The 57,671-nt window shown below is 69.2% G+C and carries 48 protein-coding genes, 1 tRNA gene and 3 pseudogenes (1 of these 52 running past the window's edge); 29 read left to right on the forward strand and 23 right to left on the reverse strand.

Annotated elements, in window-relative coordinates; all coding sequences use genetic code 11:
• The first annotated feature begins 26 nt into the window (after positions 1-26).
• From AB0H43_RS01925 to AB0H43_RS01945, 5 genes are all read left to right on the forward strand, one after another.
• Positions 27-1,697, forward strand: a complete 1,671-nt coding sequence (locus AB0H43_RS01925) for an ABC transporter substrate-binding protein (protein ID WP_359994938.1) — start codon at positions 27-29, stop codon at positions 1,695-1,697.
• 78 nt (positions 1,698-1,775) lie between these two features.
• A complete protein-coding gene (locus AB0H43_RS01930) occupies positions 1,776-2,780 on the forward strand; it encodes an ABC transporter permease (protein WP_359994940.1) in 1,005 nt (334 codons plus the stop codon).
• An 83-nt stretch (positions 2,781-2,863) separates the two neighbouring features.
• Complete coding sequence (locus tag AB0H43_RS01935) at positions 2,864-3,823, forward strand: ABC transporter permease (protein WP_359995747.1); 960 nt, start codon at positions 2,864-2,866, stop codon at positions 3,821-3,823.
• Positions 3,824-3,826: 3 nt separating this feature from the next.
• The gene (locus AB0H43_RS01940) at positions 3,827-4,798 is read left to right on the forward strand and encodes an ABC transporter ATP-binding protein (RefSeq protein WP_359994943.1); all 972 of its coding nucleotides are present in this window, start codon (positions 3,827-3,829) and stop codon (positions 4,796-4,798) included.
• Between the two features lie 23 nt (positions 4,799-4,821).
• Entirely contained in the window at positions 4,822-5,787 is a 966-nt protein-coding gene (locus AB0H43_RS01945; RefSeq protein WP_359995750.1) for an oligopeptide/dipeptide ABC transporter ATP-binding protein, read from the forward strand.
• Positions 5,788-5,854: 67 nt separating this feature from the next.
• Here AB0H43_RS01945 and AB0H43_RS01950 read toward each other — a convergent pair whose 3' ends face one another.
• From AB0H43_RS01950 to AB0H43_RS01960, 3 genes and pseudogenes are all read right to left on the reverse strand, one after another.
• Positions 5,855-6,823, reverse strand: a complete 969-nt coding sequence (locus AB0H43_RS01950) for a hypothetical protein (protein ID WP_359994946.1) — start codon at positions 6,821-6,823, stop codon at positions 5,855-5,857.
• Between the two features lie 210 nt (positions 6,824-7,033).
• A pseudogene (locus tag AB0H43_RS01955) lies at positions 7,034-7,270 on the reverse strand (hypothetical protein); the annotation flags it as partial.
• Between the two features lie 34 nt (positions 7,271-7,304).
• Complete coding sequence (locus tag AB0H43_RS01960) at positions 7,305-7,955, reverse strand: HNH endonuclease family protein (protein WP_359994949.1); 651 nt, start codon at positions 7,953-7,955, stop codon at positions 7,305-7,307.
• 104 nt (positions 7,956-8,059) lie between these two features.
• On the opposite strand from AB0H43_RS01960, the gene AB0H43_RS01965 reads away from it, so the two are divergent.
• The gene (locus AB0H43_RS01965) at positions 8,060-9,508 is read left to right on the forward strand and encodes an MFS transporter (RefSeq protein ID WP_359994952.1); all 1,449 of its coding nucleotides are present in this window, start codon (positions 8,060-8,062) and stop codon (positions 9,506-9,508) included.
• A gap of 151 nt (positions 9,509-9,659) precedes the next feature.
• Complete coding sequence (locus tag AB0H43_RS01970) at positions 9,660-10,616, forward strand: hypothetical protein (RefSeq protein WP_359994955.1); 957 nt, start codon at positions 9,660-9,662, stop codon at positions 10,614-10,616.
• An 86-nt stretch (positions 10,617-10,702) separates the two neighbouring features.
• Here AB0H43_RS01970 and leuA read toward each other — a convergent pair whose 3' ends face one another.
• Entirely contained in the window at positions 10,703-12,415 is a 1,713-nt protein-coding gene (gene leuA, locus AB0H43_RS01975) for a 2-isopropylmalate synthase (protein ID WP_359994957.1), read from the reverse strand.
• Positions 12,416-12,692: 277 nt separating this feature from the next.
• On the opposite strand from leuA, the gene AB0H43_RS01980 reads away from it, so the two are divergent.
• Entirely contained in the window at positions 12,693-13,967 is a 1,275-nt protein-coding gene (locus tag AB0H43_RS01980; RefSeq protein ID WP_359994960.1) for an MFS transporter, read from the forward strand.
• A 144-nt stretch (positions 13,968-14,111) separates the two neighbouring features.
• Here AB0H43_RS01980 and AB0H43_RS01985 read toward each other — a convergent pair whose 3' ends face one another.
• Both AB0H43_RS01985 and AB0H43_RS01990 read right to left on the reverse strand, forming a co-directional pair.
• Positions 14,112-15,179, reverse strand: coding sequence for an aspartate-semialdehyde dehydrogenase (locus AB0H43_RS01985; RefSeq protein WP_359994963.1), 1,068 nt, complete (start codon positions 15,177-15,179; stop codon positions 14,112-14,114).
• Positions 15,180-15,184: 5 nt separating this feature from the next.
• Positions 15,185-16,450, reverse strand: coding sequence for an aspartate kinase (locus AB0H43_RS01990; RefSeq protein WP_359994966.1), 1,266 nt, complete (start codon positions 16,448-16,450; stop codon positions 15,185-15,187).
• Positions 16,451-16,742: 292 nt separating this feature from the next.
• Between AB0H43_RS01990 and AB0H43_RS01995 the strand changes: the two genes are divergently transcribed.
• On the forward strand, positions 16,743-17,543 hold the full coding sequence (locus AB0H43_RS01995; RefSeq protein ID WP_359994969.1) for a hypothetical protein: 801 nt from the start codon (positions 16,743-16,745) through the stop codon (positions 17,541-17,543).
• 142 nt (positions 17,544-17,685) lie between these two features.
• Entirely contained in the window at positions 17,686-19,146 is a 1,461-nt protein-coding gene (locus tag AB0H43_RS02000; RefSeq protein WP_359994972.1) for a sensor domain-containing diguanylate cyclase, read from the forward strand.
• Between the two features lie 105 nt (positions 19,147-19,251).
• Here the strand turns inward: AB0H43_RS02000 and AB0H43_RS02005 are convergent, their stop codons facing one another.
• Complete coding sequence (locus tag AB0H43_RS02005; protein ID WP_359994975.1) at positions 19,252-20,463, reverse strand: hypothetical protein; 1,212 nt, start codon at positions 20,461-20,463, stop codon at positions 19,252-19,254.
• 20 nt (positions 20,464-20,483) lie between these two features.
• On the opposite strand from AB0H43_RS02005, the gene AB0H43_RS02010 reads away from it, so the two are divergent.
• Positions 20,484-21,293, forward strand: a complete 810-nt coding sequence (locus AB0H43_RS02010; protein ID WP_359994978.1) for a DUF4239 domain-containing protein — start codon at positions 20,484-20,486, stop codon at positions 21,291-21,293.
• Between the two features lie 20 nt (positions 21,294-21,313).
• Here the strand turns inward: AB0H43_RS02010 and AB0H43_RS02015 are convergent, their stop codons facing one another.
• Positions 21,314-21,994: a DUF3159 domain-containing protein gene (locus tag AB0H43_RS02015; RefSeq protein ID WP_359994980.1), complete on the reverse strand. Its 681-nt coding sequence runs from the start codon at positions 21,992-21,994 to the stop codon at positions 21,314-21,316.
• Positions 21,995-22,552: 558 nt separating this feature from the next.
• Here AB0H43_RS02015 and AB0H43_RS02020 point away from each other — a divergent pair.
• Positions 22,553-23,416, forward strand: a complete 864-nt coding sequence (locus AB0H43_RS02020) for a hypothetical protein (RefSeq protein ID WP_359994983.1) — start codon at positions 22,553-22,555, stop codon at positions 23,414-23,416.
• A 370-nt stretch (positions 23,417-23,786) separates the two neighbouring features.
• Here AB0H43_RS02020 and AB0H43_RS02025 read toward each other — a convergent pair whose 3' ends face one another.
• The 4 genes from AB0H43_RS02025 to AB0H43_RS02040 form a co-directional block, all read right to left on the reverse strand.
• Positions 23,787-24,311 carry a hypothetical protein gene (locus tag AB0H43_RS02025; RefSeq protein ID WP_359994985.1) on the reverse strand — a complete coding sequence of 175 codons (525 nt, stop codon included), beginning with the start codon at positions 24,309-24,311 and terminating at the stop codon, positions 23,787-23,789.
• A gap of 125 nt (positions 24,312-24,436) precedes the next feature.
• Positions 24,437-26,632, reverse strand: a complete 2,196-nt coding sequence (locus AB0H43_RS02030) for a hypothetical protein (protein WP_359994988.1) — start codon at positions 26,630-26,632, stop codon at positions 24,437-24,439.
• A gap of 260 nt (positions 26,633-26,892) precedes the next feature.
• Positions 26,893-27,183: a hypothetical protein gene (locus tag AB0H43_RS02035; protein WP_359994991.1), complete on the reverse strand. Its 291-nt coding sequence runs from the start codon at positions 27,181-27,183 to the stop codon at positions 26,893-26,895.
• A gap of 30 nt (positions 27,184-27,213) precedes the next feature.
• Entirely contained in the window at positions 27,214-27,762 is a 549-nt protein-coding gene (locus AB0H43_RS02040) for a hypothetical protein (RefSeq protein WP_359994994.1), read from the reverse strand.
• Between the two features lie 148 nt (positions 27,763-27,910).
• Here AB0H43_RS02040 and AB0H43_RS02045 point away from each other — a divergent pair, with 148 nt between their 5' ends.
• The gene (locus AB0H43_RS02045; RefSeq protein WP_359994997.1) at positions 27,911-28,561 is read left to right on the forward strand and encodes a LacI family DNA-binding transcriptional regulator; all 651 of its coding nucleotides are present in this window, start codon (positions 27,911-27,913) and stop codon (positions 28,559-28,561) included.
• Between the two features lie 59 nt (positions 28,562-28,620).
• Here the strand turns inward: AB0H43_RS02045 and AB0H43_RS02050 are convergent.
• Positions 28,621-28,694, reverse strand: a tRNA-Pro gene (locus AB0H43_RS02050).
• A 74-nt stretch (positions 28,695-28,768) separates the two neighbouring features.
• Positions 28,769-29,668, reverse strand: a complete 900-nt coding sequence (locus AB0H43_RS02055; RefSeq protein WP_359995000.1) for a metallophosphoesterase — start codon at positions 29,666-29,668, stop codon at positions 28,769-28,771.
• A gap of 25 nt (positions 29,669-29,693) precedes the next feature.
• On the opposite strand from AB0H43_RS02055, the gene AB0H43_RS02060 reads away from it, so the two are divergent.
• Entirely contained in the window at positions 29,694-30,149 is a 456-nt protein-coding gene (locus AB0H43_RS02060; RefSeq protein WP_359995003.1) for a GatB/YqeY domain-containing protein, read from the forward strand.
• 208 nt (positions 30,150-30,357) lie between these two features.
• Here the strand turns inward: AB0H43_RS02060 and AB0H43_RS02065 are convergent, their stop codons facing one another.
• On the reverse strand, positions 30,358-30,648 hold the full coding sequence (locus AB0H43_RS02065) for a WhiB family transcriptional regulator (protein WP_253759488.1): 291 nt from the start codon (positions 30,646-30,648) through the stop codon (positions 30,358-30,360).
• 532 nt (positions 30,649-31,180) lie between these two features.
• Here AB0H43_RS02065 and AB0H43_RS02070 point away from each other — a divergent pair.
• Positions 31,181-33,703, forward strand: coding sequence for a transglycosylase domain-containing protein (locus AB0H43_RS02070; RefSeq protein WP_359995006.1), 2,523 nt, complete (start codon positions 31,181-31,183; stop codon positions 33,701-33,703).
• 21 nt (positions 33,704-33,724) lie between these two features.
• Here the strand turns inward: AB0H43_RS02070 and AB0H43_RS02075 are convergent, their stop codons facing one another.
• The 4 genes from AB0H43_RS02075 to AB0H43_RS02090 are packed head-to-tail and all read right to left on the reverse strand — an operon-like array spanning position 33,725 to position 37,021.
• A complete protein-coding gene (locus AB0H43_RS02075; protein ID WP_359995009.1) occupies positions 33,725-34,843 on the reverse strand; it encodes an ArsA-related P-loop ATPase in 1,119 nt (372 codons plus the stop codon).
• Entirely contained in the window at positions 34,840-34,992 is a 153-nt protein-coding gene (locus tag AB0H43_RS02080) for a hypothetical protein (protein WP_359995012.1), read from the reverse strand. Before AB0H43_RS02080 ends, AB0H43_RS02075 begins: the two co-directional genes overlap by 4 nt.
• Positions 34,989-35,972 (reverse strand): ArsA-related P-loop ATPase, encoded by a 984-nt coding sequence (locus tag AB0H43_RS02085; RefSeq protein WP_359995015.1) that lies wholly within the window; start codon positions 35,970-35,972, stop codon positions 34,989-34,991. Before AB0H43_RS02085 ends, AB0H43_RS02080 begins: the two co-directional genes overlap by 4 nt.
• A 29-nt stretch (positions 35,973-36,001) precedes the next feature.
• The gene (locus tag AB0H43_RS02090; protein WP_359995017.1) at positions 36,002-37,021 is read right to left on the reverse strand and encodes a hypothetical protein; all 1,020 of its coding nucleotides are present in this window, start codon (positions 37,019-37,021) and stop codon (positions 36,002-36,004) included.
• A 111-nt stretch (positions 37,022-37,132) separates the two neighbouring features.
• On the opposite strand from AB0H43_RS02090, the gene AB0H43_RS02095 reads away from it, so the two are divergent.
• The 7 genes and pseudogenes from AB0H43_RS02095 (at position 37,133) to AB0H43_RS02125 (ending at position 46,717) form a co-directional block, all read left to right on the forward strand.
• Positions 37,133-37,291, forward strand: a complete 159-nt coding sequence (locus AB0H43_RS02095; RefSeq protein ID WP_253763759.1) for a DUF4177 domain-containing protein — start codon at positions 37,133-37,135, stop codon at positions 37,289-37,291.
• A complete protein-coding gene (locus AB0H43_RS02100; RefSeq protein WP_359995020.1) occupies positions 37,291-37,773 on the forward strand; it encodes a RidA family protein in 483 nt (160 codons plus the stop codon). Before AB0H43_RS02095 ends, AB0H43_RS02100 begins: the two co-directional genes overlap by 1 nt.
• Before the next feature lie 58 nt (positions 37,774-37,831).
• Positions 37,832-38,560: an MBL fold metallo-hydrolase gene (locus tag AB0H43_RS02105; RefSeq protein WP_359995023.1), complete on the forward strand. Its 729-nt coding sequence runs from the start codon at positions 37,832-37,834 to the stop codon at positions 38,558-38,560.
• Positions 38,557-42,114, forward strand: a pseudogene (locus AB0H43_RS02110) (adenylate/guanylate cyclase domain-containing protein); the annotation flags it as partial. The gene AB0H43_RS02105 and the pseudogene AB0H43_RS02110, both read left to right, overlap by 4 nt.
• Before the next feature lie 74 nt (positions 42,115-42,188).
• Positions 42,189-42,950 (forward strand): annotated as a pseudogene (locus AB0H43_RS02115) (serine/threonine-protein kinase); the annotation flags it as partial.
• Between the two features lie 231 nt (positions 42,951-43,181).
• Positions 43,182-44,702: a carboxyl transferase domain-containing protein gene (locus AB0H43_RS02120; RefSeq protein WP_359995026.1), complete on the forward strand. Its 1,521-nt coding sequence runs from the start codon at positions 43,182-43,184 to the stop codon at positions 44,700-44,702.
• Positions 44,699-46,717 carry a biotin carboxylase N-terminal domain-containing protein gene (locus AB0H43_RS02125; RefSeq protein ID WP_359995028.1) on the forward strand — a complete coding sequence of 673 codons (2,019 nt, stop codon included), beginning with the start codon at positions 44,699-44,701 and terminating at the stop codon, positions 46,715-46,717. Before AB0H43_RS02120 ends, AB0H43_RS02125 begins: the two co-directional genes overlap by 4 nt.
• A 260-nt stretch (positions 46,718-46,977) precedes the next feature.
• On the opposite strand, the gene AB0H43_RS02130 is transcribed toward AB0H43_RS02125, so the two are convergent.
• Complete coding sequence (locus AB0H43_RS02130; protein WP_359995031.1) at positions 46,978-47,901, reverse strand: chaplin family protein; 924 nt, start codon at positions 47,899-47,901, stop codon at positions 46,978-46,980.
• Between the two features lie 180 nt (positions 47,902-48,081).
• On the reverse strand, positions 48,082-48,759 hold the full coding sequence (locus AB0H43_RS02135) for a Crp/Fnr family transcriptional regulator (RefSeq protein WP_253759510.1): 678 nt from the start codon (positions 48,757-48,759) through the stop codon (positions 48,082-48,084).
• A 156-nt stretch (positions 48,760-48,915) separates the two neighbouring features.
• Here AB0H43_RS02135 and AB0H43_RS02140 point away from each other — a divergent pair, with 156 nt between their 5' ends.
• The 6 genes from AB0H43_RS02140 (at position 48,916) to AB0H43_RS02165 (ending at position 54,018) form a co-directional block, all read left to right on the forward strand.
• Positions 48,916-49,572: an adenosylcobinamide amidohydrolase gene (locus AB0H43_RS02140; RefSeq protein ID WP_359995035.1), complete on the forward strand. Its 657-nt coding sequence runs from the start codon at positions 48,916-48,918 to the stop codon at positions 49,570-49,572.
• A gap of 75 nt (positions 49,573-49,647) precedes the next feature.
• Entirely contained in the window at positions 49,648-50,820 is a 1,173-nt protein-coding gene (locus tag AB0H43_RS02145; protein ID WP_359995038.1) for a CapA family protein, read from the forward strand.
• Between the two features lie 19 nt (positions 50,821-50,839).
• Positions 50,840-51,637: an endonuclease III gene (gene nth, locus AB0H43_RS02150; protein WP_359995041.1), complete on the forward strand. Its 798-nt coding sequence runs from the start codon at positions 50,840-50,842 to the stop codon at positions 51,635-51,637.
• Positions 51,634-52,200, forward strand: coding sequence for a TlpA disulfide reductase family protein (locus AB0H43_RS02155; protein ID WP_359995044.1), 567 nt, complete (start codon positions 51,634-51,636; stop codon positions 52,198-52,200). Before nth ends, AB0H43_RS02155 begins: the two co-directional genes overlap by 4 nt.
• Complete coding sequence (locus AB0H43_RS02160; protein ID WP_359995046.1) at positions 52,197-52,832, forward strand: CoA pyrophosphatase; 636 nt, start codon at positions 52,197-52,199, stop codon at positions 52,830-52,832. Before AB0H43_RS02155 ends, AB0H43_RS02160 begins: the two co-directional genes overlap by 4 nt.
• Before the next feature lie 4 nt (positions 52,833-52,836).
• The gene (locus AB0H43_RS02165) at positions 52,837-54,018 is read left to right on the forward strand and encodes a MarP family serine protease (RefSeq protein ID WP_359995050.1); all 1,182 of its coding nucleotides are present in this window, start codon (positions 52,837-52,839) and stop codon (positions 54,016-54,018) included.
• An 82-nt stretch (positions 54,019-54,100) separates the two neighbouring features.
• On the opposite strand, the gene mycP is transcribed toward AB0H43_RS02165, so the two are convergent.
• Both mycP and eccD read right to left on the reverse strand, forming a co-directional pair.
• Positions 54,101-55,240 carry a type VII secretion-associated serine protease mycosin gene (gene mycP, locus AB0H43_RS02170; protein WP_359995752.1) on the reverse strand — a complete coding sequence of 380 codons (1,140 nt, stop codon included), beginning with the start codon at positions 55,238-55,240 and terminating at the stop codon, positions 54,101-54,103.
• Positions 55,241-55,400: 160 nt separating this feature from the next.
• Positions 55,401-56,843 carry a type VII secretion integral membrane protein EccD gene (gene eccD, locus AB0H43_RS02175; RefSeq protein WP_359995052.1) on the reverse strand — a complete coding sequence of 481 codons (1,443 nt, stop codon included), beginning with the start codon at positions 56,841-56,843 and terminating at the stop codon, positions 55,401-55,403.
• A 149-nt stretch (positions 56,844-56,992) separates the two neighbouring features.
• Here eccD and eccCa point away from each other — a divergent pair, with 149 nt between their 5' ends.
• Positions 56,993-57,671, forward strand: the beginning of a protein-coding gene (eccCa, locus tag AB0H43_RS02180) for a type VII secretion protein EccCa (RefSeq protein ID WP_359995055.1). Its footprint extends 3,317 nt past the window's final position; the window shows 679 of its 3,996 coding nt (coding positions 1-679); it begins with the start codon at positions 56,993-56,995; its stop codon lies beyond the right edge, outside the window.

The raw sequence follows: 57,671 nt of genomic DNA on the forward strand, positions 1-57,671 counted from the left end.
CACGTCACAGGACAGAGGTGAACCATATGAGCGCCTCAAGGCTCCGAACCGTTACCGCGGTCCTCGCAGCCTCGGTGGCCGTGTCGCTGGCCCTGGCCGGATGCCAGAGCAAGCGGGACGACACATCAACCTCCACGAAGAAGGACAAGCTCGTCTTCGGGGTGGCCGGCGACGCGAAGGTCATGGACCCCGCGTTGGCCAGCGACGGCGAGTCGTTCCGGGTCGCGCGTCAGATGTTCGAGGGTCTGGTCAAGCCGGAAGAGGGTGGCACGAAGATCGTGCCGTCCCTGGCCGAGAGCTGGACGCCGGACGCGGCTGGGACCACGTGGACGTTTAAGCTGAAGACGGGCGTGAAGTTCCACGACGGCACCGACTTCAACGCCGAGGCTGTCTGCACCAACTTCAACCGCTGGTACAACTGGTCCGGCCTGATGCAGAACCAGGACATCTCGTCGTACTGGCAGGACGTCTTCGGCGGGTTCGCCAAGAACGAGTCCGCTGAGCTTCCCCCGAGCCTCTTCAAGAGCTGCACGGCCAAGGACGCCTCGACCGTCGACATCGCGCTGACCCGGGTCACCTCCAAGTTCCCGGCGGCGCTGGCGCTGCCCGCGTTCTCGATGCAGAGCCCCAAGGCCCTCAAGGACTTCGAGGCCGACAAGGTCGGCGGCACCGCCGACAACGTCACCTACCCGGCGTACGCGCAGGAGCACCCGGTCGGGACCGGCCCCTACAAGTTCGTGAAGTGGGACCACACCAACAAGGCTGTGGAGCTCGTCGCGAACGACGACTACTACGGGACCAAGGCGAAGATCAAGACGCTGATCTTCAAGACCATCTCCGACCTGACCGCCCGTAAGCAGGCGCTGCGCAGCGGCGAGATCCAGGGCTACGACCTGGTGGCTCCGGCGGACGTGAAGCCGCTGAAGGACGAGGGCTTCAACGTCCTGCCCCGGCCGGCGTTCAACATCCTCTACCTGGCGATCAACCAGAGCGGCAACCCGGCCCTCAAGGACGTCCGGGTCCGGCAGGCGATCGCGTACGCGGTCAACCGGCAGGCCATCGTGGACTCCAAGTACCCGGCCGGTTCCTCGGTGGCGCTGGAGTTCCAGCCCCCGGGTCTCGACGGTTACAACGACGCCGTGACCAAGTACGACTACAACGTCGACAAGGCCAAGCAGCTCCTGGCCGACGCCAAGGCGACCAACCTGAAGCTCGACTTCTACTACCCGACCGAGGTGACCCGGCCCTACATGCCGGCGCCGAAGGACATCTTCGAGCTGATCGCCGCCGACCTCGCCAAGGTGGGCATCACGATCACGCCGCACGCGCTGAAGTGGAGCCCGGACTACCTCAACGCGGTGCAGACGGGCAAGAAGCACGACCTGCACTTGCTGGGCTGGACCGGTGACTACGCCGACGCGTACAACTTCATCGGCACCATGTTCGACCGTCAGAAGGGCGAGTGGGGTTTCAACAACCCGGAGCTGTTCGCCGAGTTCAAGGCGGCCGACACGGAGCCGGACCAGGCGAAGCGGATCGAGAAGTACAAGGCGCTGAACGCCAAGGTCATGGACTTCCTCCCGGGTGTGCCGATCGCACACGGTCCGCCGTCGATCGTCTTCGGCAAGGACGTGACCGGGGTCAAGCCCAGTCCGTTGACCGACGAGAAGTTCGCGACGGCGTACTACACGTCCTGATCTCCCACATAGAGGCTAGGCGGCACACGGCGACGTCCGTGTGCCGCCTAGCCGTGGCACACCCACAAGGACGCCGCCATGTTCCGTTACATCGTCCGGCGACTGCTCCAGCTCATACCCACCCTGCTGGGCCTGTCGCTGATCCTCTTCCTCTGGCTGCATCGCCTGCCCGGCGGGCCGGAGACCGCGATCCTCGGTGAGCGCGGTACGCCCGAGACACGCCTCAAGCTGCGCCACGACCTCGGCCTGGACCAGCCACTGTGGATCCAGTACGGCCGCTTCATGCGCCGACTGGTCACCGGCGACCTCGGGGTGTCGATCAACACGCACCGTCCGGTGACCACCGAGTTCCTGGAACGTTTCCCGGGCACGGTCGAGCTGACGATCACCGCCCTCATCATCGCCATCGGCCTGGGCATTCCGCTCGGTTACCTGGCTGCCCGCAAGCGCGGCGGTCCCCTGGACTACTCCTCGGTCGCGGGTTCGCTGCTCGGCGTCTGCATCCCGATCTTCGTGCTGGCGTACCTGATCAAGGAGGTCTTCGCCGTCAAGCTGGGCTGGTTCCCGTCGGCCGGACGGCAGGACGTCACCATCGACGCGACCCGGGTCACGGGCTTCTACGTCCTCGACGGCATCCTCACCGGAGAGTGGGACGCGGCCGCCGACGCGCTGAAACACCTGGTCCTGCCGGCGATGACATTGGCGACCATTCCGCTGGCCATCATCGTCCGGATGACCCGGGCCAGTGTCCTGGAGGTGCTCGGCGAGGACTACGTCCGGACCGCCCAGGCCAAGGGCCTGACCGAGCGCACCGTACGCGGCCGGCACATCATGCGGAACGCGCTGCTCCCCGTCGTGACCACGATCGGCCTGCTCACCGGCGGTCTGCTGTCCGGGGCGGTGCTCACCGAGACGGTGTACGCGTTCACCGGGATCGGCCAGTTCATCGCCGAGTCGATCGACCATCGAGACTATCCAGTGCTCATGGGCTTCATCATGTTCGTCGCGATCATCTACGTCACCGTCAACCTGCTCGTCGACGTCGCGTACGGCGTCATCGACCCGAGAGTGAGGGTGCGATGACTCCCGACAACCTGACTCCCGAGGCGGCCTCGGGCACGACCGCGCCGGAACAGCGTCAGGACGAGGCCACCGGGCTCAAAGGACTGACTCCGAAGGCGAAGAAGCAGCGGCTCGACCGGCTGGCCGAGCTGGCCGCGGTGCACGCCGACGAGAAGGGCCGCAGCCTCTGGGCCGAGGCGTTCCGCCGGGTACGCCGAAACCCCGCCGCCGTCGTCGGCGCGATCATCCTGCTGATCTTCGTGCTGGTCGCGATCATCGGACCGTTCCTCGTCCCGTACAGCCCGACTTCGACCGCCTGGGCCGACCAGGTGAAGGAGGGTCAGAACATCATTCCCGGGCCGAGTTCGGAGCACTGGTTCGGGTTGGACCACAACGGACGGGACGAGTTCAGCCGGGTCATCGTGGGTGCCCGGCAGACGCTGCTGGTCGGCGTCGTCGCCACCTCGCTCGGCCTGCTCGTGGGCTGCCTGCTCGGCGGGCTCGCCGGTTCGGCGTACGCGTTGGGCGGCCGCCGGGGCCGGCAGATCGACAACGCCATCATGCGGGTCGTCGACATGCTCCTGGCGATGCCGAGTCTCCTCCTCGCGGTGAGCGTCGCGGCGTTGCTCGGGCCGAGCCTGATCACCGTGATGATCGCCGTCGGTGTGATCTCCGTGCCGGTCTTCGCCCGGTTGCTGCGCGGTTCGATGATCGCCCAGGGGCATTCGGAGTACGTCACGGCCGCTACCGCGCTCGGCGTACGCCGTGGCCGGATCGCCGTCGCGCACGTGCTGCCGAACTCGCTCGCCCCGGTGCTCGTCCAGGCGACGTTGACGCTGGCCACGGCGATCATCGAAGCGGCCGCGCTGTCCTTCCTCGGCCTGGGTAACCCCGACCCGGCGGTGCCGGAGTGGGGCGTCATGTTGACCGACGCACTGACTCGTCTCGAGGTGGCGCCCCGGCTCACGATCTATCCCGCCGTCGGGATCATCATCACCGCGTTCGGGTTCACGCTGCTCGGCGAGGCCATGCGCGAGGCGCTCGACCCGAAGCTGAGGAAGTGAAGCATGGCGCTGTTGGAAGTAGAAGACCTCGGCGTCACGTTCCACGCGGATCGCGACGTGCGAGCGGTGGACGGCGTCTCGTTCACCGTCGACGCCGGTCAGGTGGTCGGACTGGTGGGGGAGTCGGGTTGCGGCAAGTCCGTCACCTCGCTCGCCCTGATCGGCCTGCTGCCGCATCAGAACACCAAACGCGTACGCGTGGACGGCAGCGCCAAGTTCGACGGGCTCGACCTGTTGCGGGCCGATCGGCGTACGCTGCGCGACATCCGGGGCCGGGAGATCGCGATGATCTTCCAGGATCCGCTGTCCTCGTTGAACCCGGTCGTGCCGATCGGTGTGCAGGTCGCCGAGGTGCTGATCCGCCACCGGGGGATCGGTAAGCACGAGGCCGAGCGGCGCTCGGCGGAGTTGCTCGATCGGGTCGGCATTCCCGATCCGCGTCGGCGGCTCAGGGAGTACCCGCATCAGCTGTCCGGCGGCATGCGCCAGCGGGCGCTGATCGCGATGGCGGTGGCCTGCCGGCCGCGCCTGCTCATCGCCGACGAGCCGACGACCGCGCTGGACGTGACCATTCAGGCCCAGATCCTGGAGTTGCTGAAGGAACTGGTCCGGGAGGACGGGACGGCGCTGATCATGATCACGCACGACCTCGGTGTCGTCGCCGGGCTCTGCGACAGCGTCAACGTCCTGTACGCCGGACGGGTGGTGGAGAGCGCCGGCCGCCATGAGTTGTTCGGCCACCCCACCCACCCGTACACGGTGGGTCTGCTGAACTCGATCCCGCGACTCGACGCCCTGCGCGGTGAGGAGCTGACCCCGATCCGTGGCTCGGTACGCGACGTGCTGGCCTGGTCGTCGGGGTGTGCGTTCGCCCCACGCTGCGACCGGGCGATCGAGACCTGCCTGACCGGCCCGCCGTCCCTCGAGGGGACGTCTCACTCCTACCGCTGCGTCAACCCGGAGGTCGCGCCGTGACCGCGCTGGTGGAGATCAAGGATCTGCAGGTCCACTTCCCGATCCTGCGCGGGGTCGTGTTCGACCGGGTGGTCGGCCACGTCAAGGCGGTCGACGGGGTGACCCTCAGCGTGCCCCGGGGCAAGACGTACGGGCTGGTCGGCGAGTCCGGCTGCGGCAAGACGACGCTGGGCCGGGCGTTGCTGCGCCTGGTCGAGCCGACCGGCGGCTCGGCGGTCTTCGACGGCACCGATCTGACCAGCCTCAGCCCGTCCGCGCTGCGCGGAATGCGCCGGCGGATGCAGATGATCTTTCAGGATCCGCTGTCCTCACTGGACCCCCGGCAGAACGTCGAGTCCATCCTCACGGAGGGCCTGGCCGCGCACGGCATCGGCGCCGACCGGGCCGAACGGCGCGACATCGTCTGCGAGACGCTCGACGCGGTCGGCCTGCCCCGCTGGGCGTTGTCCCGCTATCCGCACGAGTTCTCGGGCGGCCAGCGGCAGCGGATCGGCATCGCCCGCGCGCTGGTCCTCAACCCGGACCTGATCGTCGCCGACGAGCCGGTGTCGGCCCTCGACGTCTCGATCCAGGCCCAGGTGCTCAACCTGCTGGGCAAACTGCAGGCCGAACGCGAGCTGACCTACCTCGTGATCGCGCACGACCTCGCCGTCGTGCGGCACATCTCCGACGTCGTCGGCGTGATGTATCTCGGCGCGCTGGTGGAGGAAGCCTCGTCGATCGAGCTCTACCAGCGACCGCTGCACCCCTACACGAAGGCGCTGATGTCGGCGGTTCCCGTACCGGATCCGCTGGTAGAGGAGCGTCGGGAGCGGATCCTGCTCTCGGGCGACCTGCCGTCGCCGGCGAATCCGCCGTCGGGCTGCCGGTTCCGCACCCGATGCCCGTGGGCGCAGGAGCGGTGCGCTCAAGAGCGGCCGGAGCTGCGCGTACTGGCCGAGGGGCACACGGTGGCGTGCCACTTCGCCGAGGAGATCGAAGCTTCGTGATCATCGCGCCGGCCATGCTGTAAGAGCGGGCATTTCGCCGGGCGAAACAGCATGGCTGGCGCAATGATCAGGCGAGGCGGACCGTGTGCCGCACCCCGGCCCGAGCCCGTTCCAGGTAGGCGCGCACGATCGTGGCCAGCACCGCCGCCGGGTCGATCCGCAGTTCGTTCGCGGTGAAGGTCAGCACGAGCACGCCGTACTCCGTGAAAGCCTGCTGGCGACGCAGCCGGCGAGTCCACGCCTCCGGCGACGGGTCGAGGTCGGGCGCGATGATCTCCAGTGCGATGGCGGTGTCGGCGATCCAGCCGTCCGGCGTCGGCAATGCCTCGCCGTCCGGCCCGATCAGCGCGGGCTGCCAGCGCACCTTGGGCAGGGCCGGATTGCTCGCGCACAGCTCCCGCAACTGGGTCAGCGGCGAGCCGCGCAAGCCCTGCTCCACCTCCGAGAGCGCCGCCCGCAGCAGCAGGCTGCCGCGTTTGGGCCCGTCGCGCAGCTCGTCCTGCAGGGCGTCGAGGGTGGTGAGCCGCCGCTGCAAGGACTCGACGACCAGCGCGCGAGCCGCGTTCGGGTCCAGGCCCGGGACCATCCGCACGGTGTCGGCCACGGCTCGCGCAGGGGAGACCACCGCCATCCGGCCGATGGCGGTCGCTCTCGGATCCAATCTATGAGTACGCGAGACGGCCGCGAACCGGGCTGGTGACAAGCGTCGGCGATCCGGGATCAGCACGTGCACCAGATCGTCGGCCGGGGCGGAACGGACGGCGTGCAGTTGCAGCGCGGCCGGCCCGGTGAGCTGGGCGGACTCGCCGGCGTAGAGGAGGCTGGCGAAGGCACGCTGCTCCCGGCTGAGCGGACCGCCGTGGGTGGCATAGACGGCGGGGAGGACGGTCTGCCAGACCCCTCGTTCCAACCGCCAGCGCAGAGCGCCCTTCGTCAGGGCATCGGGCAGGCCGTCGAGGACCTGGTCGCGCCGGACCAGGCCGTATTGCTTCTCCAGCAGCCCGTCCAGGTCGGGGCGCGTCCATCGCCTCGGCATGGCGGCCAGCCTGCCGGAGGGAGGTGTTCCCTGGTAAGCCCCTGTGGATAACGATTCTTCATCAAAGCCCCTGGTCAGGGCGCCGTCACAACACTGGTGGGGCTTTGATCACCTTTGCGCGCGTGCGCTGCGTCGGCCACACAGCGCAGCGCCTGCGCTGCGTCGACCACACAGCGTGGGCGACCGCCCCGTTGGGCGTACCCCTTGGTCCTAGCCTTCGGGCCGGTGGAGCAACCCGACCGCGAGCTGATGCACGGCCTTGAGGTCCTCCGGGGCGACCAGGGTGACCGCACCCCCGGTGATCTTGTACCACTCCGCCGCGCCCTTGTACTGCACGGACGTCTGGGCGGTCGTGCCCTCCAGCGCGGTCCGGAGAGTGAGATCGCCGGTGACCACGCCCACCTCGTCGGTCATCACCCCGCCGGGGCCGGGCACGATGTCGGTGACGAGTTCGGCAGGCGCGGTCATCCGGGTCCTCCTGTCAGGCGCAGGTCTTGAGCATGGTGGAGAGGGCGTCCTTCTCCTTGGCCGTGATGGTGAGCTTGTAGTACGCCTTCACCGTGATCCAGTCCTGGGCGTAGACGCACCAGGCGTCCTGCGACGGCGGCTTCCAGGTCGACGGGTCCTGGTCGCCCTTGGAGCGGTTGGAGCTGGCCGAGACGGCGAACAGCTGCGGGCGCTCCATGTCGTTGGCGAAGTCGGACCGCTGCTCGTCGGTCCACTTGTCGGCCCCGGACCGCCAGGCGTTGGCCAGCGGCACCATGTGATCGATGTCGACCTTGGTCAGCTCGGTCTGGGTCGTGTCGTCGTACCAGCTCACCCAGGTGCCGCCGGTGACGTTGCAGCCGGTGAGCTTGACGTTCTTGCCGTCGCGCTGGAGCACCTTGTCGCGGACGTCGCAACCGGTGCCGGCGCTGCGCCAGTGGGGGAACCGATCGCGCGAGTACCCGGTCATCGGGCGGGCGTCGGCGATCTTGAGGGACGCGAGGGCGGTCGAGACCGACCCGGCGGCCGCGGTGGGCTTGAGCCCACCCGTTGATTCGGACGGGGAGGCCAGCGGATCCTCGGTGCAGCCCGCGGCGAGCACGAGGGCGGCGGCGAGCGCGCCGATGAGGCGAAGGGGGGTACGCACGCTGAAAGTCTCCCTTGGACCGTCGGGATGTGGTGAGGATTCTCCCGCGCGTCGGCGTGTCAAACCTCGCCGGGCTCCTTGACTAGCCAAGGAAGATGGTCATCGTGACACAGCTGCGCCTGGGGACGACCGCCGGCCGGGCAACCCTGGCCGCGGCGGTGCTCGCCAGCGGGATGGCCTTTCTGGACACCACGATCGTCACCGTGGCGCTGCCGGCCATCGGCGAGGACCTGAGCGCCAAGCTCTCCGGTCTGCAGTGGACCATCACCGGCTACACCCTCACGCTGGCCGCGTTCGTCCTGCTCGGCGGGGCTCTCGGTGATCGGCACGGTCGTCGAAAGATCTTCCTCGTCGGGGTCGGCTGGTTCACCGTCGCGTCCATCGCGTGCGGCTTCGCCCCCACGATCGAAATCCTGATCGCGGCCCGGATCCTGCAAGGCGTCGGCGCGGCCCTGCTCACGCCCGGTTCGCTGGCCATCCTCCAGTCGTCGTTCGCGCCTTCCGATCGGGCTCGGGTGATCGGCGCCTGGTCAGGGCTGTCCGGGGTGGCCACCGCGGTCGGCCCGTTCGTCGGCGGCTGGCTGATCGACGCGCTCAACTGGCGCGCGGTGTTCTTCCTGAACGTCCCGCTCGCGGTCGCGGTGTTCTGGCTCGGCCGGCGGATGCCGGAGAGCCGCAACCCGGTCGCCCGGCATACGCGGTTCGACGTCGCCGGGACCGTCCTGGGCGCACTCGGCCTCGCCGGACTCACCTACGCCATGATCGCGACACCGGAAGAAGGCTTCGGCAGCCCCGCTGTCTGGGCCGGGTTCGCGGTCGGCCTCTTCTGCCTGGTGACCTTCGTCGCCGTGGAACGCCGCCGCAGCCGCCCAGGCGTCGGCATCTCCGATCGCGAAGGGCGTCCCCGCATCATCGCCATGATGCCGATGTCGCTGTTCCGGTCACGGACCTTCAGCCTGCTGAACGCGTACACCGTCGTCGTCTACGGCGCGATGGGCGGACTGCTCTTCTTCCTCGCCATCCAGCTGCAGACGGTCTCCGGCTACTCGGCGCTGGAAGCCGGTATCGCCACCCTCCCGATGACGTTGCTCCTGCTCGTAGGCTCCGGCCGGAGCGCCGCGCTCGCCGCTCGCATCGGACCCCGCCCGCAGCTCGTCATCGGCCCGCTCCTCTGCGTCGCCGGAACGCTCCTGCTCCTCGCCGTCGACGAGAACACCCTCTACTGGCGAGACGTCCTCCCCGGCGCGATCGTCTTCGGCCTCGGCCTCACCGCCCAAGTCGCGCCGCTGACCGCGTCCGTGCTGTCCGCCGTCGACGACACGTACGCCGGCATCGCGAGCGGAATCAACAACGCGGCCGCGCGCGCTGCCTCACTGCTGGCAGTGGCGGCGCTGCCGATGATCGTCGGACTCGCCGGGGCGGCGTACGCGAACCCGGAAGCCTTCGACTCCGGCTACCACCAGGCATTGCTGTGGTGTGCCGGGGGCTTGGCCGTCGGCGCCTTGCTGGCCGCCTTCCTCCACCCCCCTCGCCGCACACCCCCCTCGGCATAACCCCTCTCGCCCTCTGGGCGTGATCGTCGCGTCAGCCATGCTGTTTCGCGCGACGATTCGTCCGTTTAAACAGCATGGCTGACGCAATGATCACCGCGCGTTGTCCACAGGGCACGGCGTTCGTGGCGTAAGGCCGAGCAAAGATCGACGGATGCCACGTCGACGAAATCACTCCCAGGTCGCGAAGTACTTCGACGAGCAGTACGGGATCGCCCGGCGGGACCAGCTCGTCGGCTCGTTCGTGACCGACGCGGAACTCCGCTGGCGGCTGGAGACTCGCGAATGGCGGACCGTTCTGCCGTCGGTGTACGCGCTCTTCCGGGGTGATCTGGCGCTGACCCAGCGGGCCTCGGCGGGTCTGCTCTACGGCGGCCCCACCAGTCAGCTGACCGGTGCGGTGGCCTTGACCTTGTGGGGCTTGCGGTACGCACCACCCGCTGAACGAGTCACTCTCCTCGTGCCCACGATCAAGAGAGTGTCTTCTTCGCCGGGATTCCGAATCATTCGCAGTGATCGGCTGCCGTCAGGACCGACCGAGATTGCGGGGCTGCGAGTGGCGCCGGTGGCGCGGGCTGTGGCCGATGCCGCCCGCGACCTGATCGATCTGCGTACGACCCGGGCGATGGTCACGGAGGCGGTGCAGCGACAGTTCGCCAGCCTGGCGGAGCTGACGGTGGAACTCACGGAAGGGCCACGCCGCGGAAGCGCCGACCTGCGCCGAGCGATTGCGGATGTGGCAGGCGGTGCGCGGTCTGCGCCGGAAGCGGAGCTTCGGGACCTGTGCCGGACAAGCCGAATCCTCCCGCCGGTCTTGTGGAACCCGACGTTGGCGGACGTCGACGGCGTACGCCTCCCGACCCCGGACGGCTGGATCGACGACGCCGGCCTCGCCATCGAGGTGGATTCGAAGGAGTTCCACGCTTCGCCTGAACTGTGGGCGAAGACCCTTCACCGGCACAATCAGCTCACCGCGGCCGGTGTCGTCGTCCTCCACGTCACTCCGGGCGACATCCGACGCGATCCGGGTGCGGTACTTCGGCTCATCGAGGCGACGTACCTCGATCTGCTGCTCGCCGGACGTCCTCATCGGGCGCGGCTCATTCCATGATCGTCGCGTCAGCCATGCTGTTTCAACGGACATTTCGCCGAGCGAAACAGCATGGCTGACGCAATGATCACGCCCTACGGAGCGGGTCAGCGGTTGACGGCGCTGGCCACGGCCTTCAGTGACGCGGTGAGAATGCTGCTGTCGACGCCGACGCCCCATCGGACCTCACCGTCGATCTCGCATTCGACGTACGCGGCCGCCTGGGCGTCGTCACCAGCGGTGAGCGCGTGCTCGGCGTAGTCCAGGACGCGTACGTTGACGCCCTTGTCGCGCAGCGCGTGGGTGAAGGCGTCGATCGGGCCGTTGCCGATGCCTTCCAGTCGCGCGTCGACCCCGTCCAGCTTCGCCTCGACCTCGATCTCGACCTTGTCATCCACTGTGGAGACGGAGTAGGAGCGTACGGCGACGCGGCGGTCGGCGAAGTACTCCTCCTGGAAGATCTCCCACATCCGGGCGGGGCCGACTTCGCCGCCGCCGTCGTCGGTGTGCCGCTGGATGACTCCCGAGAACTCGATCTGCATCCGGCGCGGCAGGTCGAGGTGGTGTTCGCTCTTCATGATGTACGCGACGCCGCCCTTGCCGGACTGCGAGTTGACCCGGATGACCGCCTCGTAGCTGCGGCCCAGGTCCTTCGGGTCGATCGGCAGGTAGGGGACCGCCCAGTAGCCGTCGCCCTGGGCCTCCAGCCCCTTCTTGATGGCGTCCTGGTGGGAGCCGCTGAACGCGGTGTAGACCAGGTCTCCGGCGTACGGGTGGCGCTCGTGTACCGGCAGCTGGTTGCAGTATTCGACGGTCCGCTTGATGTCGTCGATGCCGGTGAAGTCGATCTCCGGGTCGACGCCCTGGCTGAACAGGTTCAGGCCCAGCGTCACCAGGTCGACGTTGCCCGTACGCTCGCCGTTGCCGAACAGGCAGCCTTCGACGCGCTGCGCCCCGGCCAGCACTGCCAGTTCGGCGGCGGCGACGCCGGTGCCCCGGTCGTTGTGCGGGTGGACGCTCAGCACGACGCTGTCGCGCCGCGGCAGGTTCCGGTGCATCCACTCGATGCTGTCCGCGTACACGTTGGGAGTGATCATCTCGACCGTGGCGGGCAGGTTGATGATCAGCGGCCGGTCCGGTGTCGGGTCGACCGCCTCGATGACGGCCGAGCAGATCTCCAGCGCGTAGTCCATTTCTGTGCCTGTGTAGGACTCGGGGGAGTACTCGTAGAAGATCTCGGTGTCCGGGGTGTGGATCTCGGCGTACTTCTGGCACATGCGGGCGCCGTCCACGGCGATCGCGGTGATGCCGGCGCGGTCCAGCCCGAACACGACCTTGCGCTGCACGATCGAGGTCGAGTTGTAGAAGTGCACGATCGCCCGCTTGGCGCCGCGCAGGGCCTCGAAGGTGCGGTCGATCAGGTGCTCGCGGCACTGGACCAGGACCTGGATCGTGACGTCCTCGGGGATCAGATCCCACTCGATCAGCTGGCGGACGAAGTCGAAGTCGGTCTGGCTGGCGGCCGGGAATCCGACTTCGATCTCCTTGTAGCCCATCCGCACCAGCAGCTCGAACATGCGGCGCTTGCGCTCGGGGGACATCGGGTCGATCAGGGCCTGGTTGCCGTCGCGCAGGTCGACGGCGCACCAGCGCGGGGCGCGCTCAATACGGCGCGTGGGCCACTGCCGGTCGGGCAGATCGACGGCGATCTGCTCGTGGAAGGGCTGGTAACGCTCGAAAGGCATGCCGCTCGGGCGCTGGCGCGCGATGGGATCCGCGGCGTCTTCGCTGGAACTCGGCACGATGGATACGTCCGACATGGGTCGATTCTCCCGGATGGTCAGGTGGCTCAAGGATCGCGTGTGGGCTGATTCACAGGCCGGAAGCGAGAAAATCCGGCGGGATGCGCATCGATCGACCGGCCGGGACGCAGTACGCGCGTCGCATCACCGCGACGAGATGCCGGTCTCAGGCCTCGTCGCGGCAGCGAAGGAGAAGCGCACGCCACATGACCTTGGCAACATTACCGGCAGATCTCGGTCCTGGTACGCACCTCCCACATCGCGGGAAGGGCGGGTTGCCGCCGGTGAACGGATCATGGTCGAATCCCGGACCATGGGGGAACGACTGCTGACCAAGATCTTGCCGCCACCGGGCCTGCCGCGACGCCTCGCGGTGCAGTCCGCGATCATCGCCACCGGCTCCGGCACTTTTCTCACCGGCAGCGTGGTCTTCTTCACCGAGATCGTGAAGCTCACGCCGGTCCAGATCGGTCTCGGCTTCTCCATCGTCGGCGCGGTAGGGCTGGTCGGGTCGCTGCCGTTGGGGCATCTAGCCGACCGGATCGGCGGCAAACGAGCCTGGGTCCTCGGCGCGCTCGGCGAGGCGGCCGCGTTCGCCTGCTACCCGTTCGCCCGCGGCTTCTGGTCGTTCCTGGCGGTCATCATCTTCACCTCGGTCGCCGACATGCTGGCCAACGGCGGCCGCACCGTCTACACCGCCGCCGCGCTGCCCAGCGAGAGCCGGGTCCGGATCATGGCGTTCATGCGGGCGTACCTCAATGTCGGCTTCACCGTCGGCGCGGGCCTGGGCGCGGCCGCGCTGGCGCTGAACTCGCACGCGGGCCTGATCGCGCTCGTCCTGGCGAACGCCTTCGGCCTGTGCGTGAACGCGTTCGTGGTCTCCCGCATGCCGACGATCCACGCGCCGCGCGAGACGCGCGCCAAGGCCAGCCCGTGGGGCGTGCTGCGGGATCACCCCTACACCACACTGTCCGTGCTGCTCTCGGTGATCTGGCTGCACGGCATGATCTTCAACGAGATCATGCCGCTGTGGGCGGTCACGATGACCGACGTGCCCAAGCCCGTGCTCGGCGCGCTGTTCGCGCTCAACACCGTGATGGCGGTTCTGCTGCAGGTTCCGGCCACGCGCGGCGCCGACTCGCTTTCGGGGTCGGTACGCCTTATGCGGTGGGCCGGATTGGCGAGTGCGGTGGCCTGTCCCGTCATCGCGTTGAGCGGGATGACGCACGGGTGGCTGACGGTGGCCGTCCTCGCCGCCGGGGTCGCCTTGACGACCGCCACGGAATTGTGGGCGTCGGCCGCCCAATGGTTCTTCCAGACCGAGATTCCGCCCGCCGACCAGCGTGGGGCTTACGTCGGGGGCAGCCGGTCGATCGCGGGCGTCGCCCGGATGGTCGGCCCTGCCTCGTTGACCTTCCTCGCCATTCAGACCGGCGGCTGGGGCTGGTGGCTCATCGCGCTGCTCTTCCTGGCCTGCACCGTCGCGATCGGACCGATCATCGGCTGGGTCGAGCGTACGCCGCGCAACGGCGCCGCCCTCCCGGCCGCTGAACCCGTCACAGTCGCGTGACGCGCCCTGGCAGGCATTCGCGCTGGATCAGGGTTCTCGGTCGAATCTTGGACCAAGATTCGACCCGGAACCCTGATCCAGCGCTAAAGGGTGGGGCGCCCGGGGGTGCCGGCGCGGAAGGGCGCTGCGTGGAAGTGGAACGGGTCAGCGGGTGGCGGGGACGAACTCCGCCGCGATCAGCTCCGCGATCTGCGCCGTGTTGAGTGCGGCGCCCTTACGGAGGTTGTCGCCGGTCACGAAGAAGTCGAGGGCCCGCGGGTCGTCGAGCGAGCGGCGCAGCCGGCCGATCCAGGACGGGTCGGTGCCGACGGCGTCGATGGGCATCGGGAACTCGCCGTTGGCCGGGTCGTCGACGAGGATGACGCCGGGCGCGCCCCGCAGCACCTCACGGGCTCCCTCAGCGTCCACTTCGGAGCCGAAGACGGCGTGCACCGAGATCGAGTGGCCTCGGCTCACCGGCACGCGTACGCAGGTCGCGCTGACCTTGAGGTCGGGCAGCCCGAGGATCTTCCGGGATTCGTTGCGCATCTTCAGCTCTTCGGACGACCATCCGCCGTCCTTGAGCGAACCCGCCCACGGGATGACGTTGAGCGCGACGGGTGCGGGGAACGGCCCGAGGTCGTCGCCGACGGCGTTGCGGACGTTGCCCGTACGCGAGCCGAGTGCGCGATCGCCGGCGACCCGGGAGAGCTGGTCGTGCAACGCGTCCACGCCGGCCTGCCCGGCGCCGGAGACGGCCTGGTAGGAGGCCAGCACCAGTTCCTTGAGGCCGTATTCGCGGTGCAGCGGGGCGACCGCGACGATCATGGCCAGCGTGGTGCAGTTGGCGTTGGCGATGATGCCCCGGGGCCGGTTACGCGTCTGCTCCGGATTGATCTCGGGCACCACCAGGGGAACATCCGGGTCCATCCGGAACGCGCCCGAGTTGTCCACCACGATCGCGCCCGCCTCGGCGGCGACCGGAGCCCAGGCGGCCGAGATCTCGTCGGGCACGTCGAACATCGCGACGTCGATGCCGTCGAACGCGTCCGAGCTGAGCGCGACGACCTCGATCTCCTCACCGCGTACCGACAGCCGCTTGCCGGCCGAGCGCGCGGAGGCGATCAGGCGGATCTCGCCCCAGACGTTCTTGCGGCTGGTCAGGATCTCCAGCATCACGGAGCCCACAGCGCCGGTGGCGCCGACGATCGCGAGGTTGGGCAGCCTGCTCATGGCGGTTACCGCCCGGTGCCGGCGTAGACGATCGCCTCGGTGTCGCCGCCGAGTTCGAACGCGTCGTGCACCGCCTGCACCGCCTTGTTGAGGTCGCTGTCCCGGCAGACCACCGAGACACGGATCTCCGAGGTGGAGATCATCTCGATGTTGACGCCCGCCTCACCGAGCGCGGCGAAGAACCGGGCCGCCACACCGGGGTGCGAGCGCATGCCCGCGCCGACGAGCGAAACCTTGCCGACGTGGTCGTCGAAGAGCAGGCCCTTGAAGCCGATGGCGGACTGCACCTTCGACAGGGCGGCCATCGCGGCCGGGCCGTCGTCCTTGGGGAGCGTGAAGGAGATGTCCGTCCGCCCGGTGCCCTCGGTGGAGACGTTCTGCACGATCATGTCGAGGTTGGTCTCGGCGTTGGCGACCGTCTCGAAGATGCGCGCGGCCTCACCGGGGGTGTCCGGTACGCCGACGATGGTGATCTTGGCTTCCGAGCGGTCGTGCGCCACACCGGTGATCAGTGCCTGTTCCACGGGGAGGTCCTCCATTGATCCGGTGACCATGGTGCCGGTCTTGTCCGAGTACGACGAGCGCACGTGAATCGGCAGGTTCGCCCGCCGGGCGTACTCGACCGAACGCAGGTGCAGCACCTTCGCGCCGCACGCGCACAGTTCGAGCATCTCCTCATAGGTGACCTGGGCGATGTGCCGGGCGTTGGGCACGATCCGGGGATCGGCCGTGAACACTCCGTCCACATCGGTGTAGATCTCGCATACGTCGGCGTCCAGCGCCGCGGCCAACGCTACGGCCGTCGTGTCGGAGCCACCCCGGCCCAGCGTGGTGATGTCCTTGGTGTCCTGGGAGATGCCCTGGAACCCGGCGACGATCGCGATCGCGCCCTCGTCGAGCGCGCCGCGCAGCCGGCCCGGCGTCACGTCGATGATCCGCGCCTTGCCGTGCACCGAGGTCGTGATCACGCCGGCCTGCGATCCGGTGTAGGACCGGGCTTCGTAGCCCAGGTTGTGGATCGCCATCGCGAGCAGCGCCATCGAGATGCGCTCGCCCGCGGTCAGCAGCATGTCGAATTCACGCCCCGGCGGCAATGGGCTGACCTGGTGCGCCAGATCGATCAGCTCGTCGGTCGTGTCACCCATCGCGGAGACGACCACGACGACCTCGTCGCCCGACTTGCGGGCGTTCACGATCCGCTCCGCGACCCGCTTGATCCGTTCGGCGTTGGCGACCGAGGAACCGCCGTACTTCTGCACCACCAGGGCCACGGTGGGGCTCTCCTCTCCTCGCCGGCTCTGCTGCCGAGATGACTGCCGCTGACTGCGGCGCACGGACTCCGCGCGGTGCGATCCGGGCGAAGGCACCTGTGAGGATACCGGCCCGCCCCCCTGATCAGCACAGTCCGTTCCCACGATCTGACCCGGCGTACAAGATCTGCGTGGGGCCCGGTCGGCGGGCGATCAGGCTGCGTCCTGGACCGCGCCGGGCCGGAAGGATTACGGCCGAAGATCGGCTGTGTCGTTGCACACCGGCGTGGCGCGGCGGTACGAGAATTCGCCCATGCGTGTCGCCCGACCCCTGCTCGCCCTCGTCGCCGTGGCGACCGCGGCCGCCCTCGCCACCGCCTGCAGCTCACCGCCGCCCACCGACGCCGATCCCACCACCGGCCCGGCCGCGCCGGACGACCCCCGGTCAGTGCTCGCGGCCCGCGCGGCCGCCGCGAAAGACCTGCGCCAGACCGCGCTCTACGCGCTCAAGACCACCGGTCGCGCCGACCGGTCCGTGTCGGTCACCGTCGCGCAGGACGGTGGGTGGAAGGTCGACGTCCCGGCCACGGCGCTGGGGGGCACGGTCGACATCTCGCTGGTACGCACTGGCGACGCGTACTACCAATGCGCGTTGCCGTCCGCGGCTCGACCGCAGAGCGGATGCGTACGCCTCACGAAGGTGGTGTCGGCGTACGACCCGAAGGTGCAGCACCTGTTCACCGACTGGCTGGAGGTGTTCATGGATCGCCAGGCCGCCTTGGCGGTGACGGTGGCCACCACGTTGCCCGGTGTCCAGGGCACCTGCTTCAGCGTCGACACGTCGGCGGTCTCCGTGAAGGCGCCGGTCGATCCGGGCATCTACTGCTACGCCGACAACGGAACTTTGACCGGTGCCCGGACCAGCGTCGGCACGCTCACCCTCGTCGGCGCACCGACGCCCGCGCCGCCGACGATCACCCTGCCAGGAGCCGTCGTGCCGGGGCCGCCGCTGCCGAACGCGTCGCCGCCCGCGCCCTCGCTCACCCCGAGCGCCAAGCCGAGCGGTACGCCCAGCGGCAAGCCGACTGTGACGCCCACCACAAGCAAGGGCTGAGGGCGGTCCCAATTAGCCGGATTCACCCGGCACTCTCAGCGAACGTGAGTATCGTGGGCGGCCATAACGCCCCCTGGGGCGCCCCTGCCACCCCGGACGTGATCAGAGGAAAGTGCTTACCCCTCCGCGCATCACCGAAGATGTGACCGACCGGCTCCGCGCCGCCCACAGCGCGGTCGATGCCTGTCGTTCGGTGGTCGACGTCCTGGCCACGCATACCGACGCGTTGATCGCGACCCTCCTGCACGTTCACGATCATCTGCGGTGCGTCGCGGCCGCCGGTTCCTGGCACGTCTTCTCCTCGGTGCCGTTGGGCCGGGGCGTCGTCGGGCGCGTGTACGCGTCCGGGAGTACCGCCGTGCTGACGGACGTCACGACCGACCCGGAGTTCATCCGGCTCGGGCCGGACGTCGTCGCCGAGATCTGCGTACCGATCCTCGACCGAGCAGGTCAGCCGCTGGGCGCGCTGAACCTGGAGTGGACCAGTGAACTCGCCGCCACTCCCGATCTCGGAGCTTGGCGAGCCCTCGCCGAGGAACTCGGGAAGGTCCTCGGGGCCCGGATCGACGAGTTGGGCGGGCCGCCGGCCGAGACGCAGGCTGAGAAGCTGCTTCGCCACAGCGTCGCCCTGTCCGCGGCAGGGACCGAGGCCGAGGTGTACGCACGGGTCGCCGAAGCAGCACGGGACGTCTCCGGACTCTCCTCCGCCGTCGTGCTCACCCCGATCGTCGGGGACTCGCCGGAGGCGGTCGAAGTGCCGGCCGGGGTCACCGGGAGCGCTGCCCTCTTCATCGGCGGTGTCGTGTTGCGCAGCAGCTCCCCGGGGCGTCGCGACCGGGCGCTCGTGCAGCGGCTGGCCGATCTCGGCGGGCGGGAGCTGGGCGTACTGCTCGATCGGGCGCGCCGGCACGGCACGTCGTTCACCCTCGGCGACCCGGACCAACTCGATCCGCGCGGCTTCGAGGCCGTCACCAAGGCGGGCGTACGCACGATGATCGTCGCGCCGATCGGCCCGGGGGCGCTGGGCGGCGTACTGGTCGCCTTCGACGACGTGACCGCCCATCCGGAGCCGGCCCGGGTCAGCCTGCTCGAACTGCTCGGCACCCAGGCATGGACCTGCCTCGACCGGCTGCACTCGCTCACCCGGCTCCGGCATCGGGCCAGCTCCGATCCGCTGACCGGACTGCGGCACCACGGGCCGTTCGGCGAGCGGCTGGCGGCGGCCGAACCCGGCCGGACGGCGTTGCTGGCGATCGACGTGGACCAGTTCAAGATCATCAACGACACGTACGGGCACGCAGCGGGCGACCGCGCGCTCGTCGACCTGGCCCGCGCGCTCGAAAGCACCCTTCGGCACGGGGACGAGCTGTATCGGATCGGCGGTGACGAGTTCGTCGCCGTCGTCGAAGTGCCCAGCGTGAGCGAGGCGGTCGCGGTCGCCGAGCGGCTGACGGCGGCGGCCCGCCGCGTCGGGCGGACGATCTCCGTCGGCGTCGCCCTGCAACGGCGCGACGAACTGGGCGAGACCACGCTCAACCGGGCCGACCAGGCGCTCTACGAGGTCAAACGGCGCGGCCGCGACGGCGTCAAATTCGCCGCCTAACCCCACCCACCCGCTTTTCGCGCGATCATGAACTATCGGTCGTGATCAACCGGCGTGTCGCGTCCGGACCATCCTGATCACCTCCGCGAGCGGATGATCGACTTGTTAGCGGGTGCGCGTACGCGATCGGGCGAGGACCGCGCCGAGTGTCATGACCGCGGCCGCGACGGCGACCCGGCGGCGCGACCGTTCTCGTTCCTTCGCATGCGACTGCGCGTTCGCCACGACCGGGCTGACGTGATCGGGCCGTTGCGGCGGCAGCATCGGCGGTACGACGACTCGCGACGGCGTCGACGGTGTCTGCGGTGTCGGCCGTGTATGAGTCGTCGGTGCGGCAGTCCTCGGTGGCGGTGGGATCAGCGTTCGCGGTGACGGAACGGCCGGCGGGCGTACGCGGACCGGCCGCGGTTTCGGTACGACCGACGGCCACGGCGGAACGGCGATCACCGGCGACTGGCTCACGGAAGTAGACGGCGAAGGAGACGCCGACGGACCGACCGGACTCGGGCTCTGCGGTGGGCGTACCACTGGGGAAGGAGAAACCGGCGACGGCGAGGGACTCGCGGGCGGAGCCGGGACCACCGCGCAGCTCGCGGCATCGGAGGCAGTGAGCGGCGCGCCCGCCGCGATCCGCGTGGCCGCGTGCCCGTCGAGCGGTACGCGATAAGTCGCACCGCTTTCGTTGTGCAGCGCGAACAGCGCGTTGTGATCGAGCCAAACCGCGCCGTAGCTGCCCCGGGGAAGGCCGCCGGGGAAGCCGAGCGTCGTGACCGTGCCGTCGACGCCGACCGAGATCAGGGCGGGCCGGTCGGACGTGGCCGAGACGGCGAGCAGCGTGCCGCGAGTGGCGTCGAAGACCCAGTCGCCGATCGACACCGGTGTGCTCAGCGGGACCGGCGTGGCCCGGACCAGCCCGGCGATGCGGATCGTGATCAGGTCGTCGCCGCTCAGGAGGAGCAGCGTGCCGGCGTGCGCGGCGCCGACGAAGACGTCGCCCAACCCTCGCGCTTCCCTCAGAACACTGATCTGCCCAAGGCTGGAGATACGCACGAACTGTGCCCGCGCGCCCACGGGCTGTGCGATGCCGTAGAGGGAGTCGTCGTCGTCGCGGCCGATCGCGTTCATCCGCTGGGGGAGCACACGTATCGACATCGGCTCGCCACTCGGCCCCACCGTGACCAAAGTGGACGTGCCTGCGGCGGTGCGCACCTGAACCGGATCGCAGGTCCCCGCCGGGCCGGCAGCCGCCATGGCGGCCCACCCGACCAGCGGGAACACCCCGGCCGCGGCGTACGCGATCACCCGCATAACGAGCACAACGCCGCCCGTTACGAGGCGTGACGGACACCGTTCTGGTCTACGTGGGACTGATCTTCGGGGGCATCCTGGTCGCCGTCGTCACGGCACTCGTCGCGGCCGGCATCGTCATCGTCGTCCAGCGGTTCACCGACGCAGCCCGGGAACGCCACGACGGCTACGTCGACGCCATCGGCATGGTCTTCGCCGTCGTCGGCGTGCTCTACGCCATCGTGCTGGCCTTCGTCGTCATCACCGTCTGGGACCAGATGGGCTCCGCCCGGGAAGACTCCTTCACCGAGGCGACCGCGCTCGTGGACGTCTACGCGTACGCCGAGAACGCCGCCGACCCGGCCCGCTCCGAGATCCAACTCCTCGCCCGCTCCTACGCCGACCAGGTCATCCGCGACGAATGGCCCGCGATGCAACACCACGAGACCGTCCCGCTGAACGGCTGGAACACCCTCGACCGGCTGCGGGAAGCAGTCCGGGGCACCGCCCCGGACGCCGAAGCCTCGGACGCCGCAGTCGACTCCTACGAAGCCGCGATGGACGCCGTCACCACCGCCTCCGAAGCCCGCTCGGCCCGCGCGACCGCCTCCACCCGCGGCCTACCGCTCGTGATGTGGTTCCTACTCGTCGGCGGCGGCCTGCTCACCATCGCCTTCGCGTACCTGTTCGACATCGCCGGGCTCGTGCCCCAACTCATCTTCACCGTCGGGCTCACGGTCATGGTCGTGCTGCTGTTGTACGCCGTCTACCAGCTCGAATATCCGTTCGCCCGGGGCGAGCGCATCGAACCCGACGCGTTCCGGTTCGCCCTGGCGCGGTTCGCCCAACTGTCCGGCTAACGATCAACGGAGAATGCTGGTCAGCTGACCCGATCGGGGTCGGGCGTCTCCGCCAGCGACTCCGCCGTGACCGGGTGCCGAATGCCGGGATGCGCCTCGGGCAGCGCCCGCCGCAGGACATACCAGCTCAACGCCAGGCAGGCGGCCACGAGCGGCCAGGTCAGAGCGGCCTGCGCCAGGCCGAGCGCGGTGGTCGCGTCGGCAAGCCAGAGCGGGGTGAAGACGGCGATGCGGATGGCGTACTGGCCGACCCAGATCCAGCTCGCGCGCTGGTAGCCGCGCAGCAGCCAGGGATCCTTGCGCCAGCGCGTCTTCTGCCCGAGGGCGGCCCCCACGACGACACCCAGCAGCGGCCACCGAGCCACGATGCTCACCGACCAGGCCAGTGCGCTGACGACGTTGCCGGCCAGCCGGGCCAGGAAGAAATCGGAGCCGCGCCCGGTGTAGAGGGCGATCATCGTGGCCACGCCGACACCGAGTGCTCCGAGCAACACGGCGGTGAGCTTCCCGCCACGCCGCCACCGCCACAGTCCCACGCCGACGGTCACGACACCGGCCGCGACCGCCCCCCAGCCGATCGACTTGCCGCCGGCGAGATACCCCGCGACGTACGCCAGTGGCCCGACCGTCGCGTCCACCGCGCCGCGATAGCCGCCGAGCACGTCGTGCAACGAGTCCTGCCGTGCCTCGCGGTCACTCATACGTCATCCTCGGTAGCCGGCCAGTTCCACAGCGTCTTGACGATAGCTTCATCGTCCGTCGGCGACCCGTGCGAACGTGCTCGATGTCGCGGCGGCCACGTCATGAACTTAGGGTAGGCTAACGCGCCCGCCGTCGAACAGGGGTTAGCTGATCCCGTGGCCCTTGCCGAAGGACGCCGAAACGACTCAGGGCCGCTCGCAAGAGCGGCCCTGACATGGTCGGGGTAACCGGATTTGAACCGATGGCCTCTTCGTCCCGAATTAGGATCAGCGTCCGTGATCACCTCGGCGCGTGGCCAGAATTGCAGGTCACCGTCTCGGGAGTTGTTGGTCTGTGAAGCCCCGGAAAGCGACCTCTTGCAAGATCATCTCCCCATTTTCTCCCCATGATCTTTGGTCCTCCTGGCGGGTCTTGCGAGAACGCGGCTCAAGAGCGAAACATGTCCGCGCACTGTCCGTGAGCCCGTTCCGGCCGCGTCCGAGTATCCCTGGCCTCACCGCCCGCCACTCGGAGGACGAGCGCGTCGGGGATTTGCCCTTCAGAACTATCGTGGCGCTGTGTCTGTGACAACGCAGCTTGACTTAGGCCCCCTGGTCGGCTGGCTGGAGGTACACACCACCATCGAGCGCGTGCTGAGCACTATTGCGCTGGTAGTTGCCACGACCGCGGGGATCTATGCAAAGCGACAGGCCAACGTCGCCGCGGCATCGCTCGAAGAGTCTAAGCAGGCCAACGCCAAGGCCCACATGATCGCACGACAACAGCTATCCATTGATGCACACCAGCATCTGGAGGCCAACACGCCCTGGATCGACGTCGTCGAGCGCGGGATTGAACGCCCGTTCGTTTCTGATGGCGAACGAAGTCAGCCGTTGCTACCTGGCCAGGAGTTCGATTGGTTGAATAACCGATTCGTGCTCCTCGGGTACGAGGTGACAGCGACCATCCTCAACTACGGCGGACGGCCCGTTCAGCTCAGGCCGAGCGCCACAGTTGAGTTCATTGAGGATCCAACCGCCGGCCTGTCCCGACCGTTCGAGCTGTATCCCGGCAACGTCTACCTGCTGCCTGCGGACCAGCGAGCGCGGATCCGCTGGAAGCCGACCCACGTGTTGGAAGTCTGGATGAAGCGTTTCGCTCACCCGTACGGGCAGATGTATCCGGCATCCGGTCCTGAGATGATCGCGGGATGGGAGGATGCGTTGACGCTGGCCTGCACCGTTGCTCCGGATGGCGGTGTGCAGTTTGACCTGGCTCTCACGCTTGAAGCCGAGGTCGTCTGGCCGGAGGATCCGCAGGATCGCGGTTTCTGCGTGGAACGCGACGAAGTCCGCAAGCGTGGGATGAAGCCGTTCGTGTGGGTTCCGTCGGGGTATCCGCCGTACATCAGAGTGAGCCGAGAGCGGCACACCGCGGCTTAGGGATGTGACTGCGCGGCGGTCTTGCCAGGATCCGAAAATGCGGTGAGGTTGAGGCGCGCCGCAGGCCAGTCGGCCGTCGAACGTCCCGACTCGCCGACACAGCCTGCATCCCATCAGCTGACACAGTCGGACACTAGTACGAGCAAGGGCCGGTATCCACAACCGTAAATACCGGTCCCCTGCCTGCGCCTGGGAGGTCATCTGCGGAGGGTCAGGGATTCTGGAAGACATCGCTGCCTTAGCGGTTTTCAAGACCGGACGCACAACCGGCTCCGACCTGCCGCGATACGGACGGTGGTCCCGCGATGCCCGACCATTGCCCGGATCTTGCCTTCTCATGCTCGCCACGTCGACTGTGCCACGGACTGCGTCAGGCGGTGTCACCCGGCAGCGCCTGCCCTGGCGGCTGGCGTCGAACTTCGGCAAGCCGGGCGTCGTCGAAGCTCATCTCCCGTCGGATCGCCGCATGCAAGGCATCCATGGCTTCCCCAAACTTGACCCGCGAAATCACCTGGTTGTACTCCGGAAACTCGTCCGAGCGGAGATCGGCGTCGAACATGACAGGAAAGATGGCGTTGAAGCGCCTGTTGACCTCCCGGGACCCGATGATCCACATGCGGCAGCCGAGCTGTGCTCGTTCGAACGGCTTCAGCCGCAGATCCGCGGGCAGCCTGATCCCTTCTCGGCTGCGCTGGGGGATCAGATGGTATTCGAACCAGAGCTGCTCGGCGTATGCCTCCGTCATGACGTCCACATAGAGCTGGGCACGCTGCTCACGGAGCCAACGCGCCTCGTCCTGCTTGAGAGCGAGGCGGAATGTCAGACGAGGCACTGTCACCGCAACGATCCCTGATACAACGACGGCTGCGAGTGCGATCCAGGTCTCTGCGTTCACATGTCGGAGCGTAGATGGGCGAAGCACATTGCTACTACGGGCGAGCGGTACATCGATTGATCATCGTCCTTGATCACCTCGGTGCGTGGGCAGAGCCGCAGGTCATCGCCTCGGGCGATGATCTCCTAAAGCAGGAGCCCGGGACCGTCAATCACTCGCAGGTCGATTCCGACCTCGTCGCAATGACCCTTCACTTCGTCCTTCACCTGCGAGTCAAGTTCCTCCAGGCAGATCATCAGGTGTGTATCCGCACCAACCGCCTTCGACTTCGAGACATCTCGCCGATGATCCTGGCCAGCGAAGCCGGCTGCTGTGCTCTTCGCTTCGCCAGCAAAGAGCTGGGAGGCACGCCAGCCAAGAATGTCAAGGTCACCTAGAGGTGCGCCGCTCTGGTCGACATTGACGCCCGGCAGGAGGTAGCTGCCCTCTTCGCCTAACAAGCAGCTCGCGGCGAGGACCGCCACTCCACCGTTGAGGCTTACTCGTTGCAAAAGCGAGTTGAGGCGATAGTAGATCTCCGGCTCGCCCTGCGGTCCCCCCGCATAACGAGCTGCCGATCCGCAACCACGGCATCTGGCCACCGGAGTGATGGCGCCGATCTCCTCGAACTCCTGTAGGGCACAGGTAGCACAATCAACCCGCCAACCTCGTAGGACCAGCCCGACGCTTATCAGTTGCTCAAGTATCTTGGCGACCTCAGGCTTCTTAAGCTTGAGCTTCTGACACGGCGCAAGCGTTGCAATTTCGCCAAGAGTACGGAAGGAAATTTTCTTTGAGGCGGAAAGTTCCAGCAGTTCCTTGACGCTATCGTCAGAGATTTCGCGCTTGTCGCGCATGTCAATTAGCGTCCGGCGCAGATCGCGATCCGGCTCAGCGGTGAGCGCCGCTATCACGCCGTTGGCACCCCGGCTACGGAAGATCTTAGGATCGACTCCAGCGCTAAGAACACCCCTGATCTGCTGGCCCTTATCGTTTAGCACGTAATGAACGCCAGCGTCTAAACATGCGGCTTCGAGTACCTTCTCCGCACTAGGAACGCCGATAGTTAATGAGTATTGCGAATAAGGGAACGAGACGAGCTGCAATCTACCCTGTTCCCAAGTCGCATTTTGGTGATACAAATGCGCTACGGCGTTTCGCTGAGGCCCGACGATTTCGGGTGCGCTAATCCGGACGACGACGTGTCCAGATCCCATGAAGCCTGGGTTCCAGGCCAGCGGCGTCTTTGCCCGAAGCTCTGAGGTAGGGCGCTGCCAGGACATCGGAGCTTCATTCTGTGGGCCTGTAGACCTATCACGCATCCATCCATCCACCATATTGAACATGATGGCCGCAGCCAGTTGCCTGTCCGGGTCCGGCGGCTTTGAGAAGATGCGCTCTTTGACCTTTCGACTCGCGTAGTCCGAAACGCCGAGACCACGTGCAAGTTCACGTAGTTCCTCCGGCTCCTTGGCGAGTCCAACAATCGTTAGATCTGGCTCGGTGCGTGACGTGGCCCGGACGCGCTCTAGCAGGGCATCGCGTACCAGCGGCTCCAATAGCACCTCAGACGATGTCAGAATCGTTGTCGACTCATCCCAAGCATTTGGCCGAATTGCTCGACAGTTCCAGAACCAAACCGCCTCATTGAAGTCTTCAGGGTCATCCATCACCCAGACAAGGCCCAATGTGGACATGAATGGTGAAACGATTACGGTGTCGACATCGTGAGCGGCTGTCGCTCGAAGGACCGTGGTGCCGCGAAGCTGAGCCAGAGCCAAGTCAGTTGGGGTGGTGTCAGTTCTGAGCATGACCCCGGCGTCCGCCCAAAGCTTTCGTTCATCATGGATTAGGACGTCGCCGACACCCGCCATGGTCAATAGCGTTCGCTCGACCGGTAGATCGAACGAGGTTCTTTGCAACTGGTCCTGCCCAATCGCGACTATTGGATGCGCGTTCCAGTACCGCCCGTCCTCAATCGGAGGGGCAGGCACCCTGTTGACAGCCTTTGCAGCTTCTTCGGTCCATGCCGATCGGTGGTCTTCATCGACAGTGAAGTCGACGTAGTCGATGACCTGCATCGACTGTGCAGCTTGTAGCCACAGGGGCCCGACCGACCCATCCTCCCGCACCGGCAGCAAGATGGATCGCACACCGCCCCAGATCGTTGCCGCGCAGGCCATCGCTTCGCCAAGTCTTGCAGTGTCACCCTCCCTGACGAGGAAAGCCCTTCGCTTCGGGGCTACCTGCACCTGCGCGAAAGTCGGTCCAATGAAGGTCTTGGATTCGACGACAGTAAGCCGTTCGAACCCCGGTGTACGCACTGATTCGTCAAACTGCACGTCTGGAGGTAATCATCACTTCTCGCCAGACGCAACGAACATGCTCCATTGACACCCGTCTGGTTTGACCACCAACCGTGGCATCCAGAGCGCGCCGCCTACCGTGGCAGCATGCATGCGCTGGCCGCGAGAGGCCCGGGCCGCAGCTTGCTGGCGAACGCGCCATTCGCACCGAGCGAAGCGCGTGCCTTGAAGACGTACAGAGTTCTCCCCGATGATCATGGACTGGCTTGTACGCTACGCCTGATGCGTCTGCGGCCCTAGCCCTGAAACCAGTCTCGCGGCCAACGGCCCTCAGTAACCGCGATACTTATGTCAACGGTCAGATCCAGCTTGTACAGCGGGACGTCGGGTTCCTGCGTTAGCTCCCCGATGTCGCCGCGCCAATTGGTTCCAAGAACAACCACGGCGTCATCGAGAGTCTCCAGCCACTCGGCCGCCTTGCGCAGAACTGCCGCCTCGGTCGGACCGGTGATCTCGACAAGGGCGTGTGGGTTCTCGTAGACCCTGATCCGTGTAGGACCATTCGGATCATTAGGTGGCTTGATCATGACGGCACTATCGGCGAACGGCCCGATCCGTCACCGATGATCGTCGTTCTCATCGGCTGACACTGTTGGTGTAGGGCAATTGTGGAACTCGCGGAGCGGGTCCCTTGGGCCGCAGGGCAGCATCTCCCAGTTGCGGAAGCCTTCGCCCTCGCTCGGGTTGGGACTCGGCGTCGGACTTGGGCCCCTGCTGGGCAGGAGGCTCGGGTCGGTGACCTGACAGCTGTGCCCGTAGCGGTAGGCGGCGCAGACGTCGGGGTGCGAGAAGTCGGCTATCCACCATCCGCCGTCGCCATCCTGCCGGACTGTGAACGTCCACAGCGTCACGCCGAGGTTGGCGTTCCCCCAGTACGGGAAGACATCCAGCGGATAGGTCTCTTCGGCGATCACCTCGTAGACCAGCCTGCCGGGCTCAGCGGACACCTTGCCCGCCATCGCCAGGTCGTACCGGGTGCGCTGCCACTCCTTGCCCGGCGGTGGCGTCTCCCCGGGCACGGGCGCGTCGAGGACGGCCCGCACCTGCCGGACCCGGTCGAGGACAGCCGCGCGTTGCTTGCGATCCACGCTCGCGCCAATCTTCATCTCGCCTTCCTCGTTCTGCGGCTCGCGGTACTGCGAGAACGCAGACGAGAAGAACAAGCCGTGTGACTGCCACGGCCTGCGATACGTATTCCGAGGTCACCGCTCATCGAATCGGATCGCCCACCAAGCAGGGCCGAAGCTCATCGACGTGGCGCGCCGTGCGGGCGTGTCCGCCGGCACAGTGTCCAACGTACTGAACCGTCCCGAGACGGTGCCCGACTCGACACGAGACAACGTGCGCGCCGCGATCGCCGATCTCGGCTACGTGCGCGGCAGACCAGCGGGGGAGCTGGCTGCGCACTGGCGTCGGTCAGGGTTCGCCACCTGGTTATTCAAGCCCGCTGCGACCGGCCGCTATCCGAAGCGCGCGGGCAAAGAGCCGTATCCGGTGCCGATCCGGGCCGATCCGTGGCCCGGCGTGCCAGTGCGCGGCCGCAACGCCCTTCAACGCGCGGATGCGTCCTGGCTACCGATCTCGCTGTGGCTCACTCCGCACGGATCGCGGCACAGCCACAAGACGATCATGGACGGTTTCGGTACGCCGGACTCGCTCAAAGACGAGCGGATGAGCCACTTCGATGGCTCGGTGCAGGCGCGCTACTCGCACGTCATGGCGGCCATGCGTGAGCGTCTGATGGAAGACCTCACGGAGCTGTGGCTGGCGGCTCTAGCCGAGCGCGGGCGCTCAGCCCCGGCTCCCCAGTTGCTGTTCTGGACCGCTGCTGAGCCAACCGGAGCACGCTCCCGAGTGACCGATTCTCAAGACCTTCTCCCAGAATTCTCCCCGGGGAGATCTTGAAACGCATCAGGGCCGGTCTCCCTTGCGGGAAGACCGGCCCTGAACTGCCGTTCTTACAGTCGGGGTAACCGGATTTGAACCGATGGCCTCTTCGTCCCGAACGAAGCGCGCTACCAAGCTGCGCCATACCCCGATGGCAACTCGGAAATAGTAGCGGACGCCCCCGCCCCCGCCAAACTGGGTATCCCCGTAAACCGCCGGGGCGGATCAGCGGGGAATCAGCGTGAGGATCGAGGCCTCCGGCCGGCAGGCGAACCGGATCGGCGCTGTGGGGTGCGTACCGAGGCCCGCGCTCACGTGCAGCCACGCGTCGGTGCCGAGCCAGCGGTGCAGGCCCCGCGCCATGCTCCGGTCCAGGCCGCAGTTGGTCACCAGGGCGCCGACGCCGGGTACGCGTACCTGACCGCCGTGGGTGTGCCCGGCGAGGAGGAGGTCGCAGCCGTCGGCGGCCATCTCGTCGAGGACGCGGGGTTCCGGCGTGTGGCTGACGCCGATCGCGATCGCTGCCTCGGGCGTACGCCGGAAGCCGGTGTAGCTGTCGCGGTCGATGTGCGGATCGTCCACGCCGACCAGGTCGACGACCCGGCCGCCGGCTTTGATCGAGTCCCGGGCGTTGTTGAGGTCGCTCCAGCCCGCCGAGGTGAACAGCGCTCGAAGTTCCTCGTGGGGGAGTTCGACACCGTGCCGGTAGCTGTCGGCCCCGTCGACCTCCGGGTCGTGGCCGAAGTAGCTGAACGGGCTCTTCCAGACCGGGCCGGAGTAGTCGTTGGAGCCGAAGACGAACGCTCCCGGGTACGCCAGCAGCGGCTGCAGCGTCCGGCTGAGCGCCGGCAGCACCCCGGGGTGGCCCATGTTGTCCCCGGTGACGATCACCAGGTCCGGGTCGAGCCCGGCCAGCTGCGTGACCCAGCGTTGCTTGCGCGTCTGCCCGGGCGTCATGTGCAGATCCGACAGATGCAGGATGCGGAGCGGCTCCGCTTCCGGCGCGAGGACCGGCACGTCGAACCGGCGCAACGTGAACATGTTGCGCTCGACCAGCGACGCGTACGCGAAGGTGGCCGCGCCCGCCACGACGGTCCCGGCGGCGATTTTCCCGAGCGAACCCATGCCCGTTAGCGTAGTTTCTTCGATCGTGAGCACGCTGAAGGACCGCCTGACGGCGGACATGCGGAATGCGATGAAGGCCCGCGACGAGACCGTCACCCGGACGCTGCGGATGGCCTTGGCCGCCATCGGCAACGCCGAGGTCGCCGGCAAGGTCAAGAAGGAGCTGACCGACAGCGAAGTGCTGACGGTGCTCACCAAGGAGGCGAAGAAGCGCGCCGAGGCGTCGGAGGCGTTCGCCGGAGCCGGTCGCGCTGAGCAGGCCGCCGCGGAGAAGGCCGAGGAAGCCGTCCTGCTGGCGTACCTTCCGCAGCAGCTCACGGACGACGAGCTGACCGCGGCCGTGACCGCCGCGCTCGCCGGCGGTGACTTCTCCGGCCCGGGCTCGATGGGGCCGGCCATGAAGGCCGCGCGTGCCGCGGTCGGCGACAAGGCCGACGGCGGGCGAGTGAGCGCTGAGGTGAAGCGGCAGCTCGGCCTGTAGGCCCGAGTTGATCAGTCCGTCGCGGAATCGATCAGGACGCCGCGGACACGACACGCCGGTCGATCATGACCGATAGTTCATGATCGCGCAGAAAAAGCCGGCGCGCGGAGGCGGTGCGGAAGCAGCGCGGGAGGCGCGGCGACCAAGAGGTGGGCAGAAAAAAACCGGCGGTGGGGGCTCGCCAGATGGCCCCCGCCGCCGGTTTTTCTCACGCTGTGACCAGTTGCCTGGTGGTCTGCTCCTTGAGGGCGGTTTCGAACGTGCGGCGCCAGCTGATCACCTGTGGGTGGCGGCGGAGCAGCGCTCGCCGCTCACGCTCGGTCATCCCGCCCCACACGCCGAATTCGATGCGGTTGTCGAGTGCGTCTGCCAGGCACTCGTATCGCACCGGACAGCCCCGGCAGATGCGCTTCGCCACGTTCTGTTCCGCGCCCTGGACGAACAGTGCGTCCGGGTCCCCGTTCCGGCATGCAGCCATGCTGGGCCAGTCGGAATTCATGCTCCACGTCCCCCCTTGCGTTCCCCCTCGCCGCCCTTTGGGGTTTCCGACGCTCTCCTGCCCCGCGCAGGGCAGGCGAACGCAGACCTCCTCCCCGTCTTTACCCCTCGACGGGCGGCATTGCTCGCCGGACCATCATGCTCCGTAGTCAGGCGATTACGCAATGTTGTCGGCAAAATCGCCTCAAACGGATTTTTCTGCGCGCTTCGCTCCGGCGTGCCATATGTGGATCTTCTTCAACTGGGACGGGCCGATCCCTCCGAAGGGGGACCGGGTGACGTTGCCGTGGGGCTGGGCAACCGCACACCGGGGATCGTGCGTCTTGACCAACGAAGCTGGGCACGATCGGTGTCGCTTTTCGCCCATCCCGAGCTGAGCAGCGCCTTGTTCCACGGCTGAGCAGCACCCGTCCCGGACCGGGCAGCGCCCCGTCCCAAGCTGAGCAGCGGCCCCACGCCGCTCCTCGTACACTGAGCCGACCGGAGGGAATACCCCGTTTCCCCCGTCATAGACCCCCAGGCGGTGAAGCCGGATGCGTAAAAGCGATCACAACGTGTTCGCGAATGTGTTGTCGCTGCTGATCTGCGGTGTGCTCGCGGGTGTCGTGGTGGCGGCGGCGGCGTTCCCGGCGATCGCGATGTCCGGGCTGGCGGCCAAGACGGGCGCGCAGGCGTTCGCGGATCTGCCGACCGAGCTGACGGTGAAGCGGTCGCCGCAGATGAGCAAGATCTACGCGAACGACGGCAAGACCCTGCTGGCGTCGATCTATGACGAGAACCGGCAGGACATCGCCCTGGACGAGATCCCCAAGGTGATGCAGCAGGCGATGATCGCCGCCGAGGACCACAAGTTCTACGAGCACAACGGCGTCGACGTCAAAGGCATCGCCCGCGCCTTCGTGGCGAACAAGAACTCCGGCGAGACCCAGCAGGGCGCCTCGACCCTGACCATGCAGTACGTCCGGCTGTCGATCACCTACGCCGCGAACAACCCGAACGACGTCCTCGACGCGGCCGTCGACACGAACGCCCGCAAGCTCCGCGAGGTGAAGTACTCGCTGGCGATCGAGAAGAAGCTGACGAAGGACCAGATCCTCGAGGGCTACCTCAACATCGCGTACTTCGGCAACCACGCGTACGGGATCTATGCGGCGTCTCAGGTCTACTTCGGCAAGGAGCCGAAGGACCTCACCGTCGAGGAGGCGGCCTTCCTCGCCGGCCTCGTCAAGTCGCCGAGCACGTACAACCCCGTGGAGGACGACGGCTCCACCGACGAGGTGGCGTACAAGGAGGGCAAGAACCGGCGCGACTGGGTCATCGACCAGATGCTGGAGATCGGGGCGATCTCGGCCGACCAGGCCACCAAGTCGAAGGCGACCGACCTGAAGATCACCGGCAAGCCCGCGCCGAACGGGTGCACGGCGACGCTCGTCGCCAGCGCCGGCTTCTTCTGCGACTTCCTGCAGCGTTGGTGGATGAACGAGCCCGCGTTCGGGGCCAACTCCTACGAGCGCGAGCGCGCGCTGAAGACCGGCGGCTACAAGATCATCTCGTCGCTGGACGTGCCGACGCAGAACGCCTCGAAGAAGAACGTCGAGAAGTACCTGGCCACGGGTAAGAAGCACGCGCTGATGGTGGTTGCGGTCGAGCCCGGCACCGGCAAGGTCCGGTCGATGGCGGTCAACCGCAACTTCAAGATCGACGACGCGGCAAGCCCGAAGAACGGTCTGTCGACCGACCCGGCGAAGTCGAAGAAGGGCATTCGGGGCACCTACCCGAACACGGTGAACCCGCTGATGAGCGGCGACCAGTACGGCTACCAGTTCGGCTCGACCTTTAAGTTCTTCACCATGGTCGCGGCGCTGGAGAACGGCTACCCGCTCGACTACACGATCAACGCCGTCAGCCCGTTCGTCTCCAAGTTCCCGATCGCGTCCGGCCCCGCCAGTTGCGGCGGCTACTGGTGCCCGGTCAACGCCAACCCGAGCTGGATGAACGGCGTACGCAACATGTGGTCGGGCTTCGGCCGCTCGGTCAACACCTACTTCGCCGCGCTGATCCAGCGGGTCGGACCGGAGAAGGCGGTTGCGGCCGCCAAGGAACTGGGCCTGACCTTCCGGGGCGACGCCACGAAATGCCGCAAGGACGGCGGCTGTGACGATGCCTACTACGCCGCGCACCCGGACGCCTGGGGCGCGTTCACCCTCGGAGTCACCGAGAACACGCCGATGGAGATGGCGAACGCGCTCGCGACGCTGGCCGCCGACGGCAAGTACTGCCAGCCAATTCCGGTCGAGGCGATCATCGACCACAACGGGGCCAGCCTTGACGTCGCCAACCCGCGCTGCGAGCAGCGGGTCAAGGTCGAGGTCGCGCGGGGGGCCATCGACGCCGCCCGCTGCCCGGTCGGCGACAAGTCGCTGTGGGGCAAGTGCGAGGACGGCACCGCCCGGACGACCCGGGGCATCGTCGGGAAGCCGATCGCGGGCAAGACCGGGACCACCGACGACGAGCGCACCGCCTCGTTCATGATCACCACCAAGCAGCTCTCGGTCGCCGGTATCGTCGCCGACCCGGATTACATCCACAACAACGTCAGCCGGAAGAATCTCGGCGGCAAGGATCCTCACAGCGGGGTGGTGAACCCGGCGGTGGCGTACACGCTCCGGGACGCCATGAAGGGCAAGCCGTCGATCCAGTTCGACAAGCCCGGCTCCAAGATCGCCTTCGGGACGAAGGTGAGCATCCCCAACGTGACCTGCAAGTCCGTGGCCGACGCGACCTCGATCCTCAAGAACAAGGGCTTCACGGTCGACGTCGACAAGAAGCCGGTCGCCTCGGCCTGCCCGGCCGGAACGGTCGCGGGCACCAGCCCGAGCGGCTCGACCAGCAAGGGCAGCAACGTCACGCTGCAGATCAGCGCGGGTGGCGGTGGCCCGGGCGGGCCGGGTGGTCCCGGCGGCCCGACGACGCCGCCCCGCCGCAACGACGGTGCCCAGACCTGGCTCTGCCCGCCGTTCTGCCTCCCGGAGGACCCCGTCCAGCTCGTGCCGTGACCGCCCTGGACGGGCTGCTCGTCAGAAGATGGCGCGCAGCCCGTCCAGGTCGTGCACGTCGGTCGCCTGCGCCTCGATCTCCAGCACCGGCACGTGGCCGAAGTCCCGCGTGAACCGCGAGATCACCGCTCGCTCCCGGGCCGCCTGCGCGGCCAGCGCCGCGTGCACCCGCAAGGCGTCCGCGGTCAGGTCGGAGACGCCGTCCAGCTCCTCCGCCGCCGCCAGCGCGGTCTCCGCGTCCAGCTCCACCAGACAATGGTGTACGCGATTGAGCACGAGCCCGGCCAGCGGCATCCGTTCGACGCCCAGCCGGGAGGCGAAGAAGGCGGCCTCGCGTACGGCGTCGGGTTCGGGCGCGGCCACGACGAGGAAGGCCGTCTGCGGATCCTGCAGGACGCGATAGGTCTGCTCGGCGCGTTCCCGGAAGCCGCCGAACATCGAGTCCAGCGCCGAGACGAAGCCCGACAGGTCGGAGAGCAGCTGGGCGCCGAGGATCTTCTGCACGGTCTTCGAGACGACCCCGAAACCGGCGGTCACGAGGGAGAACATGCTCCGGCCGCCGGCCTTGGCCGGGGCGAGCAGCAGACGCAGCATGCGGCCGTCGAGGAACCGCCCCAGGCGGGCCGGCGCGTCCAGGAAGTCCAGGGCGGATCGGGACGGCGGGGTGTCGACGACGATCAGGTCCCACTCGTCGGTGGCTCGGAGCTGGCTGAGCTTCTCCATCGCCATGTACTCCTGCGTACCGGAGAAGGTGGAGCTCATCGCCTGGTAGAAGGGGTTGGCGAAGATCTCGGCCGCCCGCCGGGGCTCGGTGTGCGCCGCGACGATCTCGTCGAACGTGCGCTTCATGTCGAGCATCATGGCGTTCAGCTCGCCGCCGCCGTCGCTGTCTCCGGCGAGCCCGGGGACCGCCCGGGGCGTGTTGTCCAATTCGGTCAGGCCGAGGGACTGGGCCAACCGGCGGGCCGGGTCGATCGTGAGCACGACCGTCCGCCGTCCGTGCTTCTCGGCGGCTCTCAAGGCCAGCGCGGCGGCCGTGGTGGTCTTGCCGACTCCGCCCGAGCCACAGCAGACCACGATCCGGACCTCGGGGTCGCCGATGACGGCGTCGACGTCCAGCACGGGCTGATCACCGCTCATGCGATCACCGTCCTGCGGCCGGCGCTCGCCTGAGGAGAACTGTGCTTGCTGATGATCAGCCTGCGGCTGCTCATGCCGATCACCGTCCTGCGGCCGGCGCTCGCCTGAGGAGAACTGTGCTTGCTGATGATCAGCCTGCCGCTGCTCATGCCGCCGCCCCCAGGAGGCGGCCGATCTCCCGCAGCGCGGCGAAGTCGATGCCGCCGGGCATCAGCGGCAGCTCGACGATCGGCCGGCCCACCTCGTCCAGTTCGTCCCGGAGGTCGGTCTCGATGGTGCGCCGGGCGAGATAGGCCTGCGCCTGCTCCTGCAGCCCGATGACGGTCGGCCGATCCGTGGCCAGGCCCGCTGCGGCCAGACCTCGGCGCAACTCCGCCTGCGTCACTTTGCGTACCCCTTCGAGCAACGGCGGATGCGCGGCGTTGACGATCACCTTTCCCACCGGGATGCCGAGACCACGCAGCTCGCCGGCGGCGTCGATGGTCTCCTGCACGGGCATCTCCTCCAGCAGGGTGACCAGGTGGACCGCGGTCATGGGGGAGCGCAGGAGGGCCGCGACGCCCTCGCTCTGGGTCTTGATCGGCCCCATCTTGGCCAGTTTGGCGGCCTCGGCGGTGACGTTGAGGAAGCGGCCGATCCGCCCGGTGGGCGGGGCGTCGAGGACGACCGCGTGGTAGACCCGTTTGCCCTGCCCGTCGGTCCGGGTGGTGGCCTCCTTGACCTTGCCGGTCAGCAGCACGTCGCGCAGCCCGGGGGCGATGGTGGTGGCGAAGTCGATGGCGCCGACCTTGCGCAGCGCCCGCCCGGCCGCGCCCAGGTGATAGAAGAGCGTGAGGTACTCCAGCAGCGCTTCCTCGGGGTCGACCGCCAGGGCGCGGACCTCGCCGCCGCCGGGTGTCGTCGCGATCGTCCGCTCCTCGTAGGGCAGCGGGTCGCGACCGAAGAGCTGGGCGATGCCCTGCCGGTCCTCCACCTCGACCAGGAGGGTGCGCCGCCCGCCGGCCGCGAGCGCCAGGGCGAGCGCGGCGGCGACGGTGGTCTTGCCGACCCCGCCCTTCCCGGTGACCACATGGAGGCGGGCCGGCCACTGGTTGGCGGCCGGCCCGTCGCTCGAAGCCGAGGTAGTCACACTGCTGAGGCTACCTGTTGTGCAGGTCTTTACTTCGACTGCACGTCGCAGACCCACCAGCCCTGGTCGTTGATCGTGGTCAGCACCAGCTCCTGCTTGCTGACCTTCTCATCGGCCGTGGTCATGGTGAGTTTGACGGTGACCTTCGCGTCCTTCTCGGTCGTGTCGCTGACCGCCGGGGTGTCCCAGGTGAAGGTGGGCTTCGAGTAGGTCTCGCCCAGCTTCTTGATCGCGTCGATCTGCGAGGTGATCGTCTTGGAGTCGCGCGCCTGGGCGCAGACCGTCTTCTCCGCGTCGGTGACGCTCTGGTCCTTGTAGAAGGCCTCCAGGAAGGCGGTCGCCGCGGCCTTGGGGTCGGCCGCGCCCTGCCCGCCCTGGTCGGTGTTCTTCAGCAGGAAGTACGCGCCGACGCCGCCGCCGAGGCAGAGGACCAGCACGACGGCGAGCGTGATGCCGATGATCATCGGCGCCTTGCTCTTCTTCTTCGGCTGCTCCGGCTGGCCGGGGAAGCCGGTCGTCGGGTAGCCGGCGCCCGGGTAGGTCTGCCCGGTCGTCGGGTACGCCTGCCCGGAGGTCGGGTACGCCCCGGCCGGGTAGCCGCCGCCCGAGGTCGGGCCGCCCGAGGTCGGCGGAGTGCCGTACGCCGGGGGCACCTGGGCGGCGCCCGGGTTGTACTGCGGCTGGGTCGGCTGGGCCGGCTGACCGTACTGCGGCTGCTGGCCGTACTGCGGCAGCTGCGTCGTCGGCGGAGTGGCCGGCGGGTACTGCGGCTGGGTCGGCTGCGCGGGCTGGCCGTACTGCGGCTGCTGCCCGTACTGCGGCTGCTGGCCGTATTGCGGGGCCGGTGGGTAGGCGGGTGGCTGCTCCGGAGTCGCCGGGTACGCCGGCGGCTGGGCCGGGCTCGACGGAGCCGCCGGACTGGCCGGGTAGGCAGGCTGACCGGAGGACGGAGTGTGCTCCGGGTACCCACCTGTGGCGAACGGGTCGGCGGGCGGCGGGTAGCTGCCCGGCGCCGGATTCTCGTCCGACGGTCGGTTCGGGTCGGTCATTGCTCTGCTCCCCAGTGTCGTATGGCGGCCCAGCATATCGGCCCCGGACAACCCGGCGCAGCCCGCGTCCCGCTGTCTCACAGCCCGGTCGTCATGGATACCTTGTCTGCTATGACGAAGTGGGAATATGCCACCGTGCCCCTGCTGGTGCACGCCACGAAGCAGATCCTGGACAACTGGGGCGCCGACGGCTGGGAGCTCGTCGCCGTCGTGCCCGGCCCGAATCCCGAGCAACTGGTCGCCTACATGAAGCGGCCCAAGGAGGCGTGATGACCGAGGTTCCCGCGTCCGGGGTGAACCCGTTCGACCGGCTGGCGGAGCTGGGTCTGACCCTGCCCGACGTCGTCCCGCCGGTGGCGGCGTACGTGCCGGCCGTGCAGTCCGGCAATCAGGTCTACGTCTCCGGTCAGCTGCCGATGGCCGACGGCAAGCTCCTCGCCACCGGCAAGGTCGGCGCGGACGTCTCGCCGGAGGAGGCCAAGGAGCTGGCGGCGCGGTGCGCGCTGAACGCCCTGGCCGCCATCGACGCGCTCGTCGGCCTGGAGAAGCTCGTCAAGATCGTCAAGGTCGGCGGGTTCGTCGCGAGCGCCGAGGGCTTCACCGGCCAGCCGGGCGTCATCAACGGTGCTTCCGAGCTGTTCGGCGCGGTCTTCGGGGAGGCCGGCCGGCATGCGCGCAGCGCGGTCGGCGTCGCCGAGCTGCCCCTGGGAGCGCCGGTCGAGGTCGACGTCGTCGCCGAAGTCAGCGAATAGTCTCACCGTGCGGAAAAGCAGGTAAGGAGCGTCGCTGAGAGCGACGTAACATCGTGACGTGACTAATGGGGTTGGGGCGCGAGCGGGATGGGGACCGGGGTCCGGTCTGCCCAGTTTCGTCCGGCAGTTGCTCGCGCCCAACCCCTCTCCCATGACGCTGGAGGGCACGAATACCTGGGCCGTGGACGGCGTACTGGCGATTGATCCCGGTCCGGCGGACGACGAGCACCTCCGCGCCATCGGCGCAATCAGGTATACGACGATTACGCACAGTCACATCGACCATGTGGAGGGTCTGCCGCGGCTCGTCGAGCTGACCGGGGCCATCGCGATCGCCCCGACGCAGGTCGCCGAGATGATCGAGGGCGCGGCCGTGATCCCGAGCCCGGGGCATACCAGCGACTCCGTCTCGTTCCTCGTCGACCGGGGCGGCGACCGGGTGGTCTTCACCGGCGACACGATTCTCGGCCGGGGCAGCAGCGTCGTGATGTGGCCGGACGGCGACGTCGGGGCGTACCTGGAGACCTTGAAGGTGCTCGGCGAGCTGGAGGGCGTCACCGTCCTGCCCGGCCACGGGCCGATCCTGCCCGACTGCGCCGCCGCGGCGAACTGGCTGCTCCAACACCGCCTGGAACGGCTGGAGCAGGTACGCGACGCGCTGCGCCAAGGCGCCGAGACGCCGGAGGACGTCGTCCGGATCGTGTATGCCGACGTCGACCCCGGCGTGCGGACGGCCGCCGAGTGGACCGTCCGGTCGCAGCTGGCCTACCTCCGGGACAACCCGTGACCTGCCCGATTTGCGGCACAGTGGCGGTGCCCGGGGCCAACTTCTGCCACAACTGCGGTGCGGCGCTGCCGGGCGCGGCGGATCTGCCGCAGGCCGAGCGGCGGAACGTGACCGTCCTGTTCGGTGACCTCTCCGACTTCACCTCCTGGTCGGAGGAGCTGGACCCGGAGCGGGTCGGCGCGGTCACCGACCGCGTCATGTCGGCGCTCGCCGGTGCGGTGAAGACGTTCGGCGGGCACGTCGACAAGCTGACCGGCGACGGGATCATGGCCGTCTTCGGTGCTCCGGTGGCGCACGAGGACGACGTCGAGCGGGCCGTACGCGCGGCGCTGTCGATGCAGCGGGCGGTTCGCCGGGTCCTCGACGACGAGCGGGGCGGCGGCGCTCCGCTGGGTCTGCGCGTCGGGCTCAACACCGGTGAGGTCATCGCCGGTGTGCAGGCGGGCCTGGAATACACGGTCATCGGCGACACCGTGAACACCGCGGCCCGGCTGGCCGACGCCGCCGCGATCGGCGCGGTGTACGCCGGTGCGCGTACCGCGTCGGCCACCCGGCACCTGGCCGGGTGGCGGGAGCTGCGGCCACTGCGCTTGAAGGGCAAACGCGATCCGGTCGAGACGTTCGAGCTGCTCGGCCTTCATGACGCGCCCGGCACTCGCAGCGGCATCGGCGACGAGGCCCCTTATGTCGGGCGCGAGGCCGAGCTGGGCCGGGTGATCGGCCGTCTCGCCGAGGTCATCGACCGGGCGCAGCCGCGCGTACTGGTCATGACGGCCGAGGCGGGCATCGGCAAGACCAGGTTCGCCGCCGAGGTCGAGCGGTACGCGGCCGGCTACGACATCGGGCCGGGCCGGTTCGCCACTCGCCGGATCGACACCGGGACCCGGGTGCTCTCCGTCCACTGTGCTGCCTTCGGTGAGCGCCGTCGGCTGGCTCCGCTGGCCGACCTCGTGCGTACGGCGATCGGGTTGCCCGTCGACGCCACGTCGACCGCGTTGACCCGGCCGGCGGTGGAGGAGCGGCTGCGCCGCCTGTCCAGTCGTCTCGCCACTCGCGTCGGGCCGGATCAGCCGGTGCCGGAGATCCCGACCGACCATCTGCTGGCGCTGCTCGGCGTGGCCGCCGATCCGGCGTCGGGCACGCCCGCGATCGGCGACGGCCTGCCGGACGGCGTCGAGCGTACGGGGGTGGACATCAAGGTCCTCGCGACCGCCGTCGCCCACCTGCTCTCGGCGTTGACGCTGGAGTCGCCGCTGGTCGTGATCGTGGACGACCTGCACGACGCCACGCCGGAGACGGTGGACGCGCTCGGCGTCATGCTCGAGGAACTCGACGGTCCCGTGCTCGTGGTGCTGCTGGGCCGCCCGGAGTTGGTGCGTACGGCCGGTCTGCTGACCCGGCTCGCCGACGCGGAGGTGCAGGCGTTGCCGCCGCTCCGGGGCGCCGACGCCGCCCGGCTGCTGTCGAGCTACCTCCGCGGCGGCCGGTTGCCGCAGGCCGACGAGGATCGGCTGCTCGCGACCGCGCAGGGTAATCCGTTCTACCTGGCCGAGCTGGTCACGCTGCTCATGGAGCGGGGTGCGCTCACCCGCGGGCCGAGTCCACGGTCGGCGACCCGGCCGGTGGATACCGACGGCGACACCAAATGGCGGCTCACCCCGGGATCGCTGGACGCGCGGCTGCTCTCCCGGGACCTCGCGGCCGTGCTCGCCGCGCGTATCGACGCTCTGCCACCGGACGCCCGGTCGGTGCTCCGGGACGCGGCGGTCGTGGGGGACAGCACTCCGGCCGGAGCCCTGGAGGCATTGCGCGAGCGGCGCTCCTCCCGGGACGGCCGACCTGCCGCCGTCGTCGCGGTCGAACTCGACCGTGCCGTGGACGAACTCCTCGCCCGCCGGATGCTGCGCCGCCAACGCGGCGGGTACGCCTTCGCCACCCCGCTGCTGCGCGAGGCGGCGTACGCCGGGATCTCGAAGGCGGACCTGGCCGAACGGCACGCGTTCCTCACCGAGTGGGCTGCGCGGGGCCTGCTCACCGATCAGGTCGCACACTCGCCGGGATGGATCGCGCCGAGTGGCCGGGCGCTGCCGCCGTCGCTGGTCGGCTTCTCCGACGACGCCCGCGACGAGTTCATCGCCGAGCACGCCGAACGGGCCGCGTTCCTCGCCGACGCCATCAGACTGCGCCCGGATTCGCCCGCCCGGTCGGTGGCGGCGCTCGGCGTCGCCGCGCTGGGCCGGTCGGCCACTCGGGCCACGCACGCCGGCGAGCCGGTCACCGCGCTCGACCTGACCGCCCGGGCCCGCAAACTCGCGACGACCGGCTCCGTGCCGCTGCCGATGCAGATCTGGCTCGTCCACACCCGAGCGCTGCTTCAGTCCGGCCGCCCGGCCGAGGCCCTGGTCGAAGCCGAGAAGATCGCCGCGAACGCGGGCGAGGACGGGCGGGCGCGGGCGGCGGCCCTGCTGCTGGCCGGGCGCGCCCATCGGGAACTCGGCGACCCCGCCCGCGGCTCGGAATGCTGGCACGAGGCGCTGACCGTGGCGACGGCCGTGGACGCCCCGGCCGAGCGCGCCGAGGCGATGCGCCGCCTGGGCATGGCCGACTTCCTCAACGGGCGGCTGGCCGACGCGGGCAGCCGGTTCACCGCCGCGTACCAGGTCGCGGTGGCCGCCGGGGATCGCCGCTCGCAGGCCTGGTCGCTGCAGAATCTCGCCTGGGTCACCACCACCCGGGGCGACTTCGCCGGAGCGGACGCCGCTCTCGCCCGGGCCGCCCGGCTCTTCGCCGAACTGCACGATCCGGTGGGCCGTGCCTGGCTCCGGGGCGCTCTGGCGTTCAACCGGCTCCTCGCCGGGCGACTCCGGGACGCCCAACGCCTCGCCCGGGTGTTCCTGCCCTTCGGGGAGCGCGTCGGCGAAGTGTGGGCCGTCGGCACCCTGCGGGCCGTCGACGCGTACGCCGCCGCTGAGCTGGGCGAACTCGACTCGGCCGACCGTGACGCGCGGCGGGCGTACCGGGACTTCGCGGCCGCGAACGATCTCTGGGGGCGCGGATTCGCCCTCGTCGTCCGGGGCGTCATCGCCCGGGAGCTGAACGAACTCGGGCACGCCGCCGACCTGCTCAGCGACGCCCTCGAGTACGGCGAGCGGGTCAACCATCCGCTGCTGCTCGGCATGGCCGGGAGCATTCGTGGGTTCATCAGTCTGGAGCAGGGCGACCCGGAGGGCGCCGAGCGCGACGCGCGACGGGTGCTGACGCTGACCCGGGCGCACGGCGTACTGGAGTCGGCGCAGGTCGGGCCGAAGGCCCTGCTCGGCGCGGCGCACCTGGCCGCCGGCCGCGTACGCGAGGCGCTCGACGTGCTGCGCCCGCTGGCCGAAGCCCGGTACGCCCCGTCGATGTTGTTCGCCCGGCGGCAGGCGGTCGCCCTGTACGCCCGTGCCCTGCTGGCGGACGGCCGCCCGGCCGAGGCGCTGGAGCAGGCTCGGCTTGCCGTCGGACTCCGGGCCGACGATGTGCGTAGTCGGGTCTCGGCCGAACGGGTCCTTGCGGCCTGCGAGTCGGCGATGGGATATCCGGCCGCATCTACAAGCCGCTAAGTTCTCCCATTGTGAGCACACCCGTCATCCCCGGCCTCGGCGAGCTTCAGCTGCTCGCGCGGGGCGGCTACGCGACGATCTATCGTGCCGCCCAGGGTTCGGTCGGCCGGGAGGTCGCCGTCAAGGTCGAGAACCGCACCCTCGACGACGAGCACGATCGTCGCCGGTTCCTCCGTGAGGCGCACGCCGCCGGGCGGATGTCGTCGCATCCGTTCGTCGTGGACCTCTTCGACGCCGGTGTCCTCGACGACGGGCGGCCCTTCCTGGTGATGGAGCTGTGCGCCGAGTCGTACGCCGATCGCATGAAGCGCGGCGTGCTCATCGCCAGCGAAGTGCGCGAACTGGGCGTCAAACTGGCCGGTGTGCTCGCCGACGCGCACGACCTCGGGGTGCTGCACCGGGACGTGAAACCGGCGAACATCCTGGTCAGCTCGTTCGGTGAGCCGGCGTTGGCCGACTTCGGCCTGGCCATCCTGGTGGAGCTGCGGGATCCGACGGTGAACCTGGAGATCCTGACGCCGGCGTACGCCCCGCCGGAGATGTTCGACCGCGCCCGCCCGGCGCCCTCGGCCGACGTCTATGCGCTCTGCGCGACCCTGTACGCGCTGCTGACCGGGGCTCCGCCCCGCTGGCGGGACGAGGCGATGGGCGGCATCGCGGCCCTGCTCGAACTGTTCGGCGAGCCCATCCCGGACGTGCCCGGTGCGCCGAACGAGCTGGTCGAGGTCTTGCGGACCGGGATGGAGAACGATCCGGAGCGCCGGCCGACCGCCCGGGAGCTGATCGCCCGGCTCAAGGAACTTGATCACGCCGAGGGCTCGGTACCCCATCCGCGCAGGTCGCCGGGGGACGAGCCGACCGAGGCGGTGCCCCGTCGCTGGTCGCTGGCCCGACTGTTCGGGCTGGACACCGCTTAACGCGCCAGTCGGGCACAACACGCCAATCGTGCGTACCGGTCTTCAAGAACCACTCGTTGTCGTGTTGTCGACTGCGGTGGAGAAGATGGACTTGGGGCGGACATGGCGATTCTTGAGACCAGCCTGGACCCCCGCACACCGTCTTATCTGGACAACCGTGGGCTGATGACGGCCGCGCTCGGCGAGGTCGAGACGGCCTTCGCCCAGGCGATCGAGGGCGGCGGGGAGAAGCACGTCACCCGGCACCACGCCCGGGGCAAACTGCTGCCCCGGGAACGCATCGAACTGCTGGCCGACCGGGACAGCGCCTTCCTCGAACTGTCCACCCTGGCGGGCTACGGCACCGGTCAGCCGCCCGGCGCGGGCGTGGTCACCGGGCTCGCGGTGGTCGCCGGGCGGCCCTGCGTACTGACGGCCAGCGATCCCACCGTGCACGGGGGCTCGCTCAACGCGTACACCTTGCGGAAGTTGGCGCGGGCCGCGGAGATCGCCCTGGCCAACCGCCTGCCGCTGGTGAGCCTCGTGGAGAGCGACGGACCGGACCCGGCGGGTGGCGGCGAGCTCCTGCTCGCCGGCGGGGCCTCGCTGCGCGACCAGGCCTTGCTCCGCGCGGCCGGAGTGCCCGCGATCTGCGCGGTGTTCGGCGTGGTCAGCGGCGTGACCCTGCCCGCGATCGCCGATCAGACCATTTTGGTACGCGGACAGGCGCGCGTGCATCTGGCCGGTCCCCACCTGGTACGCGCGGCGACCGGGGAGTCCGTCGACGACGAGGCGCTCGGCGGCTCGACCCTGCACGCGACCCGGACCGGGATGGCGCACCAGTTGGCGGAGGACGAGCGGGACGCGCTGCGCCTGGTACGCCTCGCCGTCGACCGGTTGTGCCCGGAGGTGACCGAGCCGCGGCGGCGGGTGATACCGCCCCGGCACGACGCCGAGGATCTGCTGGCGGTGGCCCGCGGCGACGAGGCGTTCGATCCCCGGGAGATCTTGGCCCGAGTGCTGGACGCGAGCGAGTTCGACGAGGTCGCGCCGCTGTTCGGCGAGGCGCTGCGGACCGGCTTCGGGTCGGTGCACGGGCACCGGATCGGCGTCATCGCGAGCGCCGGTCCGCTGCTGGGCGTGGACGAGGTCGCCAAGGCGGCCCGGTTCGTGCAGCTCGCGGCGGCGGCCCGGGTGCCGCTCGTGTTCCTGCCCAACACCAGCGGGTTCGGCCTCGGCGTGGCCCAGGAGGGCGGCGGCATCTCGGTGCACGCGGCCTCCCTCGTGCAGACCATCGCGACCTGTCCGGTTCCGATGATCACCATCGCCGTCGGGGGTGCGCACGGCTCGGCCGGGCAGGTCCTCGGCGGCCGGTCGATGCGTCCCCGTTTCCTTTTCAGCTGGCCGAACTCGCGGGCCGCCGTGCTGCCGCCGGATCAGTGGGAGGCGGTCGCCGCGCACCGCACGGCGGTCGACGAGACCGGCCCAGGTACGCCCGACCTCCCGCACACCACCGCGTTGCACCAGTCCGGTCTGCTGCACGACGACGGCGTCATCGACCCCCGCGACACCCGTACGGTGCTCGGCATCTGCCTGTCGGTCCTGCCCCCGATCGGGGCCATGTCCACTTTGGGGGGAGCATGATCAGGCGGTTGCTCGTCGCCAACCGCGGCGAGGTCGCGCGGCGCATCTTCGCCACCTGCCGGACCATCGGGATCGAGACGGTCGCCGTCTACTCCGATCCGGACGCGAACGCCCCCTATGTCGCCGAGGCCGACTACGCCGTCCACCTGCCGGGAGCCGCGCCCAGTGCCACCTACCTGCGCGGCGACCTGATCATCGCGGCCGCCCGCAAGACGCTGGCCGACGCGATCCATCCCGGGTACGGCTTCCTCGCCGAGAACCCGGACTTCGCCGAGGCGGTCGCCGAGGCCGGACTGCTCTGGATCGGCCCGCCCGCCAAGGTCATCGAGGTGATGGGCGACAAGGTCGACGCCAAGGCGCTGCTCGCCGAGGCCGACGTGCCGACCCTGCCCAGCTGGACCGACCCCGAGCAGGTCGACGAGTTCCCGGTGCTGGTGAAGGCGTCCACCGGCGGCGGCGGCCGGGGGATGCGGATCGTACGCGAGCCGGCCGTCCTGGCCGAGGCCGTCTCGTCAGCGCGCCGGGAGGCGTTCGGCGCATTCGGCGACGGCGACGTCTTCTGCGAGAAGTACATCGAGGGCGCGCGGCACATCGAGGTGCAGATCCTGGCCGACCAGCACGGCGGCATCGTGACCCTGGGCGAGCGGGAGTGCTCGATCCAGCGGCGCCACCAGAAGGTCATCGAGGAGACCCCGTCGCCCGTGGTGACCCCCGAGCTGCGGGAGCACCTCTGCCGGGCGGCGATCGCGGCCGCCCAGGCGGTCGGCTACGTCGGCGTCGGCACCGTGGAGTTCCTGCTCACCCCGACCGGCGACTTCTACTTCCTCGAAATGAGCACCCGGTTGCAGGTGGAGCACGCCGTCACCGAGTGCGTGACCGGCGTCGACCTCGTGCGTATGCAGATCGTGGTGGCCGAGGGTGGTCCGCTGCCGGTGCTCACCCCGCCGCCCCTGCGCGGCCACGCGATCGAGGCCCGGCTGTGCGCCGAGGATCCGGCCGCCAACCACCTGCCCGCCACCGGCGAGATCCATCGGCTGGAGATCCCCGGGGTCGCCGGGCGCTTCGGCATCCTCACCGCACCCGGCATCCGGCTGGACAGCGGCGTCGAGCCGGGCTCCGTCATCGGGGTGCACTACGACTCGCTGCTCGCCAAAGTGGTGGCGTGGGCGCCGACCCGGCCAGAGGCCGCCCGGCTGCTCGCCGCCACCCTGGCCCGGGCGCGGATCCACGGCGTGGTCACCAACCGGGACCTGCTGGTGCGTACGCTGCGCCACCCGACCTTCCTGGCCGGGCAGACCGACACCTCGATGCTCGACCGGCATCCCGAAGTGCTCGCCCCACTGCTGTCCAGCGTGGACGCTGTACGCCTGTCCTGTCTGGCCGCCGCGCTGGGCGCCGCCGCCGACCGCCGGAACGGCGCGACCTGGCAGGCCAGCATCCCGTCGGGCTGGCGCAACGTCCCCACCGCCGCCCAGACCGCCGTCTACGAGGGCCCGGCAGGGCCGGTCGAGGTCGGCTACCGCTTCTCGCGTACGGGGGCGCTGGCCCAATGGTGGGTACGCGCGGTCGACCCGGAAGACCTCGAACTGGTCCCGCTGGGCCAACCGGGGCTCTCCGACGACCATCCGCCCGTGGCGGTGGTGTCGGCGACCCCGACGCTGGTCGTCCTCGACGTCATCGGCATCCTGCTCGCCGTCCATCTCCACCGCGTAGGTGCCGTGACGTACGTCGACAGCGTCGAAGGCTCACTCGCGTTGACCGAGCTACCGCGCTTCCCCGTGCCGCGCTCGGAACTCGCCGAAGGGGCGCTGACCGCACCGCTGCCGGGCGCGGTCGGCCGCGTACTGGTCGTGCCGGGGCAACGGGTCGACATCGGCGAGCTGCTGATGACGGTCGAGGCCATGAAGCTGGAACATCCGGTCCACGCGCCCGCGGCCGGCATCGTCACCGCTTTGCCGGTGAGCGCTGGGTCGCAGGTGGACACCGGCACCGTCCTCGCCGTCCTCACCCCCTAAACCTCCCTCCCTTTCCGCGCGATCATGAACTTACGGTCGTGATCGACCGGTGTGTCGTGTCCGTAGCACCCTGATCGACTCCGTGGCGGCATGATCGGCGAGCCGACGCGAAGGAGCCGCCGACCGGCGGGGACTGGATGGTGATCCCCACTGGTCGGCGGCTCGGGCGAAAGGGCGGTGCTGCCGGTCTGCCGGTCTGTCCACCGGAGTGACGTTGCAGTGTCTGCCGCTTGAAACCTCCGGCAGACCGGCCGTTCGGGTTACTGGCGGGCGGAGGACCCGCCGACGCTCCACGCCGTCGCGGAGCCGAGGACGCCGATGGCGTTCCCGCTGATGTTCACCGGGATCTGGATCGGGGCGTACACCTGGGTGCCGTTCAGGATCCCGATGTTGTCGGTGCTGATGAGCGTCGGGCCGCCGTGGCCACCGTGCCCGCCCGGGCCGCCGTGGCCGTGGTCGTCGTGCCCGCTGGGGCAGCCGCACGGGTAGGGCTTGCCCTTGCCCTCGGTCGGGCCGCCGGTGCTCTCCAGCACCTCCGTGGCGGGCTGGCCGCCGAGCAGGCCGGCCGCCGGGCCGGAACCGCCCAGCAGGTTGGCCGCCGGGCCGGAGCCGCGCAGCAGGTCGCCGACGACCGGGAGGCCGGTCGAGCCGCCGGTGAGGCCACCGAGCAGGTTGCCCACGACGGGCAGCCCGTCGACGAGGCCCTCGGTCGGCAGGACGCCGGCCTCGGTGGACTCCTTGGTGTAGTGGCCGCCCGGCTTGGACTTGCCGGTGATCGTGGCCGAGGCGCCTCCCTCACATCCGGCGTACGCCTGGCCGAGGACCGCGACGGCGTTGCCGCAGACGTCGACCGGGATCTGGATGGGGGCGATGACCTGGGTGCCGTTGCCGATCCCGATGTTGGGGCCGGACTTGGCCTGGTAGTGCGCCCAACCCCACTCGGGGGAGAGCATGGCGGCCGAGCCGCCGACGCAGCCGGCGCCGGCAACGCCGCCGACGGCGACGGCGTTGCCGCAGACGTCGATCGGTGCCTGGACGGGCAGCAGGACCTGAGTGCCGTTGAGGATGCCAACGTTGTCGCTGCTGACCAACGTGGCGTCGGCGTGAGCGGCGGTGCCGGTGGCCAGCAGTGCGCCGGCCGTCAGGGCGCCGGCGTTGAGTGAGCGTCGAACCCACGTCTTCATCGCGAGGGACCTTCTCTCGAATCGTCGGGTGTAGCGGTTGGACGATTCGAGAAACGAGGCCATTCGGGCGACTGACGCTGCTGTGTCGGATGAGCGACACAGGAAATGCCGGGTTCTTCCGTTAAAAAACCCGGCTATGTCCGAATTATGCGGTATGCAGGCTGCGTACCCGAGGAATCCTCAGACGCGTGCGCGGCGCGCGAGCCGCTCGGGGTCGAGGATGATCACGCTCTTGCCGTCGAGCCGCAGCCATCCACGCGAGGCGAAGTCGGCGAGCGCCTTGTTGACGGTCTCCCGCGACGCGCCGACCAGCTGGGCCAGCTCCTCCTGGGTGAGGTCGTGGGTGACCCGCAGGACGCCGCCGTCGCGGGTGCCGAAGCGCCCGGCCATCTGCAGCAGGTTCTTCGCGACCCGGCCGGGAACGTCGGTGAAGATGAGGTCGGCGAGCGCGTCGTTGGTGCGGCGAAGGCGCCGGGCGAGAACGCGCAGCAGCTGCTCGGCGATCTCCGGCCGGTTGGTCAGCCAGGGCCGCAGGGCGGCCTTGCGCAGCCGGGCCAGCCGGGAATCGGTGACGGCGGTGGCCGTGGCGGTCCGCGGGCCGGGGTCGAACAGCGACAGCTCGCCCATCATGTCGGACGGGCCCATCACGGCGATCAGGTTCTGGCGGCCGTCCGCGGCGCGGCGACCCAGCTTGATCTTCCCGGACAGCACGATGTAGAGGCTGTCGCCCGGCTCGCCCTCGTTGAAGACGACCTCGCCCTTGCGAACCTCGATGGTCTCGATCTCACGGGCGAGAGCCTCCGCGGCCTCGGGATCGACACCCTGGAAGATCCCGCTGCGGGCCAGCACCTCATCCATGCGCCACACCTCCACCTGTGCGCTTCTGCGCTTGCCTGCTTATGCGCTGCCTGCGGCAGCCACGCAACAAACGCGCAACGTCAGTCTAGGCGCAACGCGACGAGAACCGGACGGGTACCCAAAAGATCGCTGTTAGCTCCAGAGTAGTGTCGTGCGGTGCGTCCTGAGCTGGTCTTTCGCGAAGAGGGCGGGCTTTTGGCACCGCTGCTGGTCTGGCGGTTGCCGGCCGCAATCCCGACAATCTCCACAGGTCCCCTCGGCGGCGGCATCGGCGAGCGCCATTGGGTGATGAACGCCACTGTTCCGATGTCGTACGACCGCGATGATCCGGGCGTTCACCTGACCGACATCGCGGGAGATCTCGGCCTTTCCGGACCGGGCGTGGGGCTCATGACCGGGGTCGACGTCGAGCGGGTCGTCACCACGGCCGACGACGGGGTCGAGGTCTTCGCCACCGTCGGCCTCGGCCGCCCGGTCCTCGCCGCGGCGCCCGCGGAAGACCTCGGCGAGCTCGTCGGCACGGTCAACGTCGTCGCCTTCCTGCCCGCGCGGCTCAGTGAGGCCGCGCTGGTCAATGCCGTCGCCACCGTCACGGAGGCGAAGGCTCAGGCGCTTTTCGAACTCGGGTACGCCGCCACGGGGACCGCGACCGACGCGGTGTGTGTCGTGGCGTCCGATTCCGGGCCGGTCGAACCTTACGGCGGCCCTCGGTCGCGCTGGGGTGCGCCGCTGGCCCGCGCTGTTCACCAGGCGATTCTTCGTGGCGGCCGAGATTTCCGGGGCGACCCGGTCGGCTGGTCGGATCGGGTCTGATCAACCTTTCGGCGACCCGGTCGGGCCGTTGTCGGGGGTCGGCGGAGCCCTTGCCCGCCGGGTAGTCTGTGCGCGATGTCCGCCCCTCGACAGACCTCCCGCAGTCCTCGCCCCCGATTGATCCTCGGCCTAGCCGTCGCGGTCGTCCTGGTGGGCGCGGCCAGTGCTGCGTACGGCGCGTTCAACGCCACTCGGAAGCCGCAGTGGAACGGCGGCTCGCCCGCGGCCGCCGCGTCGAGCAACGCCGCCGATCCCTCGCCGAGCCAGACCGCGGCGGCCGTCGCCGAGGCGATCACGCTCACGGCGACCGGCGACAACGTCATGGGCGGGCCTGGCAACATGCCGCCCAACGGCGGCAACGACCTCTACACCAAGGTCAAGCCGCTGCTCAAGGGCGACCTGGTGATGGGCAACCTGGAGGAGCCGGTCACCGAGGACACCGGCTACCGCAAGTGCGGCGCGGACTCGACGAGCTGCCACCAGTTCTACGTGCCGCCGAGCTGGGCCAAGCACCTCAAGAACGCCGGCTACCAGCTCATGAACATGGCCAACAACCACGGCAACGACATGGGGGCGAAGGGGTACACGAACACCCAGAAGTCCCTCGAGGCGGTCGGCCTCAAGCACACCGGCGCGCCGGGCGAGATCACCGTCGTGGACGTCAAGGGCATCAAGGTCGCCGTCGTCGGCTTCTCCTCGTACGCCTGGAACAACAGCCTGATCAACATCTCGAAGGCCAAGCAGCTGATCCAGCAGGCCGATCAGCAGGCCGACCTCGTCGTCGTGCAGGTGCACATGGGCGCCGAGGGGACGGCGTACACGCATGTGAAGCCGGGCACCGAGATGTTCCTCGGGGAGAACCGGGGCAATCCGATCGCCTTCTCCCACGCCATGATCGACGCCGGCGCCGACCTCATCGTCGGCCACGGACCGCATGTGCTGCGCGCGATGGAGTTCTACAAGGGCCGGCTGATCGCGTACAGCCTGGGCAACTTCCTCGGAGGTGGCCGCACGCTGAAGCCGGACGGTGTCCTGGGCTACACCGGCGTGCTCAAGGTGCAGCTCACCAAGGACGGCACCTGGGTCGGCGGCCAGTTCGACTCGGCGATCATGAACAGCGTCGGCGTACCCGGGCCGGATGCGCAGAAGCGCGGGGCGACGGCCATCCGGAACCTCACGAAGTCGGACTTCCCGACGACCGGGCCGAAGATCGAGTCGTCCGGCAAGATCACGCCACCGGCCGCCTGACCGGGGCGTGCCGGGGCGGATGTCAGGGCGGCGACGTACGCTCGACGCCGTGACCGAGACCGAGCTGGCCCGCAAACGCCGCGCCCGGAAGATGGCCCGCGAGCTGGCGGTGATCCATCCCGACGCGCACTGTGAACTCGACTTCACGACCCCGCTGGAGTTGGCGGTCGCGACGATCCTCTCGGCGCAGTGCACCGACGAGCGGGTCAACCAGGTCACGCCGAAGCTGTTCGCGCGCTACCCGACGGCGGCCGATTACGCGGCGGCCGACCGGACCGAGCTCGAGACGATGATCAAGCCGACCGGCTTCTTCCGGAACAAGACGGACTCCCTGATCAAGCTGGGCACCGCGTTGACCGAGAAGTACCACGGCGAGGTCCCGGCCAAGCTGGCCCAGCTCGTCGAGCTGCCGGGCATCGGGCGTAAGACGGCCAACGTCATCCTCGGCAACGCGTTCGGCGTACCGGGGATCACCGTCGACACCCACTTCGGGCGGCTCGTGGGGCGCTGGCAGTGGACCGACGAGACCGATCCGGTGAAGATCGAGCACGCGGTCGGCGCGTTGATCGAGCGTCGAGACTGGACGATGCTCTCGCATCGGGTGATCTTCCATGGGCGTCGCGTGTGCCATTCCCGTAAGCCCGCCTGCGGGGCGTGCACGCTCGCGCCGATGTGCCCGTCCTACGGATTGGGCCCGACGAACCGGGCCGAGGCCGTCAAGCTGTTGAAGGGTCCCCGGGTCGCCGAGCTGGCCGCGCTCGTCGACGAGGAGCTGCCCGTCGCGGGGGCCGCCGGTGTGGTCAAGGGGGCCGCGTGAGGCGCTGGGCGGTCACGGTGCTGGCCGGTGCGCTGCTGCTCACCGGCTGCGGCAGCGACGATCCCAAGGATGCCGCACCGCCGGTCGACGGACCGTTCGCGGAGTGCGCCACGCTCTCGGCCGACACCGTCTCGGCCGGGCTGCCCGATGTCACGCTGCCCTGCTTCCGCGGCGGGCAGTCCGTGCGGTTCTCACAGCTCAAGGGCGGCGTGGTGGTCAATCTGTGGGCGTCGTGGTGCATCCCTTGCACCCGCGAGCTACCCGCATTCACCAGCCTTGCCGGGAAGAAGAACGCGCCGACGGTGATCGGCGTGGTCACGACGGACAAACGGGATAGTTCGGCCGCGCTGGCCGAAGAGCTGCACGTCACCTTCCCGACCCTCTTCGACGAGCGGGGACGGTTGCTGACCACACTCGTCCAGCAGGAGCACCTCAAGTCCAACGGGCTGCCCGCGACCCTCTTCGTCAAGGACGGGCAGATCGCGTATGCGTATCAGGGCGCGGCGCTCGACGAGGCGAAGCTGACCGAGCTGGTGGACCGGTACCTCGGGGTGAAGGTGTGACGGCGCGGATTCCGGAGTGGCTCAAGGGTTTGCAGGAGCGGGTCGCCGAGGCCCGCTCAACCGACTTCAGCCGCTGGCCGTTGCCGGAGCACGGCGGGCGCGAAGCGGCGGTCCTGGTCCTGTTCGCCGAATCCGAGACGCACGGGCCCGACGTGCTGCTGCTCCAGCGAGCGGCCACGATGCGCAATCACGCCGGGCAGCCGGCCTTCCCCGGCGGGGCGGCCGACCCGGGCGACGGTGGACCGCAGCAGACCGCGTTGCGGGAGGCGAACGAGGAGGTCGGCCTCGACCCCACGAGCGTCACCGTGCTGAGCGAACTGCCGCCGATCTGGATCTCCGTCAGCGACTTCGTCGTCACGCCGGTCCTGGCCTGGTGGCACTCCCCGCACCCGGTGTACGCGGTCGAGCCGGCCGAGGTCGAGCGGGTGGCGCGGCTACCGATCGCCGACTTGGCTGATCCCGCCAATCGCCTGCGCATCCGGCATTCGAGCGGATACATCGGACCGGCGTTCTCCGTCGGCGGCCTGCTCGTCTGGGGTTTCACCGCCGGAATCCTCACCGTTCTGCTGGATCTGGGTGGGTGGAGCCGGCCTTGGGACACATCTCGCGTTGAGAATCTCCCCGTAGGCTAGGCGGATGTCCGTGGTCGATGTCGTGCTGATCGTCCTGATGATCATTTTTGCGATCTCCGGATACCGGCAGGGCTTCCTCATCGGAGTTCTCTCGTTCGCGGGGTTCTTCGTCGGCGCGCTCATCGGCCTGCAGATCGGCCCGTTGCTGGCCGAGCACTTCGCCTCGCCCACGATCCGCATCGTCGTCGCCCTGATCGCCGTGTTCGGCCTGGCCATTCTGGGGCAGGCGGCGACCGGCTGGCTCGGGTCGAAACTTCGCGGCGGGATCACCAACAGCAGTTTCCAGACCGTGGACGACCTCGGCGGGGCCGTCGTCTCGGTGGTCGCGGTCGCGATCGTCGCGTGGCTGGTCGCCATTCCGCTGGGCAAGTCCGACTCGGACTGGCTGTCGAGTTCCGTCCGCAACAGCGTGGTCCTCAGCGGGATCGACAAGATCATGCCGAGTGACGCCTCGAAGCTGACCCAGGCCCTGCAGGAGACCATCGACACCAACGGTTTCCCGGACGTCTTCGGCGATCTCGTGCCGACCCGCGTACGCCCGGTGCCCGAGCCGGACAGCGCGCTGGCCAAGTCGCAGGTGGTGGTCAACTCCCACAAGTCGGTCGTGAAGGTGCTGGGCAGTGCGCCGAGCTGCTCCCGGCGAATCGAAGGCTCCGGCTTCGTGTACGCCCCGGAGCACGTCCTGACCAACGCCCACGTCGTCGCGGGCACGACGGCGGTGGCCATCAAGGACGAGGACGGCGACCGGCATTCCGCGCGCGTGGTGGTCTACGACCCGGAACGCGACCTGGCGGTGCTCTACGTCCCCGGGTTCGACGCTCCGGCGCTGCGCTTGGCCGATGACGAGGTGGACACCGGGGCCGACGCCATCGTGCTGGGCTACCCACTGGACGGGCCGTACAACGCCCAGCCGGCTCGCGTACGCGACGTCGGTGACATCACCGGCCCGGACATCTACGACGACCAGAAGGTGACTCGCGAGGTCTACACGATCCGGGCGCTGGTCCGCAGCGGCAACTCCGGTGGCCCGCTGATCAGCCCGAACGGCCGCGTCCTGGGGGTCATCTTCGCCGCTGCCGCCGACGACAAGAACACCGGTTTCGCGGTCACCGCCGAGGAGGCGACTCCCGTGGCGGCCGCGGGCGCGACGAAGACGACCGGAGTGGGTACGCAGACCTGCGCCTGACCGGATCCCCGGGCGGCAGATCACGGTTACGCATGCTTCTCGCGCCCGGGAAGGCTGCGTATCCCTGATCTCCAGCTGACGATCAGGTGAAGCGGCGCAGCGTCGCGGCCGCTCCACCGACGAGCACGAGGACGACCGCGATCCCGGCGGGCAGCACCGAGAGAAGCGGCCGATGACCGGCCGCCCGCTCGGGTTCCGCCCGGGCGACGCTCGCGGCCGGCGATGCCGTCGCGGTGGTTCCGGCCTTGCCGAAGCGGGCCTTGCCCGGCGGCGGGACGGTGTCGAGCGGATTGGCGGGCACGCCCGGCACGGTCAGCGTCAACGCGGCCACCGGATCGACCGCGCCGAATCCATAGGTGGCGTCCCGACCGAGCGGGCCGAGGTCGTCGGCGGTCGCGATGAGACGGTTCACGACGTTGGCGGCCGACATCTCCGGCCACTTCGACCGGATCAGCGCCGCCGTCGCGCTCACCAGCGGCGCGGCGAAGCTGGTGCCCTCCACCGTCCAATAGCCGCCCGGCCGGGCGCCGACCAGGTCGGCGCCGGGAGCGGCGAGAACCGTCGCAGGTCCGGTCAGGGCACCGGCCCACAGCGTCCGGCCGTCGCCGTGACCGAGCCCGGTCACCGCCAGTACGCCGGGTTCCCGCGCCGGATACCAGACGTCGTCCGGGTTGGGCGGAGCTTCGTTGCCGGTGCAGGCGACGACCACGACGTCCTTCTCGAAGGCGTAGTCGAGGGCGTCGGCCAGTTCGGGGCTGCTCACCGACCCGCCCAACGAGAGATTGATCACGGCGGCGCCGTGGTCGACCGACCAGCGTACGGCGTTGGCCACGATCCGGGCGTCGTCGTATTCGTTCTTCGCGTCGAGCACTCGGACCGGGAGGATCTTCGCGCCGGGCGCCAACCCCAGTACGCCGGACGAGTCGTCGGAGCGCCCGGCGATCAACCCGGCGACGGTGGTCCCGTGCCCGACCGCGTCGGTCTGGCCGTCGCCGCCGGGGCGGACGAAATCGGTGCCGGGGAGCACCTGCCCGGCCAGGTCGGGATGGCGACCGTCCACACCGGAGTCGATGACGGCGACGGTAACGCCGCTGCCGGTCGACCACCGCCAGGCTTGCTGGGCGTGCAGTTGACTCAGCTGCCACTGCTCTCCGCGTACTTTGTCGGCGGCGTATCCGGCGCCTCGGCCGTCGGCGGCGATCGCGCCCGGCACCGGCGTCATCGGCAGGCCGGCGGCCACGCCCAGCAGCAGTCCCGCGCCCACACGAAGCAGCGCCGTCGCGGTCTTCTGCGATCCGGCGCTGCGTTCAGCCGTCGGGCGTCTCACAATGCGTGAAACCTACCGGCTTTGATCGATGAGCGCACGCATCAAGGCGTGACAATCACCCGGCGATGGCTTGAATCTTGTCGAAGACGTCGAGCACCCAGAGCGCGGCCGGGATGACCGAGACCACGATCAGCATCTCGAAGAGGTCGGCGATGCGCCCGATGTAGGGCGACGGCGGCTTGGTGGACCAGGCCTGCCCGGCGACCACGACGATCAGTGCGATCGCGACCGAGCCGACCGCGATCAGCGCCCGGGTGCTGCTGTCCGCGCCGAAGACCATGCCGACCAGCAGCACGGTCACCCCGGTCAGCCCGGCGACGAGGAGCGGGACACGCTGGCGCGGGCTGACGAACAGCCGGGACCGCAGCAGCAGCGCGACGCAGGCGACGCCGGTCAGCACCTTGCCCGCCAGCCCGCCGCCGGTCACGAGGACCGCGGTCGCGCCGACGGTGAGGACGGCGTACCCGATGAGCATTCCGGAGAGCAGCTCCTCGGATCGGGAGACGGCCGAGAAGACCCGCTGACGGTCGGGCAGGCGGCGTGCGGCCTCCAGCGAGGGCGACGAGCCCGCCGAATAGATCTCCTTGGCGCCTTGGCCGGTCGGGAGGGTGACCGAGGGGACCGGCACCTTGCCGAACCGGATCGCGAGCACCGGCACCAGGCCGATGCCGCAGACCAGCAGCGCGAGGAGGATCGCCGCCGCGCCCGCCGGGTCGACGAAGCTGAGCAGGCTGGTCAGCCCGGTGAGGAGGCCGAAGGTGACGCCGGCGGTGAACACCCGGACCCGGCCGCCGACACCCGCTCCGCCGAGCGCCGAGAAGAGCAGTACGCACATCGCGCCGAGGAGCAGCTGGGCCTGGCCGAGCCAGGGGACCAGGCCGATCGTGCCGGAGAGCGAGTCGCCGCCGAGGACGAGCGCGCCACCGGCGAAGGCGTAGGGCAGGCTGAATCCGCCGAGCACCGCGCCGACCCGGGCGTCACCGTAGGCGCGCGAGGCGACGACGCCCGCGAACAACAGCAGCACCGCGGCGGCGAGGCCGAGCCAGCCGCCGGGCTGCCAGCCCGGTCCGCCCTGGAGGATGGCGAGTACGCCGCCCGCGAGCAGCACGCCTGCGCCGACCACGGTGGCCGTCCGGGTGCTGGTCGGCGACCAGCCCGCGCCGCGGCGGCGAGCGCCTTCGGCGATGGCCTCGACGACGTCGTCGTATTCGAGTTCCGGCCAGTCCGCGCGGGCCGGAACCAGGTGCAGCACCTGGCCGTCGCGCACGTTCTGCTGGTGGAGGCTGCGGTCACCGGCCAGCGAGGTGCCGTCGGCGCGGCGCAGGACCCAACCGCCGTGCCGCTCACCTTCGTCGGCGAAGCCCTCGCCGGCGTGCTGGAGGAGTTCGGGCAAGAGTTCGGCGATCGCGATCTGCTCCGGCAACGCCACATCCACCCGGCGATGCGGGGTGTTGATGGTGACGCGCGCGAGCCCGAGCGCGGCGGAGGGGATGCTCACTGGAGTACGTGTATCACGAATCGCCCCCCAGCGTCACCCCGCATAGACCGCAGTGAGACCGGGCTCCGTTAGGCGGGGTGCGTCCGGTCGGTGGCATCGCCTAGCATGGGCGGCGCTGAGCGCGCGTCATGGGGAGGAGGGCCGCCGGTATGGGAACGATCGTCGTGAAGCGGGGCCCGCGTAGGCCCGCTCCGGAGATTCCCAGCGGTGAGCTGGTCATCGAGGCTCCGCCGGAGATTCCGCAGGCCAGTGGGGCCCGCTGGCAGCAAGCCATGATGGCGCTGCCGATGCTTGGAGCGATGCTGCCGTCGGCCTACATGATGGGCAACGGGCAGAACGGCAAGATGGGTTACGTCATGGGCGGCATGATGGGCCTGTCCATGATCGGCATGATGGCCATGAACCTCAGCCAGGGCGGCGGTGGCCCGAAGAAGGCCGAGATGATGGCCGCCCGGCGGGAATACCTGCGGCACCTGGCCACCATGCGGACCAAGGTTCGCGAGACCGTGGCCAAGCAGCGTACGGGTTTGTTCTACCGGCATCCCGATCCGCAGCGGTTGTGGTCCACAGTCGACTCTCATCGGCTCTGGGAACGGCGTCCGACCGATCCCGACTACGGAGTCACCCGCATCGGCATCGGACCGCAGTCGCTCGCGACTCCGCTGGTCCCGCCGGTGACCCGGCCGCTGGAGGAGCTGGAGCCGATGACGGCCGGCGCCCTGCGCCGGTTCCTGGACGCGTACTCGGTGGTGCCGGATCTGCCGGTCGCCGTGTCGCTGCCCGCTTTCGCCCGGGTCTTCGTCCGGTCCGAGGCCCCACCTACCAACA

The organism is Hamadaea sp. NPDC050747 (assembly GCF_040654195.1).
Classification (GTDB): Bacteria; Actinomycetota; Actinomycetes; order Mycobacteriales; family Micromonosporaceae; genus Hamadaea.

Bases quoted from the DNA above. Each gene is read 5' to 3' on its own strand.
- AB0H43_RS02070 (WP_359995006.1), top strand. From the start codon at position 31,181: ATGCGTAAAAGCGATCACAACGTGTTCGCGAATGTGTTGTCGCTGCTG.
- AB0H43_RS02090 (WP_359995017.1), bottom strand. From the start codon at position 37,021: ATGACCGACCCGAACCGACCGTCGGACGAGAATCCGGCGCCGGGCAGC.
- AB0H43_RS01930 (WP_359994940.1), top strand. From the start codon at position 1,776: ATGTTCCGTTACATCGTCCGGCGACTGCTCCAGCTCATACCCACCCTG.
- leuA (WP_359994957.1), bottom strand. From the start codon at position 12,415: ATGTCGGACGTATCCATCGTGCCGAGTTCCAGCGAAGACGCCGCGGAT.
- AB0H43_RS02145 (WP_359995038.1), top strand. From the start codon at position 49,648: ATGTCCGCCCCTCGACAGACCTCCCGCAGTCCTCGCCCCCGATTGATC.
- AB0H43_RS02065 (WP_253759488.1), bottom strand. From the start codon at position 30,648: ATGAATTCCGACTGGCCCAGCATGGCTGCATGCCGGAACGGGGACCCG.
- AB0H43_RS02135 (WP_253759510.1), bottom strand. From the start codon at position 48,759: ATGGATGAGGTGCTGGCCCGCAGCGGGATCTTCCAGGGTGTCGATCCC.
- AB0H43_RS02100 (WP_359995020.1), top strand. From the start codon at position 37,291: ATGACCGAGGTTCCCGCGTCCGGGGTGAACCCGTTCGACCGGCTGGCG.
- AB0H43_RS01950 (WP_359994946.1), bottom strand. From the start codon at position 6,823: ATGCCGAGGCGATGGACGCGCCCCGACCTGGACGGGCTGCTGGAGAAG.
- AB0H43_RS02015 (WP_359994980.1), bottom strand. From the start codon at position 21,994: ATGAGTGACCGCGAGGCACGGCAGGACTCGTTGCACGACGTGCTCGGC.
- AB0H43_RS01940 (WP_359994943.1), top strand. From the start codon at position 3,827: ATGGCGCTGTTGGAAGTAGAAGACCTCGGCGTCACGTTCCACGCGGAT.
- AB0H43_RS02165 (WP_359995050.1), top strand. From the start codon at position 52,837: ATGTCCGTGGTCGATGTCGTGCTGATCGTCCTGATGATCATTTTTGCG.
- AB0H43_RS01925 (WP_359994938.1), top strand. From the start codon at position 27: ATGAGCGCCTCAAGGCTCCGAACCGTTACCGCGGTCCTCGCAGCCTCG.
- AB0H43_RS02095 (WP_253763759.1), top strand. From the start codon at position 37,133: ATGACGAAGTGGGAATATGCCACCGTGCCCCTGCTGGTGCACGCCACG.
- AB0H43_RS02120 (WP_359995026.1), top strand. From the start codon at position 43,182: ATGGCGATTCTTGAGACCAGCCTGGACCCCCGCACACCGTCTTATCTG.
- nth (WP_359995041.1), top strand. From the start codon at position 50,840: ATGTCAGGGCGGCGACGTACGCTCGACGCCGTGACCGAGACCGAGCTG.
- mycP (WP_359995752.1), bottom strand. From the start codon at position 55,240: ATGACGCCGGTGCCGGGCGCGATCGCCGCCGACGGCCGAGGCGCCGGA.
- AB0H43_RS02130 (WP_359995031.1), bottom strand. From the start codon at position 47,901: ATGAAGACGTGGGTTCGACGCTCACTCAACGCCGGCGCCCTGACGGCC.
- AB0H43_RS01995 (WP_359994969.1), top strand. From the start codon at position 16,743: ATGCGTGTCGCCCGACCCCTGCTCGCCCTCGTCGCCGTGGCGACCGCG.
- AB0H43_RS02075 (WP_359995009.1), bottom strand. From the start codon at position 34,843: ATGAGCGGTGATCAGCCCGTGCTGGACGTCGACGCCGTCATCGGCGAC.
- AB0H43_RS01985 (WP_359994963.1), bottom strand. From the start codon at position 15,179: ATGAGCAGGCTGCCCAACCTCGCGATCGTCGGCGCCACCGGCGCTGTG.
- AB0H43_RS02040 (WP_359994994.1), bottom strand. From the start codon at position 27,762: ATGAAGATTGGCGCGAGCGTGGATCGCAAGCAACGCGCGGCTGTCCTC.
- AB0H43_RS02125 (WP_359995028.1), top strand. From the start codon at position 44,699: ATGATCAGGCGGTTGCTCGTCGCCAACCGCGGCGAGGTCGCGCGGCGC.
- AB0H43_RS02080 (WP_359995012.1), bottom strand. From the start codon at position 34,992: ATGAGCAGCGGCAGGCTGATCATCAGCAAGCACAGTTCTCCTCAGGCG.
- AB0H43_RS01970 (WP_359994955.1), top strand. From the start codon at position 9,660: ATGCCACGTCGACGAAATCACTCCCAGGTCGCGAAGTACTTCGACGAG.
- AB0H43_RS01980 (WP_359994960.1), top strand. From the start codon at position 12,693: ATGGTCGAATCCCGGACCATGGGGGAACGACTGCTGACCAAGATCTTG.
- AB0H43_RS02055 (WP_359995000.1), bottom strand. From the start codon at position 29,668: ATGGGTTCGCTCGGGAAAATCGCCGCCGGGACCGTCGTGGCGGGCGCG.
- AB0H43_RS02035 (WP_359994991.1), bottom strand. From the start codon at position 27,183: ATGATCAAGCCACCTAATGATCCGAATGGTCCTACACGGATCAGGGTC.